Origin of the sequence: Peptostreptococcus stomatis DSM 17678, assembly GCF_000147675.1 — a bacterium.
GTDB lineage: Bacteria > Bacillota > Clostridia > Peptostreptococcales > Peptostreptococcaceae > Peptostreptococcus > Peptostreptococcus stomatis.
Map to the genome: position 1 here is coordinate 1 of NZ_ADGQ01000001.1, position 45,048 is coordinate 45,048.

The 45,048-nt window shown below is 37.8% G+C and carries 43 protein-coding genes, 1 tRNA gene, 1 other RNA gene, 1 pseudogene and 1 other annotated feature; of the genes and pseudogenes, 40 read left to right on the forward strand and 6 right to left on the reverse strand.

Annotated features, from left to right (window positions below):
* Together HMPREF0634_RS09720 and HMPREF0634_RS00010 are read left to right on the forward strand one after the other, a co-directional pair.
* A pseudogene (locus tag HMPREF0634_RS09720) lies at positions 1-255 on the forward strand (RNA pseudouridine synthase); the annotation flags it as partial.
* Complete coding sequence (locus HMPREF0634_RS00010; protein ID WP_007787839.1) at positions 242-1,252, forward strand: nucleoid-associated protein; 1,011 nt, start codon at positions 242-244, stop codon at positions 1,250-1,252. The pseudogene HMPREF0634_RS09720 and the gene HMPREF0634_RS00010, both read left to right, overlap by 14 nt.
* Positions 1,253-1,366: 114 nt before the next feature.
* Here the strand turns inward: HMPREF0634_RS00010 and acpP are convergent, their stop codons facing one another.
* Positions 1,367-1,594 (reverse strand): acyl carrier protein, encoded by a 228-nt coding sequence (gene acpP, locus HMPREF0634_RS00015; RefSeq protein WP_007787884.1) that lies wholly within the window; start codon positions 1,592-1,594, stop codon positions 1,367-1,369.
* Between the two features lie 300 nt (positions 1,595-1,894).
* Between acpP and HMPREF0634_RS00020 the strand changes: the two genes are divergently transcribed.
* The 4 genes from HMPREF0634_RS00020 (at position 1,895) to HMPREF0634_RS00035 (ending at position 4,914) form a co-directional block, all read left to right on the forward strand.
* The gene (locus HMPREF0634_RS00020) at positions 1,895-2,908 is read left to right on the forward strand and encodes a LacI family DNA-binding transcriptional regulator (RefSeq protein ID WP_007787829.1); all 1,014 of its coding nucleotides are present in this window, start codon (positions 1,895-1,897) and stop codon (positions 2,906-2,908) included.
* 116 nt (positions 2,909-3,024) lie between these two features.
* Positions 3,025-3,210, forward strand: a non-coding RNA gene (gene ssrS, locus HMPREF0634_RS09435) — 6S RNA.
* 56 nt (positions 3,211-3,266) lie between these two features.
* Complete coding sequence (gene pdxR / locus HMPREF0634_RS00030; protein WP_007787890.1) at positions 3,267-4,559, forward strand: MocR-like pyridoxine biosynthesis transcription factor PdxR; 1,293 nt, start codon at positions 3,267-3,269, stop codon at positions 4,557-4,559.
* A gap of 154 nt (positions 4,560-4,713) precedes the next feature.
* On the forward strand, positions 4,714-4,914 hold the full coding sequence (locus HMPREF0634_RS00035) for a DUF896 domain-containing protein (protein ID WP_007787853.1): 201 nt from the start codon (positions 4,714-4,716) through the stop codon (positions 4,912-4,914).
* Between the two features lie 85 nt (positions 4,915-4,999).
* Here the strand turns inward: HMPREF0634_RS00035 and HMPREF0634_RS00040 are convergent, their stop codons facing one another.
* Complete coding sequence (locus tag HMPREF0634_RS00040) at positions 5,000-5,911, reverse strand: LysR family transcriptional regulator (RefSeq protein ID WP_007787871.1); 912 nt, start codon at positions 5,909-5,911, stop codon at positions 5,000-5,002.
* 440 nt (positions 5,912-6,351) lie between these two features.
* Positions 6,352-6,435, reverse strand: a tRNA-Leu gene (locus tag HMPREF0634_RS00045).
* Positions 6,436-6,593: 158 nt separating this feature from the next.
* Between HMPREF0634_RS00045 and polA the strand changes: the two genes are divergently transcribed.
* The 20 genes from polA to HMPREF0634_RS00145 all read left to right on the forward strand — a co-directional run bounded on the left by polA (position 6,594) and on the right by HMPREF0634_RS00145 (position 29,644).
* Positions 6,594-9,236, forward strand: a complete 2,643-nt coding sequence (gene polA, locus HMPREF0634_RS00050) for a DNA polymerase I (RefSeq protein WP_007787866.1) — start codon at positions 6,594-6,596, stop codon at positions 9,234-9,236.
* A gap of 8 nt (positions 9,237-9,244) precedes the next feature.
* Entirely contained in the window at positions 9,245-9,850 is a 606-nt protein-coding gene (coaE, locus tag HMPREF0634_RS00055) for a dephospho-CoA kinase (protein ID WP_007787842.1), read from the forward strand.
* Positions 9,834-10,394, forward strand: a complete 561-nt coding sequence (locus HMPREF0634_RS00060) for a lytic transglycosylase domain-containing protein (RefSeq protein WP_007787887.1) — start codon at positions 9,834-9,836, stop codon at positions 10,392-10,394. The genes coaE and HMPREF0634_RS00060 overlap by 17 nt, the downstream gene beginning before the upstream one ends.
* A 29-nt stretch (positions 10,395-10,423) precedes the next feature.
* Positions 10,424-10,636 (forward strand): heavy-metal-associated domain-containing protein, encoded by a 213-nt coding sequence (locus HMPREF0634_RS00065; protein WP_007787831.1) that lies wholly within the window; start codon positions 10,424-10,426, stop codon positions 10,634-10,636.
* A 464-nt stretch (positions 10,637-11,100) separates the two neighbouring features.
* On the forward strand, positions 11,101-12,531 hold the full coding sequence (locus tag HMPREF0634_RS09260) for a C40 family peptidase (protein ID WP_007787878.1): 1,431 nt from the start codon (positions 11,101-11,103) through the stop codon (positions 12,529-12,531).
* A gap of 439 nt (positions 12,532-12,970) precedes the next feature.
* Complete coding sequence (gene rsxC, locus HMPREF0634_RS00075) at positions 12,971-14,314, forward strand: electron transport complex subunit RsxC (protein WP_007787826.1); 1,344 nt, start codon at positions 12,971-12,973, stop codon at positions 14,312-14,314.
* 18 nt (positions 14,315-14,332) lie between these two features.
* Entirely contained in the window at positions 14,333-15,319 is a 987-nt protein-coding gene (locus tag HMPREF0634_RS00080; RefSeq protein ID WP_007787868.1) for an RnfABCDGE type electron transport complex subunit D, read from the forward strand.
* The gene (locus tag HMPREF0634_RS00085; protein WP_007787849.1) at positions 15,319-15,885 is read left to right on the forward strand and encodes an RnfABCDGE type electron transport complex subunit G; all 567 of its coding nucleotides are present in this window, start codon (positions 15,319-15,321) and stop codon (positions 15,883-15,885) included. Before HMPREF0634_RS00080 ends, HMPREF0634_RS00085 begins: the two co-directional genes overlap by 1 nt.
* An 11-nt stretch (positions 15,886-15,896) precedes the next feature.
* The gene (gene rsxE, locus HMPREF0634_RS00090; protein WP_007787863.1) at positions 15,897-16,490 is read left to right on the forward strand and encodes an electron transport complex subunit RsxE; all 594 of its coding nucleotides are present in this window, start codon (positions 15,897-15,899) and stop codon (positions 16,488-16,490) included.
* 13 nt (positions 16,491-16,503) lie between these two features.
* On the forward strand, positions 16,504-17,079 hold the full coding sequence (rsxA, locus tag HMPREF0634_RS00095; protein WP_007787855.1) for an electron transport complex subunit RsxA: 576 nt from the start codon (positions 16,504-16,506) through the stop codon (positions 17,077-17,079).
* A gap of 15 nt (positions 17,080-17,094) precedes the next feature.
* A complete protein-coding gene (gene rnfB / locus HMPREF0634_RS00100; RefSeq protein ID WP_007787841.1) occupies positions 17,095-17,958 on the forward strand; it encodes an RnfABCDGE type electron transport complex subunit B in 864 nt (287 codons plus the stop codon).
* A gap of 250 nt (positions 17,959-18,208) precedes the next feature.
* Positions 18,209-18,895 carry a RadC family protein gene (gene radC / locus HMPREF0634_RS00105; RefSeq protein ID WP_007787873.1) on the forward strand — a complete coding sequence of 229 codons (687 nt, stop codon included), beginning with the start codon at positions 18,209-18,211 and terminating at the stop codon, positions 18,893-18,895.
* Between the two features lie 159 nt (positions 18,896-19,054).
* Positions 19,055-20,104: a rod shape-determining protein gene (locus tag HMPREF0634_RS00110; protein WP_007787821.1), complete on the forward strand. Its 1,050-nt coding sequence runs from the start codon at positions 19,055-19,057 to the stop codon at positions 20,102-20,104.
* Between the two features lie 3 nt (positions 20,105-20,107).
* The gene (mreC, locus tag HMPREF0634_RS00115) at positions 20,108-20,998 is read left to right on the forward strand and encodes a rod shape-determining protein MreC (protein ID WP_243440487.1); all 891 of its coding nucleotides are present in this window, start codon (positions 20,108-20,110) and stop codon (positions 20,996-20,998) included.
* A 9-nt stretch (positions 20,999-21,007) separates the two neighbouring features.
* On the forward strand, positions 21,008-21,493 hold the full coding sequence (mreD, locus tag HMPREF0634_RS00120; RefSeq protein ID WP_007787858.1) for a rod shape-determining protein MreD: 486 nt from the start codon (positions 21,008-21,010) through the stop codon (positions 21,491-21,493).
* Between the two features lie 12 nt (positions 21,494-21,505).
* Positions 21,506-24,418, forward strand: a complete 2,913-nt coding sequence (locus tag HMPREF0634_RS00125; RefSeq protein WP_083799363.1) for a penicillin-binding transpeptidase domain-containing protein — start codon at positions 21,506-21,508, stop codon at positions 24,416-24,418.
* Positions 24,405-25,517 carry a rod shape-determining protein RodA gene (rodA, locus tag HMPREF0634_RS00130; protein ID WP_007787843.1) on the forward strand — a complete coding sequence of 371 codons (1,113 nt, stop codon included), beginning with the start codon at positions 24,405-24,407 and terminating at the stop codon, positions 25,515-25,517. The genes HMPREF0634_RS00125 and rodA overlap by 14 nt, the downstream gene beginning before the upstream one ends.
* A 137-nt stretch (positions 25,518-25,654) precedes the next feature.
* A complete protein-coding gene (locus tag HMPREF0634_RS00135) occupies positions 25,655-27,514 on the forward strand; it encodes a TIGR03960 family B12-binding radical SAM protein (RefSeq protein ID WP_007787880.1) in 1,860 nt (619 codons plus the stop codon).
* Positions 27,514-28,212 (forward strand): TIGR03936 family radical SAM-associated protein, encoded by a 699-nt coding sequence (locus HMPREF0634_RS00140; protein ID WP_040565543.1) that lies wholly within the window; start codon positions 27,514-27,516, stop codon positions 28,210-28,212. Before HMPREF0634_RS00135 ends, HMPREF0634_RS00140 begins: the two co-directional genes overlap by 1 nt.
* Positions 28,213-28,243: 31 nt before the next feature.
* A complete protein-coding gene (locus HMPREF0634_RS00145; protein ID WP_007787840.1) occupies positions 28,244-29,644 on the forward strand; it encodes a ribonuclease E/G in 1,401 nt (466 codons plus the stop codon).
* Between the two features lie 131 nt (positions 29,645-29,775).
* Here HMPREF0634_RS00145 and HMPREF0634_RS00150 read toward each other — a convergent pair whose 3' ends face one another.
* The 3 genes from HMPREF0634_RS00150 to HMPREF0634_RS00160 are packed head-to-tail and all read right to left on the reverse strand — an operon-like array spanning position 29,776 to position 31,495.
* Complete coding sequence (locus HMPREF0634_RS00150; RefSeq protein ID WP_007787891.1) at positions 29,776-30,696, reverse strand: ribonuclease Z; 921 nt, start codon at positions 30,694-30,696, stop codon at positions 29,776-29,778.
* Positions 30,690-31,151, reverse strand: a complete 462-nt coding sequence (locus HMPREF0634_RS09265; RefSeq protein WP_007787833.1) for a fluoride efflux transporter FluC — start codon at positions 31,149-31,151, stop codon at positions 30,690-30,692. The genes HMPREF0634_RS00150 and HMPREF0634_RS09265 overlap by 7 nt, the downstream gene beginning before the upstream one ends.
* Entirely contained in the window at positions 31,148-31,495 is a 348-nt protein-coding gene (locus tag HMPREF0634_RS00160) for a fluoride efflux transporter FluC (protein WP_007787846.1), read from the reverse strand. Before HMPREF0634_RS00160 ends, HMPREF0634_RS09265 begins: the two co-directional genes overlap by 4 nt.
* Before the next feature lie 164 nt (positions 31,496-31,659).
* Between HMPREF0634_RS00160 and recX the strand changes: the two genes are divergently transcribed.
* From recX to HMPREF0634_RS00230, 14 genes are all read left to right on the forward strand, one after another.
* A complete protein-coding gene (gene recX / locus HMPREF0634_RS00165; protein WP_007787894.1) occupies positions 31,660-32,283 on the forward strand; it encodes a recombination regulator RecX in 624 nt (207 codons plus the stop codon).
* Positions 32,284-32,463: 180 nt separating this feature from the next.
* Positions 32,464-33,159 (forward strand): nicotinate-nucleotide adenylyltransferase, encoded by a 696-nt coding sequence (nadD, locus tag HMPREF0634_RS00170; RefSeq protein ID WP_007787874.1) that lies wholly within the window; start codon positions 32,464-32,466, stop codon positions 33,157-33,159.
* Positions 33,160-33,735, forward strand: coding sequence for a bis(5'-nucleosyl)-tetraphosphatase (symmetrical) YqeK (gene yqeK, locus HMPREF0634_RS00175; protein WP_007787856.1), 576 nt, complete (start codon positions 33,160-33,162; stop codon positions 33,733-33,735). It abuts the gene before it with no gap.
* A gap of 27 nt (positions 33,736-33,762) precedes the next feature.
* Positions 33,763-34,110, forward strand: a complete 348-nt coding sequence (gene rsfS, locus HMPREF0634_RS00180) for a ribosome silencing factor (protein WP_123795761.1) — start codon at positions 33,763-33,765, stop codon at positions 34,108-34,110.
* 181 nt (positions 34,111-34,291) lie between these two features.
* Positions 34,292-34,478: a binding site (T-box leader), on the forward strand.
* Between the two features lie 68 nt (positions 34,479-34,546).
* Positions 34,547-36,967, forward strand: coding sequence for a leucine--tRNA ligase (gene leuS / locus HMPREF0634_RS00185; protein WP_007787854.1), 2,421 nt, complete (start codon positions 34,547-34,549; stop codon positions 36,965-36,967).
* A 9-nt stretch (positions 36,968-36,976) separates the two neighbouring features.
* Positions 36,977-37,912 (forward strand): DMT family transporter, encoded by a 936-nt coding sequence (locus HMPREF0634_RS00190; RefSeq protein WP_007787851.1) that lies wholly within the window; start codon positions 36,977-36,979, stop codon positions 37,910-37,912.
* Between the two features lie 283 nt (positions 37,913-38,195).
* Complete coding sequence (rplU, locus tag HMPREF0634_RS00195; protein ID WP_007787885.1) at positions 38,196-38,504, forward strand: 50S ribosomal protein L21; 309 nt, start codon at positions 38,196-38,198, stop codon at positions 38,502-38,504.
* 5 nt (positions 38,505-38,509) lie between these two features.
* Entirely contained in the window at positions 38,510-38,827 is a 318-nt protein-coding gene (locus tag HMPREF0634_RS00200; protein ID WP_007787865.1) for a ribosomal-processing cysteine protease Prp, read from the forward strand.
* Positions 38,828-38,840: 13 nt separating this feature from the next.
* Entirely contained in the window at positions 38,841-39,131 is a 291-nt protein-coding gene (rpmA, locus tag HMPREF0634_RS00205; protein ID WP_007787837.1) for a 50S ribosomal protein L27, read from the forward strand.
* Between the two features lie 59 nt (positions 39,132-39,190).
* The gene (obgE, locus tag HMPREF0634_RS00210) at positions 39,191-40,471 is read left to right on the forward strand and encodes a GTPase ObgE (RefSeq protein ID WP_007787822.1); all 1,281 of its coding nucleotides are present in this window, start codon (positions 39,191-39,193) and stop codon (positions 40,469-40,471) included.
* Between the two features lie 39 nt (positions 40,472-40,510).
* Positions 40,511-40,900: a YhbY family RNA-binding protein gene (locus HMPREF0634_RS00215; RefSeq protein ID WP_007787893.1), complete on the forward strand. Its 390-nt coding sequence runs from the start codon at positions 40,511-40,513 to the stop codon at positions 40,898-40,900.
* 218 nt (positions 40,901-41,118) lie between these two features.
* Positions 41,119-42,336, forward strand: coding sequence for a threonine ammonia-lyase (ilvA, locus tag HMPREF0634_RS00220; RefSeq protein ID WP_007787876.1), 1,218 nt, complete (start codon positions 41,119-41,121; stop codon positions 42,334-42,336).
* Positions 42,337-42,457: 121 nt separating this feature from the next.
* Positions 42,458-42,835 carry a RidA family protein gene (locus tag HMPREF0634_RS00225; RefSeq protein WP_007787888.1) on the forward strand — a complete coding sequence of 126 codons (378 nt, stop codon included), beginning with the start codon at positions 42,458-42,460 and terminating at the stop codon, positions 42,833-42,835.
* A 102-nt stretch (positions 42,836-42,937) separates the two neighbouring features.
* A complete protein-coding gene (locus tag HMPREF0634_RS00230; protein WP_040565545.1) occupies positions 42,938-44,950 on the forward strand; it encodes a hypothetical protein in 2,013 nt (670 codons plus the stop codon).
* The last annotated feature ends 98 nt before the right edge of the window (positions 44,951-45,048 follow it).

A 45,048-nucleotide genomic window follows, 5' to 3' on the forward strand; every position in this document is an offset into this window, starting at 1 on the left:
GTCAATCTTCGTTTGGAAACTGGCAGGACCCACCAGATAAGGGTCCACCTATCACATATAGGCCATCCAATTATGGGGGACGACCTGTATGGAAGGCCTGATAGTAGTTTGATTGATAGGCAGGCCCTGCATGCCTACAAGTTGATTTTTGACCAACCTAGGTTGGGGGATAGGATAGAATTAAAATCCAGTCTACCTAAAGATATGGTTGGCTTGCTAGAAAAATTAGGAGGAATAATAGATGATTATAAATAAGTTTATCATACACGTTTTGGACAAGAACTCAGACTTTCCAGTTTTAAATGATGTAGAGAACTCTATATCACCGGAGACGGATGCCTTTTACCAAAAGGTGATCAGGCGTATATTGAGGGATGAAGACTTAAGAAAGGCCAAGTTCAAGGACTATGGAGACAATGAAATAAGGGTATGTGCAGACCATATCCTATATGATGAGGCATCCTTTGTAGTTAGTTCCCAGGGGATAGCCAGGTTTATGTTTGATGCCATGAAGATAAATGCCGAACTAGACTCTTGCGACCTAGCTGTAGTCCTATATACTCACAAGGACCAGAAGGGAGTAGCTATTATCAAGCTGGACTACAAGAAATTGTATACACATGAGATAGCCTATGATGAGGAGGAAAGCCGGGTTTCTATCAAGATGGTAACCAATGAAATAGGAATCCAGGATTCTCAGAAGATTATCCATGCAGCCCTGATAGGACCAAGTGGTTTAAATGATGAATGGCAGCTCCAGGTCTTAGACAAGCTGGCTGAAAAGCAGGAAGCGGATTCAAGCTTTGTGACAGAATTTTTAAAGGTTGAAAAGGTCAGGGATGAGAAGTACTTGACTAAGGTCTTTAAAAATACTACTGAAAATTGGATTACTAATGCCTATGCCAGTGATGTTAAAGAGGCTGAAAGTATAAGGAGTATTTTAAATTACAATCTAAAAGAGGCCAATGACGTCGACTTGGACAAGTTTATAGAAGAGTCTATCAAGGATGACGCTAGGAAGGAATCCTACAAGGAGTTGATGGTTGAAAAGGGTGTATCAGAAAATTTCAATATCGATAAGACCTGGGTTGAAAAGAAGTTAAAGCGTAGGAGTATCAAGACTAATACTGGTTTTGATATAAAGGGTCTCTTGGATGACTTTGAAGATCCTATGAAGTATTCCTTTAAGCAAAATGAGGATGGTAGTTTTGATATAACTATCAAGAACATTGAATTTTATGAAGAAAAATAGGGACAGAAGCTGATAATATAAAATCCAAAGCAAAAGGAAAATTGACACTAAAATAGAAAAACTTTACTTATAGTTTATGCAATATAAGTAAAGTTTTTTCTTTTTTAAAATGAATTATTTATTGTTTTCTATGTATTTGACGATATCTCCTATAGTCTTTATGTTTTCTAGTTCATCGTCATCAACCTTAATATCAAATTCTTCTTCGATGTTCATTATAATTTCTACAGCATCTAGTGAATCTGCATTAAGGTCTTCCTGAAGATTAGTGTCTAAATTAATGAAGTCACTATCATCGATATTTAACTGTTCAACTATAATTTCCTTAATCTTATCAAACATAATTAGCCTCCTAAAAAATATGTAGGTTATCTTGACCCTTTATTCTACTACGATTCTCGCAGTCAAAATCGTATATAGAGTATATTAATATATAATTCGGAAAAATTCAACAAAATACCATAAATTATACAAAAAAACTATATTTATTTTGTTCTTTGTTATATAATAGTTAAATAGGGAATTAAATTTTATAGACTAATATCTTAGATTTTATTTTGAAACCTATATAAAATTATTTGGGTGTAGGGAAAAGGTTATACCCATAATAGCTTTATGATTTCTCGAGGAAGGAGAATTACAATGGTAGTGAAAAGACCGACTACAATAAAAGATGTTGCAAAGAAGGCAGGAGTATCAATATCTACCGTATCAAGGGTTATTAATGACTCCAAGCCAGTGACAAATGAAGTCAAGCAAAGGGTACTTGATGTAATCAAAGAGACAGGATATGTACCAAATCCTCTGGCTAGAAGCTTGGTGACTAAGAAGAGTCAGTTAATAGGAGTCATAGTTCCTGAAGTTACCGATACTTTTTCAGCTGAAGTATTAAATGGAATTGAAGAAATTTCAAAGATGTATGATTATGATATACTTTTGGCTAATACATATTCGGAAAAAGACCTGGAAGTTAAAAATATCAACCTACTTAGGGCTAAGCAAGTTGAGGGTATAGTAATGATTAGCTGGGATATCGACAAGGATGTAGTAGACTTGCTAGAAGATTCGGGTATACCAGCTGTATATATAAGCAAGACTACAAGAGACTACAATATCTACAATGTATCTATAAATAATAATTCAGCAGTCAAGGATATGACTAACTTCTTGTTGGATAGGGGTCACAAAAAGATAGCCCTACTAAATACTACATTCCAGACAAACCTGGCTGATGAGAGATTGACAGGTTATAGGGATGCTATAGTAGGCAAGGGCCTAAAGGTTAATGAAGATATTATAAAATCATGCGGACCAACTTTCGATGACGGCTATATGGCTGTGAAGGAAATGTTGGAGTCTAAAGTAGATGTAGACGCAATCTTTGCTACTAGTGATGAGGTTGCCATTGGTGCTATAAATGCCTGTTTTGATCTGGGATACAAGGTTCCAGAGGATATTTCAGTTGTAGGTTTCTATGACATCGAGTTTTCTAAGATGTGTAGGCCTAAGCTGACTACAGTTAAGCAGCCTTTATATGACATGGGAGCAGTTGCTATCAGGATGATAATAAAGATGGTAAAGGGCATAGAAATTGATGAGAAAAAGGTTGAACTACCTTACACGATTTCAGATAGGGATAGTGTGGCTAGGAGGTAAGTCCTAGTTGCTAATAAACTTCAAAACCATACTCATTACTGCCTTCAGACATATATACTTTTGGAATAATGATCTATTAAATCTTGCTAGTGACTATTTAAAGTGGTATAATATATGTATATCTAGAACATGCGACAAGGCTATATGTAAGTTCAACCTACATATATTATACGGGAGATTATGTTCATATACGAGTATGATAGGCCTGGACTTTCCGGGATTTCAGAAAATGTATGACTGATCACCCACCTGGGTGATTCCGGGTGTGAATTTAATTGGTCTACGGTGTTTTGGGAGATAAAAGTGTTGCTTTAGCAGCACTTTTATTTTATTTAGTTGTTTTGCTTGGGAGGATAATATGACTCTAGACATCTACAAGTTTGAATTTGACGAAAATAATAAAAAATACATACAAGTATATAATAGGATAAAAAATTTGATATTGGACGGTAAACTTGTTGGTGACGAAAAGCTACCACCGATAAGGAAATTGTCGGCCCTATTAGGAGTAAATAGCGTTACTATAGTCAAGGCTTATGACCTCTTAGAAAATGAAGGTTATTTAATAAAGAGACAGGGGAGTGGCTGCTATGTTTCCAAGATTAAAAAGACCAGGTCTATTTCTGCCAAGAGTGACCTCTATAGGTTGGATACGGGTAATCCCTTAGCAGATATATTTCCTATCAATGACTTTAAAAAGGCAGTCAATATGGCCCTGGATGATGAACTGGCTAGCCTGTTTAATTATGATGATGGCAATGGAATCTATGAATTAAAAGAGGTAATGGTAGACTACCTTGCCGAGCAAAAGATTCAGGCCAGTCCTGACAATATAATTATTACTTCAGGTGGTCAGCAGGGTATAGATATTATTTCAAAGAGCCTACTGAGCTATTCGGATGTGGTTTTTATTGAAGAACCAACATACTCTGGGGCTATAGACCTACTTAAGATGAGGAATACCAGACTCATATCCATACCACTTTTAGAAGATGGTATAGATATAGGCCTCCTAAAAATGAAGTTGGAAAAAATAAGACCCAGACTCTTGTATGTTATGCCAAATTTTCAGAACCCTACAGGGATTTCTTATTCAGAGTACAAGAAGAAGAAATTAATTGACTTGGCCGAGGAATATAATTTCTATATATTAGAGGATGATTTTATCAGTGATTTTAAGTTTTTGTCTGAAAATAACAGGACCCTGAAGTCATATGATAAGTATAATAGGGTAATATATATAAAGAGTTTTTCTAAAATCCTGATGCCTGGTCTGAGGATGGGGTTAATGGTGGTACCAACAGAACTGGTAGAGAGGACTGTGGTGTCAAAGCATAATTCTGATATATCTACTTCACCCCTAATTCAAAAATCACTCTATTATTATATGTCCAAGTTTAACTGGGATAAGCATACTTCTGATATGGAAAAAATATATACAGATAAATTTTTAGAGACTTACAAGTATATAAACAAAAAACTTGGGGGACGCCTGACTATTATCAAGAACAAGGGGGGTATCAACTTCTTTCTTGGTTTAAATAGGGGATTTTCATCTAGAAATTTTGTGAATTTCATGTATAATAAAAAGGTAGCCCTTCAACCTGGCTATATATATTATGATTTGGATATTGAGGACAGGTTTTTTTAGGATAAATATATCAATGGAGACTGTGGATAGGATAAAAGAGGCTATAGATATTATCAGCGATAGTCTAGATGAGTTCTACACGCTTAGCCGTATAGAGGCTAAGGGGCTGTAGAATAATAGGATAAAATAGAGGTAAAAGAAAGGAGTACTGGATATGGATTTGATTAACGAATTTGACAAAACTAAGCTGGCAAGGATTAATGAGCTGGCTAGGATAGCTAAGGAGAGAGACTTGACTGAAGAGGAACTAAAGGAAAGAGATATACTTAGAAAAGAGTTTTTAGAAAACTTTAGGGCCGGCTTTAGCCAGCAGTTAAGTGGTATAAAGGTTGTTACACCGGAAGACCTAAACTAAAGATTGGCTAGTCTTGTGATTTGCTAAGTTTAGAATTACCGACACGGATTTAAGTTAAGATAAATCCGTGTCGGTATTTTTTTGCCTAGAAGGGCTTGTCAAGGTTGTATAGTTCAAATACATAGTTTAAGAAGGCCTTCTCAGTAGGAGATAGGAACTTCTTGTCTGAATATACCAGGTAGTGGTCCGAAACCATACTCAGGTTTTCTATCCTATATATATTGAAGTTGTTGTACCTTTTTCCATATTGGGCAAGACCATTTGTTACCAGGGTAGACCCTATGCCGGCACTTACCATGGACATGATAAGGTTGTCTGAATCTATATAGGCCCTGATATGTAGGTCCTTGGAGTTTATACCGACTGAATTTAATTTTCTGGATAGGTAGTCGCCATCCAAACTCTCGTCACTTTTTAAGATAAGGGGGAGTTTCTTAAAACTTTCCAGGCTTACGAAACCGTCCTTATTTTTTATATCCAAGTCTGGTGGGCAGACAAGTACTAGGTCGTTTTTTGAAAATAAGGTATAGACTAGCCTGTCTGACTCTGTGATGGTAGATGTCAGGCAGAGACTGGCGTTATCGTTATTTAACTCCGAAATAGCCTGGTCATGTGTCATATTTTTAAGGGTAAAAGTGGCTCCAGGGTATTGACTGGAAAATTTTTTTATCATCGGTGGTAGGATAGCCTCCCCAGGAACACAGGTATACACTAAGTCTACATTACCCTCTATCTTACCCTGGTAGTCCCTGATATCATTGACAGCCCTCTTACAGTCGTTGAGTATGGCTATGGCATGATTGAAGAGGATGTAACCGGAATCAGTTAAGGTGATAGACTTGTTATTCCTGTTAAATAGGGAAGTCTGCATTTCATTTTCTAGATTTTGTATATGTGAACTGATTGTAGGCTGGGTAAGGTAGAGTTCCTTGGCAGCCTTGGAGAAACTTTGGTTTTTTGCTACGGCAACAAAGGCCTCAAGTTGTTTAATATCCATCTTTTACTTGTCTCCTATCTGCTAATGTCTATTTTAAAGGTAATTATAGGCCCTAAATAGGCTACCTTATATAGGAATAGTATACGATAGGAAGGGTTTTATTTCAAGTTGCTATATTTAAATAGGTGACTAGGTTAGAGAAGATTTATATATTACAAGGAAAAAATCAGAATAGTGTGAAATCTCATAAAAAATTCGAACTAAATATATTTCTAATTCATACAGGTCTGCTACCATAAAAGTACAAAGATTACTTTGGTGTCTTTACGGCTACAAGCTGTAATTATTTTTTGCTGGTGGCGAACTCCCTCACATCCTCAATATCGTCACCAGTCTTATGTTTCCTATGGATGGGCCCTTGACCCATCCATAGGTTTTTTGTTATATGAATTATATATGGGTAAAGAAAAAAGACACAAGATAAATCCTGTGTCTTTAAGTGCCGCTGGCCGGGGTCGAACCGGCACGATATTGCTACCGCAGGATTTTGAGTCCTGTGCGTCTGCCAATTCCGCCACAGCGGCTTATGAGGTCAAACAGTTTGACTTCAGTACATAGAGTATTTTACCATATGATAGAAATAAAAACAAGAATAAAAAGTAAATAATAAAAAAATATATTTGCTATTTATGGTATAATTTAACTTAGTCGTCTAGAATAAAAGAGAGGAGCGATTAATAGAATGAAGAAAAACAGATTACTTTTAATAGATGGTAATTCAATTATAAATAGGGCCTTCTTTGCCCTACCACCAATGGATAATGGTCAAGGCCTACATACTAATGCTATATATGGTTTTTTGACTATGCTATTTAAAATGATAAAAAGCTATGAACCTAGCCATATCTCTGTGGCTTTTGATATGAAGGCCCCTACTTTTAGGCACAAGTCTTATACAGAATACAAGGCAGGCAGGAAGAAAATGCCTGGTGAGCTGGCCATGCAGCTAGATCCCTTAAAGGATGTTTTGGATAAGTTGAATATAGATAGGGAAGAAATAGAAGGTTATGAGGCGGATGACATACTTGGCACCCTATCTTTGGATGCTGAAAAAGAGGGTTATGAGGTATATATAGTTACTGGGGACAGGGATGCCATCCAGTTAGCTTCAGATAATACAAGGGTCTTGATTACTAAAAAGGGTGTAGGAGAGGTCGAAGAGTACGACGCCCAAGCAGTTATGGATAGGTACTCATTGACACCAGACCAGTTTATAGACCTTAAGGGCCTAATGGGTGATAAGTCTGATAATATACCCGGGATACCTGGTATAGGTGAAAAGACCGGTATAAAACTATTGCTTGAATATAAGACTGTTCAAGGTGTCTTGGATAATGTGGATAAGTTGAAGGGAGCTCAAAAGAAGAAGGTAGAAGAAAATATGGAGTCTGCCTTAATGAGTAAGGATCTTGCTACTATATTTAGGGAAGTACCTTTAGACTATTCGCTAGACCAGATGGCTTTTGGAGAATTTTCTGTAGAAGAAGTAGTAAAGGCCTTCCAGGAATTGAAATTTACCAGCCTAATTGCTAGGTTAAATGACCTTACAGGCCAGGAAGACCAGGCTGCTGATATAGAAATATGTAAGTTGACGGACTTTGATGCCTTTATTGACCAGGTTAAGGACAGGGGACAGATTTTTATGAAGGTCTTTAGGACTGATGCTAATATATTGGACCAGGATGTCTATATGACCTACCTGAGCTTGGGTAATGATAAGTTGTATAGGGTCCATGGTGACGATATTTTAAAGATAAGAACTATATTAGAGGATGAAGATATAGAAAAGATAGGCTATGAAATGAAGGCTGACTATGTGGCTCTTAAACCATATGGTATAGACCTTAGAAATATGGCCTTTGATATAGCTATAGCCGAGTATGTGATAGATTCTAAGACTTCTACATCATATGATATAGACAGTATTTCTAGTAAGTATATCTACAAGACTATAATGTCTAAGGAGGACCTGCTGGGCAAGGGTGCCAAGGCACTTGACTACAGGCAGGTTGACCTAGAAAAGTTGGACCAGTATGTAAGTGGTATGCTTTCTACTATTATAGGTTCATATCCTAAGATGAAGAAGATAATTGACGAAGACCAGTTGTCAATGCTTTTCTATGATGTGGAAATGCCCCTAGTAGAGGTTTTGGCAGAGATGGAATATGCTGGTATATGTGTGGATAGGGATATCCTATCTAACTTGGCTAAAGACTTTGATGAGATAATAGACAAGACAGAAAAGAATATACATGAACTTGCAGGCCAAGACTTCAATGTGAATTCACCAAAACAGTTAGGCCATATTCTCTTTGAAAAATTGGGTCTACCAGTAATAAAGAAGACTAAAACTGGCTATTCTACAAATGCAGAAGTCTTGGAAAAGTTGAGAGACAAGCATGAAATTATAAACATGATTACAGAGTATAGGTCTGTAGTCAAGCTTAAGTCTACATATGTAGACGGTATAGAGGCCCTGGTGAACGCTAAGGATGGAAGGATACACTCATCTTTTAACCAGACCATAACTACTACTGGCAGGATATCTTCTACCGACCCTAATATGCAAAATATACCTGTAAGGACTGATATGGGGAGACAGATTAGGAAGGTATTTATAGCTGGTGATTCTATGAGTCTAGTAGATGCCGACTACTCACAGGTTGAGCTAAGAGTTTTAGCCCATATGAGTCAGGACCCGCATATGATTGAGGCCTTCAATAGTGGGGAGGACATCCATAGAAAGACGGCTTCCCAGGTATTTAATGTAGACTTTAATCAGGTTACACCAGAATTGAGGTCTGCTGCCAAGGCTGTAAACTTTGGTATAATATACGGTAAGAGTGATTTTGGTTTGGCCCAAGACCTTAATATTAGTCAAAAAAAGGCCAAGGAATATATAGAAAGTTACTTCAACAAGTATGAAACTATCAAGGCCTTTATGGACCATATAGTTTCAGAAGCAGAAGAGAAGGGTTATTCTACAACCATATTTAATAGACGTAGGTATATACCTGAAATCAAGTCTAGTAACTTTGTAGAAAAAAATAGGGGTAAGAGGGCTGCTATGAATGCCCCAATCCAGGGTAGTGCAGCAGATATTATCAAGATAGCTATGGTAAATGTCTACAATAGATTAAAGGAAAAAGGTTTAAAATCCAGGTTAATCTTGCAGGTACACGATGAGTTGATAGTGGAAGCGACAGCAGATGAGTTGACTCAGGTTGAAGTCTTGCTTAGGGAAGAGATGGAAAATGCAGTAAACCTAGGGGTAGATTTGAAGGTTGACTTAAATATAGGTAAGTCATGGTATGAAACTAAGTAGGTGTTGGTATGTTGGTAATGGGTTTGACTGGAAATATTAGCTGTGGTAAGAGTAGTGTTTCAAAAATACTAGCATCAAGAGGGGCTATCATAATAGATGCAGACCTCCTGTCAAGAGAAATATATGAGTACGATGATGTTTTGGAAGAAATGAAGGTCAGCTTTCCTGAGGCCCTTGTCAATGGCAAGGTTGATAGAAAGATTTTAGCGGGAATAGTTTTTTCAGATAAGTCTAGGCTGAAAGACCTAAATAGGATTTCACATAAGAAAATACATGACCTGGTATGCCAGGCCCTAGAAAAAAACAGGAATGAAGACTTGCTAGTAATAGATGCAGCCCTACTCTTGGAGGCAGGGTTTGACTCATTGGTTGACAAGGTTGTTCTTGTATTTTGTAACGAAGAAGTCCAACTAGACCGATTGATGAAGAGGGATTCTTTATCCAGGGAGGATGCCATTAAGAGGATAAGAAGTCAGATGGGCCAAGAAGACAAGAAAAAAATGTCAGACTACCTTATTGATAATTCTGGTGATCTAGGGGCTTTAGAAGGTGAAGTTGAAAAATTAATAAAAGAAATTAGAAAGTGGAAGTGTGAAGGTGAAAGTAAGAAATAAAAAAGTTAATAAGGGCCTACTTGCCTTAATACTTGTATTTGTAGTGTTTATGCTTGCCTTAATAAACCGTGAAAAAATAGAAAAAACATTTTATCCTATTAAGTATTCTAAGTATGTTGAAAAATATTCTACTGAATATGGTGTTGATAAATACTTGGTTTATAGTATAATAAAAACTGAGAGTAAGTTTCATACAAGAGCTACTTCTTCTAAAAATGCCAAGGGTCTAATGCAGATAACAGATATGACTGCTGACTGGGGACGAGAGGAACTTGGTTTGGGAAAGGTAGATATATATGATCCTGAAACTAATATTAATATAGGTGTTTGGTACTTGGGTAAACTACAGAAGGAATTCAAGGGAAATAATAAACTCATTATAGCTGCCTACAATGGAGGGTCAGGTAATGTGAGGAAGTGGTTAAGGTCTGCAGACTACAGCAAGGATGGCAGAAATTTGGCCAATATACCCTTTGTAGAAACATCCAAGTATACTCAAAAAGTTTTGGATAATTACAAAAAATACAAGGCCTTGTATAAGTAATTATTGAACCTGGTTAGGAGGAAATATAAATGAAAAAGAGATTAATGGTTGAAGGTATGCACTGTGTTAACTGTGTAAAGGGTTTAAATGATGTACTTACAGAAGATTTAGAGGGTGTAAAGGTACTAGAGATAAGTTTGGAAGGCAAGTATGCTGATATTGATGTAGATGACAAGGTAAGTGATGACCAGTTAAAGGCAGCAGTTGAAGAACTTGGATTTGAATTAAAAGAAATTAAATAGTTTATAAAAGGGTTTAAGGTATATTTGCTTTAAACCTTTTTTGTTATCTACTATATATCAACTATCATATACATTGTAGGGAGGGCTTAATAGGTAAAATTATCAAAGGCCTAGGAATTTTTTAAGAAAAACTAAAGAAAATAGTAAATAAATAGGCTTAAAAATACAAATATTACAAAATAGTTACAAAAAATAAGTCGTAAAGAGCCGGAAAATGAGGGTAAATATTACAAAATAGTTACAAAAAATGATAAAAAAAGCAAAAAAGTCACCTTTTTTTTAAAAAACACTTTACAACTAGTAACAAAATGTTGTATTATAGTCTTGTGCAAAAATAAAAGTTCAAGATAAAACTTTAGAAAATGATAAAGTTAAAAAAATGTTACATTTAATTTGGGATGTAATTTCTTTATAGAATGACTGTATTTTATAAAGTTAGAAAATAATGAGAGGTGAGAATTTAGATGAAAAAAGCAATAACAGTCTTAGGTTTAGGTGCTGCAGCTGTTGCTATATCAGTTTCTAATGCTAGTGCTATGGAACAGCAGGATGCTAGTGTTGTGGAACAGCAGGACGCTCAAACAACTACAGGAATTAACCTAAGAGAACAACCAGGTGCGACTTCAAATAAGGTCTCAGAGCTTCACGCAGGTTCAAAAATAACGGTTAAAGAGAGAAATAATGGTTGGGTCAACGTTCAGACTGAAGATGGTAAGAGCGGATGGGTTAGTGGATACTATGTATCTGATAAAGAAGGTAACCCAATAGTATCTAACAATGCTGCTAATAATGCCGCTAATAATGTAGATAATACAAACAAGGCGGGCAAGAAGATTATAACTAATAAAGTTGAAAACAAAGCCAAGGCAAATAATACTGTGGCTGATGAAAATAATTATACAGAAAAAATTACAGATATGAGGGAAAATAACACTGAAAAGGCAGTTAATTCAAATGCCAAGGTGTCATCTTCATCCTATTTGAACATCAGGGTAGGCCCATCTGTATCAAATGGTATATCAGGAGTGGTATATAAGGGTGAAATTTTCAAGGTTGTTTCTAAGTCTTCTAATGGATGGTACAAGGTTGTATTAAAAGACGGTACAACTGGTTGGGCTAGTGGAAAGTACATTAACCTGACATCAGAACAGGACAAGACTAATATAACTGATTATAGGCCTAGCAACATTAAGCAGGATAGTCGTTCACAGGCATCTGGTTCAAGTTCTCAGGGTAAGGTTAACAGCTCTGTAGGTTTGAATATTAGATCAGGAGCAGGTACTGGAAATTCCGTTATAGGTACTCTTGCAAATAATGCAACAATCAATATAATTGGTGAAGAAAATGGATGGTATAAGATAAAGTTAGATAATGGTACAACAGGATATGTTGGTGCTAATTATATATCTAAGATTTCAGGTGGTTCTAATATCGTTGACAATACATCTAATAGTAACGTAAAGGGAACAACAAATCCTGAAACAGAGGCAGAAAATAATAAGGCTAATACAGCTAAGCCTACTGTAACAGGCAACAAGGTCGTGGACTATGCTCAGAAATTACTTGGAACTAAGTATGTATGGGGTGGTACTAGTACTCAGGGATTCGACTGTTCAGGATTTACTCAGTATGTATACAAGAAGATGGGTATAAATATACCAAGAGTTTCTAAGGCACAGGCAAATGCTGGTAGTCCAGTATCTCTATCAAATATAAAGCCAGGAGACCTATTATACTTTGATACAACTGGTTCAGGTTCAACTAGCCATGTTGGTATCTATATGGGTAATGGTAAGTTTATACATGCCAGTGGTACAGCTACTAACCCAGAACATGTTAAGGTGTCTAATATGTCAGAAGGTTGGGTTAAGTGTCTAGGCGCTAGAAGATTCTAGTATAACTTAATAAAAAATTAAAATGACTATAAAAAAGACCATAAGAGTTATATAATTCTTATGGTCTTTTCTTAATTGAAAAATAAAAGCATTTACCTTATATTGTATAATTTTTATCAAACAGTATATCAAATAGAAATTTTGTCTTGCAAAAATATGAGAAACTTATTGGAATTACAAGATATTTTTATTCTATTTTGAAAAATAACTTGCATTTAGAAAGTGAGAATTTATTATAAATGAATCCTAAAAAGGGGATTTACTTAAGAATAAATTAAGGAAAGGGTGTAGGCTTATTAAAATTAAGTTATTAACCTATAATTCCTTAAAATATATGGATAAAAAATAATATATAAATTTTATTTGCCTTATTTATAGCGATAGTGGTATACTAGTAATGAGAAAATTTTAATATTAGTTAAGAATAGGGGGTAACAAAATGAAACTCTTAACTTTTAAGGGAGGAATACATCCTCCATATGGAAAAGAGTATGCTAACAAGAAACCAATTGAGAAAGCAGCAGCGCCTGCTAAGGTTTATATCCCACTTCAGCAGCACATAGGTGCTCCAGCAAAATGTATAGTTGCTGTTGGTGATGAGGTTAAACTGGGTCAAAAGATTGGTGAAGCTCAGGGATTTGTATCTTCTAACATTCATGCGTCAGTATCAGGTGTAGTAAAAGCTATCGAATTATGTGGTGTTCCTAATGGTACTGCGATGTGTGTTGTCATTGAAAACGACTTCAAAGAAGAACTTCATGAAAGTGTAAAGCCTCATGGCGATATAGCAGACTTGAGCAAGGAAGAAATTGTTGGAATAGTCAAAGAAGCAGGTATAGTTGGTATGGGTGGTGCAACATTCCCTAACCATGTAAAGATTTCTCCTCCACCGGACTCAAAGGCGGAATACGTTATCTTAAATGGTGCTGAGTGTGAGCCATATCTTACAGCCGATGACAGATTGATGGTAGAAAATCCAGAAGATGTCGTATATGGTATCAGGGCTCTTATGAAGGCCCTAGATGTGAGTAAAGGTTTCATAGGTATAGAAGTAAATAAGCCAGAAGCCATAGCTAATGTAACAAAGGCAGCAGAACCATATCCAGAGGTTGAGGTAGTAAGCCTACAGGTTAAGTATCCAGAAGGTGCAGAAAAACAGTTGATTTATGCATGTACAGGAAGAGAAGTTCCATCAGGAGCACTTCCAATAGCAGTAGGAGCAGTTGTTGACAACGTTGCTACAGCAGCAGCAATAGCAAATGCTATAAAGACTGGTATGCCTCTAGTAGAAAGAATAACTACAGTTACAGGTCCTTGTATAAGGGAGCCAAAGAACTTAGTTACAAAGATTGGTACAAAGTTCAGTGAAATAATTGAACAGTGTGGTGGTCTTAAGGAAGATGTTGTAGCTAGAAAGCTTATAGCTGGTGGTCCAATGATGGGATTTGCTCAGTTCACTGATGATATATCTACTAACAAGGGATCTTCAGGTATATTGATTTTAGATGAAGATATAGCTGTAGCACCAGAACCAATGAATTGCATAAAGTGTGGTAGGTGTACTGACGTATGTCCAGCATTCCTTCAACCATTATTTATAAGCGCATATTCTTTGAAAAATGATTTTGATGCGGCAGAACAGCACAGGGCTATGGACTGTATAGAATGTGGTTCATGTTCATTCATATGTCCATCTAGAAGACTTTTATTGCCTTCAATCAGACAGGCTAAGAGAGAAATCGGTGCTAAGAGAAGAAAAGCTGCAGCAGCTCAGAAGAAATAGTAGTTAGGGGGAAAAGAAATGGATAAGCAATGGATAGTGTCTTCTTCTCCACATATTAGGACTAAGGAAGATACTTCATATATTATGAAGCAAGTCATTTTGGCACTTATGCCAGCAACATTGGCTGGATTGTATTACTTCAGGGTTCAGGGCTTGATTACAATCTTAGCTTGTGTTATCGGTGCAGTATGTTCAGAATGGGTATATTGTAAAATTACAAAGAAAAAATCAACAATCAATGATTTTTCTGCGGTAGTAACAGGTTTATTATTGGCCTTCAATGTTCCAGCAGGTTTACCTATATGGATGTGTGTTGTTGGTGCAATATTCTCTATCATAATCGTTAAGATGGTATTTGGTGGTATTGGTTTCAACTTCTTGAACCCAGCACTAGCAGGTAGAGCATTCCTACTAGCTTCTTTCCCAGTTGCAATGACAACTTGGTTAAAGCCAGGAGCTAATGCAGATGCTACTACAGTAGCAACACCACTTAGCTACATGAAGTTAATGGGAGCTGAAGGTATGGGATCTTCTGCAGATGCAGTATCAAAGTTGCATGATGCAGGAATATCTATCAGCAGCATGTTCATGGGTAACATCGGTGGTACAGTCGGTGAAACATGTTCATTGTTGTTAATTATCGGTGGTGTATACTTAATTTACAAGGGAATTATATCTTACGTAATGCCAGTAACTTATATATGTTTGGTATTCGTATTAACATTCATATTTGGTGGATTTAATGCTGAATTTGCAGTGTATCAGGCATTAGCAGGTGGACTACTACTTGGTGGTTTCTTCATGTTAACTGACTATACTACTTCACCAATGACTAAGAAGGGTCAGGTTATATATGCAGCGATTGCGGCTGTAATAGCTACTTGTATAAGACTTTTCGGTGGATATCCAGAAGGTGTGTCATACTCAATCTTGTTCGCCAACTGTTTAGTTCCACTAATCGACAAGTACGTACACAATAGAGTATTCGGGGAGGTGCGTAAATAATGAATAGTATGGTTAAAATAGGAGGAACTCTTTTTGGTTTCACTGCTATAGCTGCATTGTTATTGGCTGCTACTAACCAGGTGACATCCCCAGTTATAGAGCAGTTAAATATCAAGGCTAGTAATGAAGCCAGAATAGCTGTTTTACCAGAAGCTAAAGATTTTAAACCAGTTGATAAGTCTGCATATGCAAGTGCAGGTGCTCAGACTGCTATAGAGGTTTTTGAAGGTGCTAATGGTTCTGATACTGTTGGTTATACTATAAAGACTGCCCCATCAGGTTACGGTGGTCCTGTAGAACTTACAATTGGTATCAGCAAAGATGGCAAAATTACTGGTGTAAATGTTGGTAACAACAGTGAAACACCGGGTCTAGGTGCCAAGGCAACAGATCCAGCTTTTAACGGACAGTATAAGGGCAAGGCTGCTAAAGCTCTAGAAGTTATCAAGAGTGGTGCACCTAGTGAAAGTCAGATAAAGGCAATATCTGGTGCTACAATTACATCAAAGGCAGTAACTGGTGGTGTAAATGAAGCTATTGCGATATTCGATGCAATAAATAAATAGGGGGGTCAAAGATGAGTAATTTAGGAAAGATTTTTAAAAATGGTATAATCGATGAGAACCCTACCTTTGTACAGGTAATAGGTATGTGTCCAACACTTGCCGTTACAAGTTCAGCAGTAAACGGTATAGGTATGGGACTTTCTACAGCAGTCGTTCTTGCTTGTTCAAACTTAGCAATATCACTACTTAGAAAGATTGTTCCAGATAAGATAAGAATACCATGTTTCGTAGTTGTAATCGCTACATTCGTTACAATAGTTCAGATGTTATTGAAGGCTTACGTGCCAGCTCTTGACAAGGCGCTTGGTCTTTATATACCTCTTATAGTTGTTAACTGTTTGATACTGGCAAGAGCCGAGTCTTTTGCATGTAAGAACAAGCCATTCCCATCACTAGTAGATGGTTTTGCTATGGGTCTTGGATTTACAATAGCACTTACTATTCTAGGTGCTGTAAGAGAAATACTGGGTGCAGGTAGCGTATTTGGATTTGCTTTCTTACCAGCAACATTTAACACATTGTTGTTTATATTGCCTCCAGGAGCCTTCCTAACTCTAGGATGCTTGATGGCTGTATTTAACAAGGTAACAAAGAAAAAAGCGTAAAGGGGTGTAGAGATTGAAATTAATATTATTATTTTTATACATAGTTCTAGTAAATAATGTTATAACTTCTCAGTTCCTTGGTATTTGTCCTTTCTTGGGTGTTTCTAAGAAAACAGATACAGCAATAGGTATGGGTGTTGCCGTAACATTCGTTATAGCTTTAGCATCTATAATAACTTATTTCATTCAGATGATATTAGTAAACTTCAAGTTGGAGTACTTACAGACAATAGCATTTATACTTGTTATTGCATCTATCGTTCAGTTCGTTGAAATGGTTATAAAGAAGACGTCACCATCACTATATCAGGCACTTGGTGTGTTCTTACCTCTTATAACTACAAACTGTGCGGTTTTGGGTATAGCGATAGTTAACATTACTAAGGGTTACAACATCATTGAAACTCTAGTAAATGGTATAGGTGCTGGTATAGGATTTACACTTGCAATCGTAATATTTGCAGGTATCAGAGAAAGGTTAGAATTAGCTGACATTCAGGATGCGTTTAAGGGATTCCCTATAACACTTATTTCAGCCAGCTTAATGTCAATAGCTTTTCTAGGATTCACAGGATTAATTAAATTATAAGGGAGGTACTAGAGAATGCTTATTGTTTATGCGGTAGTAGTACTTGGTATACTTGGTTTAATCTTTGGTATAATCTTTGATTTTGCCTCTAAGAAGTTTGCTGTTGAAGTAGACCCAAAGGAAGCTGAAGTACTAGAAGTTTTACCAGGAGCCAATTGTGGTGGTTGTGGATTCCCAGGTTGTGGTGGTTTAGCTGCTGCAATAGCTAAGGGAGAAGCACCAGTAAATGGTTGTCCTGTAGGTGGAGCTGCAGTTGCAGAGAAGGTTGCTGCAATAATGGGTGTTGAAGCCGGTGCAGGAGAAAAGATAGTAGCTAATGTTAGATGTAAGGGTACATGTGAAGCTACAAAGGAAAAGTATGAATACAGTGGTATACAGGATTGTAGAGCAGCTGCATCATTAATTGGTGGTGCAAAGTCTTGTTCTTATGGATGTTTAGGTCTAGGTACTTGTGTACAGGTTTGTAACTTTGATGCTATACATGTTGTAGATGGAGTTGCCGTAGTTGATGAAGAAAAGTGTGTTAACTGTGGTAAGTGTATAGATATATGTCCAAAGGGACTTATTGAACGTAAGCCAGCTAACAAGGCTGTTACAGTTCAGTGTAAGTCAAATGACTTTGGTAAGAAGGTTAAGGATAACTGTAGTGTTGGTTGTATAGGCTGCGGTATTTGTTTTAAGGAATGTCCGTTTGATGCAATCATATTTGAAGACAAGCTAGCACGTATTGACTATGATAAGTGTAAGCAGTGTAATAAGTGTGCTATGAAGTGTCCGACTAAGGTTATAAAGCCAAAAGAAAGAAAAAAATCAGTAGTTAAGGCTCAGCCAAAGGTTGAAGAAGCTAAGGCTGAAGTTAAGCCAGTAGAAAATAACTAATTAGCTTTAAAAGCTTAACTAATATTAAGGGTCACCGTATATTTGATTATATACGGTGATTTTTTTTATTTTTAAAATATGCCTATATAAGTGTGAATAGATATACAAGCCGGTGGTTTGCTTGTAGAATTTATGATTAATGATTAATAATTAATGGATAAGGCTTAATGTAAAAAAATAAATTTCATGGATTTATTATTTCAACCTACTTAAGCAGGGATAAATTATAGGGTATGATATAGGTGGTATTATGAGTGAAGTTTTAAGAATAAGAGAAATGAGTGATGATGAAAAGCCCAGGGAGAAGATGATAAAAAAAGGGGTAAAGTCCCTATCAGATGCCGAACTTTTGGCTATTATGATTAGGACAGGGGACAAAAATAATAATGCTGTAACCCTGTCTTCTAAGGTTTTAACCCTATCCAAAGATGGGGTCAGGGGCTTGACCGACCTTAGTTTGGATGAACTCTGCAGTATTGATGGGATTGGACCATCCAAGGCCACTATTATAAAGGCAGCTTTAGAATTGGGTATCAGGGTATCCCAATACCTGCCAAGGAAGTTTAAGATTAATAATCCCTGGGATGTGTATTCCTACTATATGGAGGAATTGAGATATCTTAAAAAGGAAGTATTTAAGGTTATTTTACTCAATACAAAGAATGAAATAATATCGGATGTAGATGTATCAATTGGAAGTTTAAATTCATCCATAGTCCACCCCAGGGAAGTATTTATTGAGGCCATAAAGAGGAGGTCTAATGCTATTATACTTATGCACAACCATCCCTCTGGTAATTCGGAACCATCCAAGGAAGATATAATGATTACCAAGAGGCTAAATGAGTGTGGCAAGATGCTGGGTATTAATGTGCTAGACCACATAGTTATTGGCGATGGCAACTACTATAGCCTTAAAGAAAACAATGAATTTTAGTAGGATAAAAAATACTTCCTTATTTTCTGATAAAATATTGCTTGCATTTTTTAAAAAGATTGAAGAAAAGATATCAACAAGAACTAAGTTTCGTGGTATACTAATAGATATAGGCGCATAGACGAGTCTATTAAAACTTGTAAAAAAATGGAGGACGATATGGGAATTTTCAGTAAGATTTTTGGATCTAATATAAATAATATAATTACCAACGATATGGGTATCGACTTGGGTACTGCGAATACTTTGGTTTACATAAAAGGACAGGGAATTGTAGTTGATGAGCCATCAGTTGTAGCCATCAGGGATGATAACAATGAGATATTGGCTGTGGGTCAGAAGGCTAGGGATATGGTAGGTAGAACTCCTGAAAATATAGTTGCTATTCAGCCTGTAAAAGAAGGTGTAATAGCGGACTTTGAAGCTACTCAGGCAATGATGAGTTACTTTATTCAAAAGGGGTCAAAGGGCGTTGTTAGTCCCAGAATAGTTATCTGTGTGCCTTATGGTATTACTAAGGTTGAAAAGAAAGCCATTGAAGAGGCAGCCATTCAGGCTGGTGGTAGAGAGGTATTTATCCTTGAAGAGCCTATGGCAGCAGCTATAGGTGCTGGTTTGAATGTAAATGACCCTGAAGGTAATATGATTGTTGATATTGGTGGAGGAACATCTGAAATAGCAGTTATATCACTGGGTGGAGTTGTAGTTGCAAATTCAATTAGGATAGGTGGAGATGAATTTGATGTTGCAATAGAGAACTTTGTAAGAAAAGACTATAATATAATCATAGGAGCGAGAACTGCTGAGAATATCAAGTTGGCAATAGGATCTGCCTTCCCAGGAGACAAGGAAATAGAGATGACAGTGAGTGGTAGGGATATAATGTCAGGCCTACCAAGGACTATAACTATAGGGTCTACAGAAGTTAGAGAGGCACTAAGAGAGCCAATAAATGAAATTGTTGAGGCCATAAGGACTACTTTGGAAGAGACTCCTCCAGAATTGGCATCTGATATTATGGAAAAGGGAATCTTCCTGACAGGTGGTGGATCTCTATTAAGGGGTATGGACAAGCTAATCCAGGCTGAGACATCTTTAAATGTATCAGTAGCAGCCCAGCCACTACAGTGCGTAGTTACAGGTGCAGGTAAGTCTATAGAAAACACTGACATATTCCACAGTATCGTTATGATGAATCATGAAGGATAGTTGGTGGTTACCTTGAAGTTAGAAAAAGATAATAGAAAAAAGTTGAGTATAAAGACTATACTGGCAACTATTGTCGTAGTTTTAATAGTGGCTATAACAGCTAGTTCTCTATCAAATGCTGGCAGGTTAGGTGCTGTTGAAGGAAAGAGTCCTATATCAGCTTTTTACATTGTGGGTAAGCACCTTAATAATGTGGTTGTTGGTGTTGGTAACTTTTTTGGGGACCTGGTTAGCTTCAGGTCTAATTCCAAGATTGTCAAGGACCTAAAAAGTGAAAATGATAAATTAAAGCAAAAAATTATAGATATGGAAAGTGATGTAGACAAGTTGGATTCTCTGGAAAGATTGAAGAAGTCGCTAAACTATGTGTCTACTGATCAACGTAATAGTCTGGTTTCAGCCAGTATAATAGGAAAGAATAACGGAGACTGGTACAAATCATTTGTAATAGATGCAGGTGCAGGTGATGGTGTTAAAAGGGATAGTATAGTAATCAATGGCCAGGGTGTAGTTGGTATTGTTTATAGTGTGAGCAACCACTATTCTAAGGCAATATCCTTGATAGACTCCAGGGCTTCGGTTAGCTTTAAATTAGCTAGAAAGAATGACTACAAGGGAGTTGTTACAACATCATCTATAGTTGGCAGTGCAGACTTTACAAATACAGACAAGTTGCTCCAGGGATATCTGTTTGACCCTAAGTCAGATGTAAAAAAGGGGGACCTCCTAGTCACATCAGGTTTGGGTCTATATCCAGAAAATATACCAATAGGTACTATTACCAGTGTTACATATGACAAGAACAAGTCTATGAAAACTATAAAGATTAGGCCTGGTGTAGATTTTAAAAATATTGACAATGTTAGTATAATTCCTCCAAGAAAGGTTCAATAGGTGGCAGTTATGAAAAATATAGTAGTATTTTTGATTGGCCTCTTTCTGATTTTTTTGGAGGCTTTTTTTACTAATCACATAAGTTCTTTTGTGAGTATAGACCTGCTTTTAGTATATATAGCTTTGATATCCCTTTATATGGATAAAAACTATGCGATTATTGAGGTTGGCCTATTGGGTTTGATTAGTGACTTAGTAGTAGGTGGTATTATAGGGATTACAGCCCTATTATTTATGATAGCATCCTACTTCATATCTACGGTAGAAAAATCGATCTTTAAGGACAAGAAGTTAATTGTACTATTTTTGGTATTTGTTATTAGTCTGGTATATTCCATAATAAATGCGGTGGTTTCATCGATTTTTTATGTGCCGGCTCCACTTACACTTGTTCTGTTTAAGGGGATAATACTAATACCCCTTTTAAATATGGGTGTAGCCTTTTTGGCCTATACCTTATTTGGGGATCTGTTAATGAAATTAAGGGAAGAATAGTGGTGTGTTAAATTGAGTAAAAATTCAGTGATAAAACCAAGGCTAAAGGTGATTAATAAGTTTATCCTTATTATACTTAGTGTGGTTTTGATAAAAATAGTATATATGACAACTATAAGATATTCGCATTATTCTGATTTAGCTGACCAAAAGGCCTACAAGCAGATTATGGTCCAGGCTCCTAGAGGGGAGATTAGGGATAGGAAGGGTGTACTCTTGGCTGGTAACGAGCCCCAATTCACTGTTCAGATAGTTGCGGATACATTCAATAAGGCAGGTAAAAATAGCAAGGATGGGGCTAATAAGATGGCCTATTCAGTTATTAATATACTGGAAAAAAATGGGGAAACCTATACAGATGAATTCCCGATTAGCCTTGTAAATGGTAGCTATACCTTTATTTTTGATCAAAAAATTAGTGAGTTCAAGAGCAAAAATGGTATACCGGCCAGCTATAATGCAAAAAAATCCTTCTACTATGTAGTTGATAGCATGATACAAAGTGGACTTTTGACACTATCTGATAGGAATATGGACCCGGTGAAACTCCAGGCCAAGGTTAATAAGCTAGGCTATTATCCACCAGTTTTGGTAAACTCTTGGACCTTTACCCAGCAAAAAAATAAGGAAGACTGGTTGAAAGGATATGGGCTTAAGGATGGTGTAAGTGCCCTAGTAGCCTTTAGGCATATAAGAAACGACTACTACAAGATAGATTCCAGCATGACTGATAAAGAGGCTAGAAAAATTATGTTGGTAAGAGACTTGTTAAAGTCAAAAATATATACCCAGTATAATCCTGTGACAATAGCCAAGGGCATAAAGAAGGAAACAGTCGTACAGATAGAAGAGAATTCCATGAAATTGTCAGGAGTATCAGTTGCCATCGAACAGAAGAGGGTATATCCTTTTGGTAGTCTTGCATCTCACGTATTGGGATATGTGGGCAAAATACCATCATCCAAGGCTGAAGACCTTATTAAAGAGGGCTATAGCCCCCAGGATATGATAGGTCTATCAGGTATTGAAAACAGCTATGAAAATAAGTTGAAGGGCAAGGATGGCTACAAAGAAGTTAAGGTAGATAGCGTCGGTAGGGTTATTTCACAGATGAAGTCGGTTGATCCTACTAGTGGTAAGAGTGTCTACTTAACTATAGATAGCAAGGTCCAAAAGACTGCTGAGGAATCTTTGAAAAATGCCATTGAATCAGCCAGATCAGGCGGAACTTTCAAGAGCCAGTTTGGTGATATAAATATAAAAGAGAGTGCTCCTAAGGCGAAGTCAGGTGCTATAGTTGCTATAGATGTAACTAGTGGTGATGTATTGGCCATGGCCAGCTACCCTAACTATGACCCTAATAAGTTTGCCAATGGTATCAGCAGCGAGGACTATAATAACTACCTGCCAAAAAACCTAAATGATATGTTGGCACCAAATCCACTTTTGAATTTGGCTACCCAGGGTGTCTTCCAGCCAGGGTCAACTTTTAAGATGGTAACAGCTATGGCTGCCCTAGAGTCAGGACTGGATCCAAGTTATACAATAAAGGATCCTGGTGTTATAAGGCTTGGAAATAGGAACTTCGCCGACTATATTTGGCACCATGGTGGCAAAAACCACGGTATGGTGAACCTATATAAGGCCATACAAGAATCTTGTAATATATACTTCTATGTCTTAGGTAGCAATAGGAATTGGATGACAGGTCAGTCCTTAAACCTGGGAATGAATGCCAACAAGATACTTGAATATGCCAAGAAGTTCGGTCTAGATAGTGATACTGGTCTAGAAGGCCAGCTAGAGGAAAGAAATGGCAGGGTTCCTAGTGAGGAACAAAAAATAGAGAATACGAAGGTTCAGTTGAAATATGCCCTTGAGAGGACTATGAGAACTCACTTTGAAGGTATAGATTATGAAGAAAACAGGGATGAGTTTGAAGAAAAGATAGATAAAATTGTCAGTTGGATAGATGAAGATAAGACACCTGGTAGGATAGAAACTATGAAGAGGTTGAAGAAACTAGGGGTTAAAGAATCCTATATAGAAAGTGATGCTGACTATATGGTATACAGTTACTTTAACTTTGCCAAGTGGGGTGTGGGTGATACCTTCAACCTTGCTATAGGCCAGGGTGAAAATGCCTACAACCCATCCCAGGTTGTAAGGTATGTAGCAGCCCTTGCCAATGGTGGTTATCTGGTAAACCTAAATGTGGTAAATAAGGTGGAAACTTCAAATGGCAAGATAGCAGAAGTGGCCAATAGAAGACTAGACAAGATCAGTTTTAAGAATAATTCTAACCTGAATGATATAAAGATAGGTATGGTCAATGTTTCTACGCAGGGCTTGGCCAAGGATGCCTTTGGAAACTTCCCAATCAAGGTTGCAACTAAGACAGGTACGGCAGAAAAGAGTGGTAAGATACCTACAGAAAAAGAATATGACTATCTTATGAAACACTTGTCTTCTTATTCATTGGACAAGAATAAGGTTCTTGAAAGGTATAATAAGCTTAAGGCTGACAAGGAAAGAGAACTTACCAATGAAAAAATCAAGGACTTGAAGACAAAGATAAGCGATACCAGTATAAGTAGTGACCAGAGGGACAAGTACCAAAAAGAATTAGAGGCCGGTATCAAGGTAAAATTGGATGATACAGACAAGGTTAATGCCCAATACCTAAGAAGGGCAATCAAACAGTTGAATTCTAATATTACTGATGAAGATATCGATAAGTACAAGGAAGACTACGGTTCTTTTGCCTGGTGTGTAGCCTATGCCCCAGCAGATAATCCTAAGATAGCTGTGGCCTGTATGATACCACAGGGAGAGACTAGTTCATATGCAGTTTTACCAATCAGGGAGACTATAGCCCAGTATTTTGGGCTAATGAAGGAAGGTCAGAGTGATGAAAAAAATTGATTATAGAAAAAATTTCAAGATAGTAAAAAACATTGACTGGAAACTAGTAACCATAGTCCTGGTAATCTTTTTGATAGGTATACTGATACTTAGTAGTGCAACACATGCTAATATCACAAAAAATTACACCCAGATATATAAACAGCTATTAGCCTTCTTGTTGGGTGTAGGGATTATAATGTTAATGATGCTATTTGACTACGACAGTGTAGGCAAATACTACAAGGAGCTATATATATTCAGTATAGTCATGCTCTTAATAGTCTGGATACCAGGTTTGGGTGATAGGCAGTTTGGCGCTATATCCTGGATACGTATAGGTAAATTTAACCTACAAACATCAGAAATAGTTAAGATGACCTTTATACTTAGCTATGCGAAGATAGTTGAGAAACATAAAGACAGTATGAATAACTTAAGGGTCCTATTCAAGTTAGTAGTATATGCCATGCCGATTATAGGGCTCCTACTAGCCCAGCCAGACCTGGGTACAGCCATAGTCTTTGTATGCATAATATTTTTTATGTTATATGTGGTTGGTTTGGACAAGAAGATAATAAGGAATACACTTATAAGTATATTACTCTTAACACCACTTATGTACATGTTTATGGCACCCCACCAGAGGGTCAGGATAGTAAACTTCTTTAATCCAGAGCTGAGCAGTAACTACCAGGTTCTCCAGTCAATGATAGCCATTGGTTCAGGAGGAATATTTGGCAAGGGGCTTTATATGGGGTCCCAGAACCAGGAAAATTTCCTGCCTGTAAGGGATAGTGACTTTATATTCGCAGTACTGGGGGAGGAATTTGGCCTAGTAGGTATGTTGATAGTAATCATCCTCTTTATGCTCCTTATTACAAGGCTTCTGATGATAGCTAAAAAGTCTAAAAATGTATATGGAACCCTTATAGTATCAGGTATAACAGGTATGTTTGTCTACCAGATAATACAGAATATAGGTATGACAGTGGGCCTAATGCCTGTAACAGGAGTAACCCTACCTTTTGTAAGTTATGGTGGTAGTTCCATACTGACATCCATGGCTAATATAGGCATAGTCTTAAATGTATATTTGAGGAGAAGAAGGATATACTAGGAAGACGAGTAGTAAGAAGTATAGGTGAAAGCAATTTAAGTGTGAGAGATTTGAAAAAAGGCTAGGGTCTTGAATATATATTTTTCCAAATTACTGATAGGAAGTGATATATAGACCAGTCGAAATGGAGGCAAGTTTTGGAAAAGGTTGATATTAAAAGAATATTAAAAAAGGTTGAAAAACCTGCAAGATATTTGGGCAACGAATTAAACTCCATTCATAAAGATACAGAAAGCAATGAGTTGATCAGGTATGCTCATTGCTTTCCTGATTTATATGAAGTTGGCATGAGTCATTTGGGTAGCCATATCTTGTATAATTGCATAAATTTAGAGGAAGATGTCTATTGTGAGAGGGTATATGCACCCGGTGTAGACATGGAGACCAAGATGAGGGACCATAATATTCCCCTGTTTGGTCTAGAGTCAAGGGAGTCTATCAGATATTTTGATTTTGTAGCCTTTACACTTCAGTATGAGATGTGCTATACAAATATCTTAAACATGCTAGACCTAGCTGGTATACCGCTCTTGGCCAAGGATAGGAAAGATGAGGACCCCCTTATAATGGTGGGAGGGTCATGTGCCTACAATGTAGAGCCACTGGCAGACTTTGTTGATATTGTAGTCCTTGGTGAGGGTGAAGAGATGAACCTAGATGTAATAAGGGCCTACAAAGACTGGATAAGGACAAACCCATATGAAAACGGCCAGGACAAGACAGACTTTTATAAGAAAATAATCAACATAGATGGAGTATATATACCTTCCTTCTATGACTTTAGATACAATGAAGATGGAACCGTTAAGGAATTGGTAAAGCTGGTTGAGGAAGCCCCTGACAAGCCTAGAAAGAGGATTATATCGGACATGGATGCAGTTATTTATCCCGAAAAATATATAGTCCCATTTATAGAGGTAGTCCATGATAGGATAGTCTTGGAACTCTTTAGGGGTTGTACTAGGGGATGTAGGTTTTGCCAGGCTGGCATGATCTATAGACCTATAAGGGAAAAGTCGGTGGCCAGGTTAAAGGAAATAGTAGAAAATATGATAAGGAACACTGGCTATGATGAGATATCTTTATCTTCGTTAAGTACCAGTGACTATAGCCATATTAGTGAGATTACCGACTTCCTAGTTGATGAATATGCACCCAAGAATATCAGTGTATCCCTGCCATCATTGAGGTTGGATAATTTCTCCATGGAAATAGCCGAAAAGATCCAGCAGGTTAGGAAGACAGGCCTTACCTTTGCTCCTGAGGCAGGAACCCAGAGAATGAGGGACGTAATAAACAAGGGTGTTACAGAAGAAGAACTTCAAAATGCAGTTTCCAAGGCCTTTGAAATGGGTTGGAACAGCGTCAAGCTATACTTTATGATAGGCCTACCGACTGAAAGGTATGAAGACCTTGATGGCATTAAGGACTTGGGCTACCAGGTGGTTGATATATATAGGGATATACACGGGGGCAAGATAAGGGGTAAGTTTGGCGTTACAGTTAGTACATCTACCTTTGTTCCTAAACCTTTTACACCTTTTCAATGGCATAGGCAGGATACGGGTGATGAAATCAGAGACAAGCAAAAGTACCTGGTTAGCAAGTTGAGACATGGAAATATCAAGTATAACTACCATGATTCCCAGACCAGTTTAATGGAGGCAGTATTTGCCAGGGGAGACAGAAGGCTAGGCGGAGTCTTGCTAGATGCCTTTAGGGCCGGGGCCAAGTTTGATGGTTGGTCAGAGTACTTTGACCTGGATAGGTGGCTGGATGCCATGGAAAAGAATGGGCTTGATCCAAGTTTCTATGCCCACAGAGACAGGTCCTATGATGAGGTCTTTCCTTGGGACCATATAGATGTAGGAGTAACTAAGGAATTCCTTATGAGGGAGAATGAATTGGCCAAGCAGGATAAGGTTACAGAAGACTGTAGGCATGGCTGTAGGGGCTGTGGTATAAATACTAATGATATAGGAAGGGGCTTGTGTTAATGTCTAAGAAGATTAGGATGAAATTTATAAAAACTAAGGACATGATTTATATATCCCACCTGGATGTGCAGAGGCTACTACAGAGGGTATTTAGGCGTGCTGATATAGAACTGTCTTTTTCTCAGGGTTTTAATCCCCATCCAAAAATTACCTACGGAAATGCTCTTGCCCTAGGTGTGGAGAGCTATGGTGAATATGTGGATATCGAGATAGAGGCTGACCTAGCAATTGAGGTCTTAAAAGAGAGGTTAAATGCCCAACTTCCAGATGGTATGGCCTTTGTAAAGCTAGTAGAACTAGTGGGTGGAGAGAGAAACCTTGCCTCATCTATAGAATATGGAGACTATGAGTTTACCATTGAAAATGTGGATAAGATTTCTAGAGAAGATATCTGCAAGAGACTAGATAACTTGATGGCTATGGAGTCTATCATGATGACTAAGAAGAATAAAAAGTGTAAAATGGTCGATATAGACATCAAGCCATTGATAAATACTTTATCACTTCTGGACTATGGTCAGGAAGAGTTTGTGGTGTCGGCAATACTGGCAACGGGGTCAAAGCAGAACCTAAATACTAATATATTTATACCAAAGTTGTTGGAAGTTCTAGGTATAAGTATAGACCCCCTAGATGTTGATATCAAGAGAAATGACCTATATTTTAGGCAGGATGGTCAATTGGTCAGTCCACTCTAGGATCTAGTCTTAGGATTGTAAGGAGGATTTTATGAAGAAGATAATCATAGAAGACTTTTGTAATGCAAGGAAACTGGCCCTCTTGGAAGAGGACAGGTTGACAAAACTAATTATAGAAGAAAAGTTTGAGGAAGGCTTGGTAGGCAATATCTATAGGGGCCGTATCCATAAGGTAGTAAGGGGTATGGAGGCTTGTTTTGTAGATATAGGCCAGGATCAGCCAGCTTATATGAAAATAAAAAAGGGAGAAAAACTTGGCGTTGGAGATATCCTACTGGTCCAGGTTTCAAAGTCTGGTAAGGGTGACAAGAGGGTCAGCCTTACCAGGGAAGTCAGCATCCAGGGCAGGTATATGGTCTATATACCATCCAATGATAGGCTTAGTTATTCGAACAAGTTGTCCAAGGACCAGGTGTCTGACCTAAAAGCTAAGATAGGTAAGCTAGACATAGGGGCTTCTACAGGTCTTATTGTAAGGACAGAGGCCCAGTTCGCTGATTTAGATGGTTTGAAAAATGATTTTGACAGTCTTAAGGAGGCCTATGCTAGGTTAGAAGAGGTATTTAGGTCTAGCTTGAATCCAGGTTTGGTCAAGAAGGCTAAGGGTGAAATTGAAAGTTTCATCGCCTATAATTTAGACAAGGACTTGGAGGCCATAATATATCCGGAAGATATGGATGATGAGTCAGATAGAGATAAGTCTAATCATATTGATAAATTTGATATAAGGGCACTTGTCAAGTCCCTTGACAGGGCCTACCTGGAAAAGCTGGTTAGGGATAAAAATCCGGCTACATTTAGCAACTATGGGGTTAATGCCAGGTTAAACCACTACTTGTCAAACAGGATTAGGTTGAGGAATGGGTCTTATATAGTGATAGATAAGACTGAAGCCATGACTGTCATAGATGTAAATTCAGGCAGGTATATAGGGTCGGCTAACTATGCAAATACAGTCTTGGATGTTAATATGGGTCTGGTAGATGAAATAGCTATGCAGATACTCATGAGGGACTTGTCGGGTATTATAATAGTCGACTTTATAGACATGAAGTCAGAAAGGGATAGGGAAGACCTGATAGCAAAAATGAAGATGTCCCTGGGGGCTGATGGTAAAAATACCAAGGTCCATGGTTTTACAAGGCTGGGACTTTTGGAGATATCCCGTAGGAGGAGCCAGGACTCATTTGAATCCTACTACTATAATCAAGAGTCTAGGGACTACTATTCTGCCAATAGGTTGGTAGATATGGTTGAAGAAAGGGTTATAGGCCAAATTTATCATAGTTTAATAAAGAATGGTGAAGATAAAAAGACCCTTCTCATTGAAATGGAAGTCGATAAGTATAAGAGGCTTATCGCTAATAAAAAAGATGTCTTAAAAGAGATTGAGGACAAGTATGGACTTGACATGGAATTTAAGGTAGTCTAAAAGTAATTGGAAATAAAGTGTAATAGGAAATGAAGAATAATTAGAAATAAAGAAAAGCTAGGCATTCATTTAGCCCTTGAGCAGGGGTAATTATGAATCTCTAGCTATTTTTTTATTGATTTTATGCCAGCCTACTTGTCGGGATATCCTATAGATATATTGATACCATCATAGGCCAGGCTTGTATTTTTAAATACTGAGGTGGCATTTTCTATATAGTCACCAGGAGAGTCCAGTGAGGGTGAAAAATGGGTCAAAAGCAGGTGGTCTACCTGTCCCTTGTAGGCAAGGTTGGCTGCCTCCCTAAAGGTCATGTGTTTATTTTTTACAGCCTTTCCTATGTCTAAGTCGTCACCATACATGGCCTCACATACAAAGAGCCTGCTTGATTTTATAAAGGGAATAATAGCCTCTATAGGCCTGGTATCAGTTATATACGAAAATTTGATACCTGGTCTAGGCTTACCAAGGACCATATCTGGTGTGTAAGACACATCATCCATATAGAAGGTCTGGCCGGCTTGCAGGTGTCTCCATAGATGTTTAGGGACCTGGTTTTCCAGGGCCTTATCAGGGTCAAACTCCCTATTTCTCTTAAAGTAAAGGCTATAACCCAGGCATTCAGTTGAATGGTCTAGGTCAAGGCTTGATATTTCTATTTCTCTCAGGACATCAGAGTTTATAGAAAAAGAACCAACCGGCTTTTCTATTACTACCAGCCTGTAGGGTAGGCCCTCCCAAAGAACCATCATGGCACTAAGGGCTCTTTTTATCCCCCTTGGTCCGACTATATATAGGGGGCTTCTCTTTTCAGCATTGCCCATGGTAGATAGGAGTCCCAGGAGGCCGTTTATATGGTCACCATGAAGGTGGGTAATCAATATTAAATCTATGCCCTTAAAACCACAGCCAATCTTCTTCATGGAAATTTGAGTCCCCTCACCACAATCTATTAAAATTTTTCTTCCCTTATAGTTTATAAAGGCACTGGAACAAAATCTTTCAGGAGTGGGAACATTGCCTCCAGTACCTATCATTGTAAGATTTAACATTTATTCACCTTCTTTCCTAAGTTGTTTCCAATGACTGCCATAAGTAAGCCACCGAAGATAGAAACTAATATATATATAAGTCCTGGTATGGGGTGACCATCCAGAACAAGCTGACAAAAGTCCTTGCTAAAGGTTGAAAATGTAGTGAAACTACCAATCAAGCCAGTAGCAAATAGGTTGTATATTTGTGGCCTAAGTCTTACAAGTAGACACCTTGCAAGTAGGGCTAGAGCAAAGGAACCTATTAGGTTAACCACTAGGGTAGCCATAGGTAGGTAGTGGAATAGGCTCAAAAATAGTCCTTCCACATGGTTAGCCTTAATAACTATAAGGTCAGATTTATGGTCTGTGAGACTATCCAGTCTAGTGAATACTACGAATCTTAGTAGAGATCCTATCAGACCACCCATAAAAATATATGGTAGGGACTGGTCATACTTAGAATTTTTTATCATAGGACCACCCCCAAGAAGCAGGCTCCAATAGACAGGCTTAGACTAAGTCCTATATATAGAAAACTTATGAGTACATGTTCCTCCAAGGCTAGGTTTACATTTTCTACTATAAAGGTTGAAAAAGTGGTAAAACCACCTAAGAAGCCTGTACCTAGAAAGACCAGCAAGCCCCTACTCTTAAAGTGACTGTAAATGTAAGCCAGTAGAAAAGAACCCAAGACATTTATAAAAAGGGTATGTAGGGGCATTTTTGATTCGATTTTATCCTGAATGTAGACACCGGTAGAGTAGCGAGCAAGAGCACCTAGACCCCCACCTAGACCCACAAGTATTGTATTTAACATAAAAACTCCAATAACAATTTATATAATATCACCATTCTCTTGGGGATTCTAATATCAATTTTAGCATAAATTAGGATAAATAAGTTACAATTGAATACAAAATATATGGATATAAAATAAAAATTTACTTTTGTGGTATAATCAGAGGGAAAGGATGTGGTGTTTTGGCCAGGGTTACATCGATTGAATTTCAAAAAAAGAATAAGGATAGGGTCAACCTATATGTTGATGGGGCCTATCTGATGTCAATGTATGCAGAAATGGTCTACAAGTACAATATCAGTCTTAATTCAGAAATAGACCAGGAAAGCCTGACTGAGATAATCAAGGCTGATGACTATGAGAAGGCTAAGAACAAGGCTTTAAACTACATCTCTAGGCTAGAAAGGTCAGAAAAGAAGGTCAGGGACAAGTTGGAAGATGAATTTGACCAGGAAATAATAGATATGGTCATAGAATTTTTAAAGAAGTATTCCTTTGTGGACGACGACAGGTTTGCAGCCAGGATAGTAAACAATTCCATGAAGTTTAAGAGGGTTGGTAAAAATAGGATAAAGCAGGACCTCTATATAAAGGGGATAGATAGTGCCATGATTGACAAGACCCTATCTGATATAAACCAGGATGAAGAACTCGAAAATGCCATATATCTGGCAGAAAAAAGACTGGCGAAAATTAAGTCCGATGACAAGAAGGTTCTTAGGACAAAACTATACCAACACCTATCCTATAAGGGGTTTGGATATGATACTATAAATTCTGCCATACGTCATGTCCTAGACATATGATGGCAATATTGTTTGGAGAAGGTCAAGATGAAGAATATGATTATATTGGCTATCAGTATATTAATTGCTATATACAACATCGTTAGCCTGTATATGGATGATAGAAGGTAAAAATCAAATAGACTTATGATTCAGCCTGTGATAAAATTAAGTTATCATGATTTTGAAGGGAATAGAATAATGATGGAATTACAAGACAGGCTTGAACTGTCTAAGAAAAGAAATATAGAAAAATTGGAATCTTTGAGGCTAAGCAAGGGATCTAAGCTAAAACTAGGTATAATGGGAGGTACATTCAATCCTATCCACAATGCCCACCTGGCTACAGCCGAATTTATCAGGGACAAGTATGACCTGGACAAGGTTATATTTATACCTGCAGGTGACCCGCCACATAAAAAGTGTGTCTTGAATAAGTTTAAGCGTTTTGATATGGTCGTACTGTCAACATTAAAGAACGATGATTTTTTAGTTTCTGACTATGAAATCCTGTCAGACAAGGAGAGGGACTACACTGTAGATACCCTAAGGCATATAAGTGAGACCTATCCCAATGAGGAGTTGTATTTTATAACAGGGTCAGATGCCCTAAATCAGATGGAAACTTGGAAGGAATTTCAAGAAAATTTCAAGCTGGCCAAGTTTGTAGCAGCCATCAGGCCGGGCATAAATCTTTTAGAAACCCAAGAAAATGTAGAAACATTCAGACAGAGGTATGAGGCTGATATAGATATGATATATGTTCCTTCTTTGGAAATATCATCAACTTATATTAGGAGCCTAGTAAAAAATGGTAGGAGTATTAAGTACCTGGTACCTAGTAGGGTAGAGGAATATATAAATGTACACAATTTGTATGGAGGTGTTGTTAGGTAGATGGAAAAATCGGTTATGATAGAAAAATTAAAGGATTATCTACCGGAAAAAAGATGGACCCACTCATTAAATGTGGCCAGGGCAGCAGTTAAGTTATCTGAATTGGTGGGCTGTGATTCACAAAAGGCTGAAATAGCTGGTATTTTACATGATACAGCCAAGTATGTAAAGTTGGCAGATGTAGGTTCCTACTGTGAAAAGTACAATATTCAATTAGATGAAATGGAAAAGAAGAGCACAGCCCTATCCCATAGTGTATTGGGTTATTATATAGCCAAGTACGAATTTGGTATTGAAGATGAAGATATATTGAGTGCAATCAGGTATCATACTACGGCAAAGCCTGGTATGAATATATTAGAGAAGATTATATATGTAGCAGATGTAATAGAGGTTGGCAGGGATTATCCAGGAGTTGATGACTTAAGAGAGGTGGCCTATAGTGGGGACTTAGATAGGGCTGTCTTGATGGCCTTGGACAATGCTATTATGTCGGTTATTAGAAAAAAAGCACCTCTACATTTGAGGACTATAGAAGCAAGAAACTATTACTTGACCCAGGTCAAAAGTAAATAGGTTAAGGAGATTGAGGAGAAAGATATGATAACAGTAGAAAATATGGTAAAAGCAATGTATGATGCAATCGACGATAAGTTAGGTCAAGATACAGCTATTCTGAATATAGGCAAGGTATCTAGTTTATGTGATTACTTTGTAATAACATCAGCATCGTCTTCAAGACAGGTAAAGGCAATTGCAGACAGCGTTGAAGATGCTATGACGGAATTAGGGCTTGAGCCTAGGGGTAAGGAAGGCAGAGAGATGCAGAATTGGATCCTGCTTGATTATGGTGATGTAATGGTCCATGTATTTGATGAAGAAAATAGGGCCTTTTACAACCTGGAAAAGTTATGGAAGGATGCTCCATACGTAGATCCTGAATCACTTTAGTTGGGTTAGGATTAAATCGTTTTAAAAAGCCTAAAAATTTTAACCAATATGTCGATTTTTATTTTGATTTTTTATTATATAAGACCTACTTGTTTATCTTTTAAATATTGACAAGGCAAGGGCTTTATGTTAATATAAGTCATAGGTTTTAGGCTGAATTTTTTAGCCAAAAGAAAAATACATATATGAATATAAGCGGAGTAGTAGGAGCCAGCTATTTTTAGAGAGCCAATGGGTGGTGGAAATTGGTAGTAGTTAACTTTGAACTTGCCGGTTAAACTTATATACCGTAGTTGGTTTAACAACATCGAGAGTCCAAATTTATTTGGAAATTAGGGTGGTACCGCGAGAATATCATCGTCCCTAAACAAAACTGTTTAGGGGCTTTTTTGTTGTTAACCATTAGAAATTTATATTTTTGAAGGAGGCAGATATTATGAGCGTATACGATTTTAAAAGTATAGAAAAGAAATGGCAAAAGGCCTGGGATGAAAAGGGCCAATACAAGATGGATACTAGAGATACTTCAAAGCCAAAGTACTATTGTTTGGAGATGTTCCCATATCCATCAGGAAAGATCCATATGGGTCATGTTAGGAATTATTCAATAGGTGATGTAGTAGCAAGATTTAAGAAGATGCAGGGCTATAATGTTTTACACCCAATGGGCTGGGATTCTTTCGGTTTACCTGCTGAAAATGCAGCCATAAAAAACAATATACATCCACATGTATGGACTATGTCAAATATAGAAGAAATGAAAGAACAGTTGAGTATGCTAGGTCTTAGCTATGATTGGGACAAGGAGGTAGCAACTTCAACTCCGGAATACTACAAGTGGACTCAAAAGATATTCTTAGAATTCTACAAGGCTAGTTTGGCCTATAAGAAGAATTCATTTGTAAACTGGTGTCCATCATGTGAAACAGTATTAGCCAATGAGCAGGTAGTTCAGGGCCAGTGTGAAAGGTGTGACAGTCTGGTTGAAAAGAAGGAATTAGAACAGTGGTACTTCAAGACTACTGAATTTTCAGAAGAGCTATTGGCTGACTTGGATGGCCTAGATGGATGGCCAGAAAAGGTTAGGTTGATGCAGAAAAACTGGATAGGCAAGAGCTTTGGTGCAAATGTTACTTTCCAGATAGATGGAAGCGACCAGGAGATATCTGTTTACACTACTAGACCTGATACAATCTTTGGGTCAACATTTATGGTTCTGGCTCCAGAATCACACTTGGCCAGAGACCTGGTAGCAGGTACAGAATATGAGCCGGTATTGGATGAATTTTTAGCCAAGATGCATACCATGACTCAGATTGAAAGGGAGGCTGCCGACCTGGAAAAGGAAGGTAAGTTTATAGGCAAGTATGTAATCAATCCACTAACAGGTAAAAAGATGCCTATATGGATAGCTAATTATGTATTGGCAGATTATGGTACGGGTGCCGTAATGGGTGTTGCTGCCCATGATGATAGGGATAATGACTTTGCTAAAAAGTATGACCTAGAAATAATACCAGTAATAGATGAAGATGACAAGATGATAAACTCAGGTCAGTTCGATGGTATGAACAAGGATGAGGCCTTTGACAAGATAATTGAAAAGCTTGAAGAAATGGGCAAGGGTAACAAGAAGACCAACTTCAGATTAAGAGACTGGCTAATATCTAGACAGAGGTATTGGGGATGCCCTATTCCAGTTATATACTGTCTGGACTGTGGAATAGTTCCGGTAGATGAAAAGGACTTGCCAGTCCTACTTCCTACAGATGTAGAATTTACAGGTAAGGGAGAGTCTCCTCTTGCAAGTTCAAAGACTTTTACAGAGTGTTCATGCCCTAAGTGTGGCAAACCGGCTAGAAGAGAAATAGATACTATGGATACCTTCGTGGATTCTTCATGGTACTATATGAGATATGCAGACAATATGAATTCAGACAGGCCATTTGATACTGATGTAGTAAATAATTGGTTACCTGTTGACCAGTATATAGGTGGCGTAGAGCATGCTATCCTTCACCTTCTATATGCTAGATGGTTTACTAAGGCCTTTAAGAAGCTAGGTTGGACAAGCCATGATGAGCCATTTAAGAACCTTCTAACTCAGGGTATGGTATTGATGGATGGGTCTAAGATGTCTAAATCAAAGGGTAATACGGTATCACCGGTAGAATTGGTTGAAAAGTACGGTGCCGATACTGCTAGATTATTTATCCTATTTGCAGCCCCACCAGAAAGAGACCTTGAATGGTCTGAACAGGGGGTTGAAGGTTGCTTCAAGTTCTTAAACAGAGTATATAGGTTGGTTGACGAGTTAGCACCAGTAGCTAAGTTAGAACTTGAATTTGGAAACCTAACTAAGGCTGATAAGGATATGAGGGCCAAGACTAACAACACCTTAAAGAAGGTTACAGAAGACCTAAATGATAAGTTTGGCTTCAATACTGCAATAGCAGCCCTAATGGAATTGATCAATGACCTGTACAAGTACAAGGAATTGGAAGATAGAAATGACGCCGTTATCAAGGAGGCTATAAAGGCTGTTGTTGTAATACTTGCACCATTTGCCCCACACCTTGGTGAAGAATTGTGGTTGATGATCGGCAAGGAGGCCAGTGTATTTGATATAGGATGGCCAGACTACGATAAATCAGCTATCCAGTTGGATGAAGTCGAGATAATCGTCCAGGTAAATGGTAAGGTTAGAAATAAGATTAATGCCCCAGTAGGCATAGACCAAGACGTCATGAAAAACCTAGCCCTAAATGACGAAAAGATAAAAGAATTTATAGAAGGAAAAAATGTAGTCAAGGTGATAGCTATACCTTCAAAGCTAGTGAATATAGTTGTAAAGTAGAGGTTAGAAATGAATGAACAAAAGAGAAAAGAAACTAAGGGGATAGTTTTATTGACCATAACGGCTATCGTTTGGGGTTTGGCTTTCATATTCCAAAGGACGGGTATGGAGCACATAGGACCCTTTGCCTTCAACTTCTTTAGATGTTTGTTGGGTACAAGTTTCCTCTTATTGGTTAGTTTGTTTTTTAGGTACAAGAATGCAGGACACTACAAGGCAGCCAACTTCAAGCCAAAGCTAGTGACAAAAAACCTATTGGTAGGAGGAACACTTGCTGGTGTATCCCTATTCCTGGCTATGAGTTTCCAACAGGTTGGTATGGTGAGTACAACTGCATCTAAGGCAGGTTTTATAACTACTATGTATATAGTCTTAGTGCCTTTAATGGGTGTATTCTATGGTAGGAGGCCGTCAGTAAAAACTTGGATATGCGTTTTAATTGCTGCAGTTGGTCTATACCTAATATCTATCAAGGAAGGTTTTGTAATAGAGAAGGGTGACTTTTTGGTATTTATATCAGCCATATTATTTGGATTCCAGATAGTGGTAGTGGATATATTTGCCCCAAAGGTTGACTCAATCAAGATGAATATGACCCAGTTTATAACTTGTGGTATCTTGTCTTTGATAGTAGTCCTATTCAAGGAAACTGTGACTATAGAGGCAGTCAAGGCTGCTGGTGTGGCTATCCTGTATACAGGTGTCATATCTAGTGGTGTGGGCTTTACCCTACAGGTTGTCAGCCAGAAGAGCATATCGCCGACTATAGCATCTCTTATCATGAGTACGGAAGCTATATTCTCACTGGTAGCCGGAATTTTAATCTTGGGTGAAAGATTGGTTCCAAAGGAAATGCTGGGATGTCTAGTAATGGTAATTGCCATAGTATTGGCCCAGGTGGACCTACCAAAGAGAAAAAAGAAAGATGGTACAAGTCAAGGTTAGATGAGCTGAATTATATACGGATTTTTAAAAGGGTTAGGTTCATATCACCACCAATAGTTAGACCCAAAAATCTAACTATTGGTGCTAGATATAGATTTGTAACCCTTTTTTAAAATAAAATTAAAAAATAGGATAAAACTTATTGACATTAAAATCTCTATTTAGTATACTATATGAGTAATTGCCGCACGGTAAAGGTGGCTGCACGCGTGAGCAGTGCTTGGCAAAAAACTCTACTTTGTAGATACCTGACCCGGCGAGTTTGAGAACAAGGAGGTGTATTATGTACGCTATAGTTAAGACTGGAGGAAAGCAGTATAAGGTTTCTGAAGGTGATGTTCTATTCGTGGAAAAGCTAGAGGCTAACGAAGGTGATGTTGTTACTTTAGAAGAAGTATTAGCAGTAAACAACGGTGAACTTAAGTTAGGTACTCCTGTAGTTGAAGGTGCATCTGTTCAGGCTAAGGTCGTAGAACAGGGCAAGGCTAAGAAAATAATCGTTTATAAGTACAAGCCAAAGAAAGACTACAGAAGAAAGAACGGTCATCGTCAGCTATATACTAAGATCGTAGTTGAAAAGATCAATGCATAGTCATCATGATTAAAGTAACATTTTATTATAATGACAAATTTAAAATTAAGGGCTTTGAATTGAGGGGTCATGCAAATTATGGCGAATTTGGATACGACATAGTGTGCGCGTCTGCCACGACTAATTCAATCGGGGTTATCAATTCACTTGAAGAGCTACAGAATGTAGGTTTTGAGGTTCAAGAGGCAGAGGAAGGTTTTATAGCAGCCTTTATAAAAGAGGATGATATAGAAAAGTCCCAACTCTTATTAAACCACCTAAAACGTACATTAGAGGAAATTAGTAGAGAATATCCAAAAAATATAAAAATATATGAAAAGTAGGGGGTGACTCCAGATGTTAAAAATGAATTTACAGCTTCTTGCATCTAAGAAGGGAGTTGGTTCTTCTAAGAATGGTAGAGATTCAGTTTCTAAAAGACTTGGTGTTAAGAGATTCGATGGTCAGACAGTGACTGCTGGTTCTATCATAGTTAGACAGAGAGGAACTAAGATTCATCCTGGAACAAATGTTGGAAAGGGTGGAGATGATACTCTATTCGCACTTGTTGATGGAAAAGTTAAGTTCGAAAGATTAGACAAGAAGAGAAAGAAAGTAAGTATATATCCAGTAGAAATCGCTGAATAATACAGATGATGGGCTATCGAATTTTCGATAGCCCATTTTTTAAAAAAGGGGGTGTAAGAATGTTTATAGACAAGGCTAGAATATTTGTCAAGGCAGGCAATGGTGGTAACGGTGCAGTTTCCTTTAGGAGGGAAAAGTACGTGCCAGCAGGTGGACCGGATGGTGGTGATGGTGGCAGGGGTGCCAATATTATCATGGTGGCTGACACAGGTCTTAGGACCTTGATGGATTTTAAGTATAAAAAGAAGTATTCTGCCCAGCATGGTGAAGATGGGTCTAAGAAGAAACGTGCTGGTAAAAATGGCGAAGATCTGATTTTAAGCGTTCCAGAGGGAACTGTCATCAGGGATGAAAAGACGGGCCTAATCATTGCCGACCTTAAAAAGGCTGGAGATAAGGCAGTAGTTGCTAGAGGTGGCTATGGTGGCAAGGGTAACCAGCACTTTGCAAATGCAGTTAGACAGGCTCCTGCCTTTGCTAAGTCAGGTACAGATGGCCAGGAAAGGTGGATTACACTTGAATTAAAGATGATAGCTGATGTGGGTTTATTGGGCTTCCCAAATGTAGGTAAGTCTACCTTCCTATCGGTGGTTACATCTGCCAAACCAAAGATAGCCAATTACCACTTCACAACCCTTACTCCAAACCTGGGTGTTGTTCAGACACGCCACGGGGAGTCCTTTGTAATAGCTGATATACCAGGTATAATAGAAGGGGCTGCAGATGGGGTAGGACTAGGCCATGACTTCCTAAGACATGTAGAAAGAACCAAGGTATTGGTTCATATAGTAGATATATCAGGCATAGAGGGCAGGGACCCTATTGATGACTTTGAAAAGATAAATGAAGAGTTGAGACTTTACAATGAAAAGTTGGCTTCTAGGCCCCAGCTAGTGGTTGCCAATAAGTCTGACCTACTCTTTGATGAGACTATTTACGAAAACTTCAAAAAGACTATGGAAGAAAAGGGCTATGAAGTATTCAAGATGTCAGCTGTAACTAGGGATGGGGTTGACCAGGTAATAGACAGGGTAAGCCAGCTTCTTAATGAGGTTGAAGATGTTGAACTGGTTAGTCAGGAAGAAATGTATAGGCCAGAACTTGATGTAGATGATGAGGGTGCCCTAAAGGTTGAAATAGATGAAGATGGTATCTATGTAGTTACTGGTAAGGAATTGAGACGTATCATGTACTCGGTAAACTTTGATGATATGGAATCATTACAGTTCTTCCAGGCCCAGATGGAGAGCAAGGGTGTATTTGATATGCTTAGACAAGCAGGTATAGAAGATGGAGATACTGTTAAGATTTATGAATTAGAATTTGAATTCTACAACTAATGGATCAGTCCCAGTTGAATTTAAAAAGGAGGAAGCTAAATGTTAAATGGCAAGAAGAGGGCCTACCTAAGGTCGTTGGCCAATACAACTAAGCCTACTAGCCAGATAGGCAAGGAAGGTATAACACAGGACTTTTTAGACCAGTTAGAAGACCAGCTAAGGGCTAGGGAGTTAGTTAAGGTGACTATACTAGACAATGCCGGTATAGATGCCAAGGAAGCTGCTAATGCTATATGTGCAGAAATCAGGGCTGAGTTTGTCCAGGCTATAGGTAGCAAGTTTACTATATATAAGAAAAACAACGAAAACCCTAAAATATCTTTCCCAGGTCATGAACAGGCCAAGCCTAAGGACAAGAGGGAAGCAAGTGGCAAGAGGGTAACAAAGAAGCAGGCTACTATAAGATCTATAAGGAAAAAGCAAGGCTAGTAAGTCATATAATTATTGAAAGTGTTAAAAATAAATCGCATAAAATTTTAAAGTGTATAAATTAAATATATAACTTTGTTAATTTTTTATAAAAAATTAAATAATATATTGAAATTTTCGTCCTATAGTAGTATTATCCTAACTGTAGGACTATTTTTTATTTCTACAAAATAAGGAGGGTGTTTGTAGAACTCTCCAGTTTAAAAGGGGGTACAAAAATGGAAAGAGTAACATTGGAAGACGTAAAAGAAGCAAGAGGCATAATTGAAGATGCGATTTTGAAAACTGACCTACTAGAAAATGTAAGATTGTCAGAAAAAACAGGGGCACAGGTATTTTATAAGTGTGAAAACTTACAGAGAACAGGATCATTCAAAATCAGGGGAGCTTGCAATAAGATAGCCCATCTTACTGATGAAGAAAAGGCTTGTGGAGTAATAGCATCAAGTGCGGGTAACCATGCCCAAGGGGTGGCTCTAGGAGCAAAAAATGCTGGTATAAAGGCAACTATATGTATGCCTGCTAATGCACCAATATCAAAAGTTGCTGCAACTAAGAGCTATGGGGCAGAAGTCGTTTTACATGGTACTGTATATGATGATGCATATGCCAAGGCTGTAGAAATACAGGCCCAGACAGGTGCTACCTTCCTACATCCTTTTGATGACAAGTATGTAATTGCAGGTCAGGGAACAATAGGACTAGAAATATATGAACAGTTAGACGGAAACGTTGATACAGTTTTAGTTCCAATCGGTGGTGGTGGAATTATAGCTGGTATAGCAACTGCCCTAAAGGAATTGAACCCAAATATAAAGGTGATAGGTGTGCAGACTTGCAATATACCTTCAATGAAAAAATCATATGAAAATGGTAAGATAACTTCTGCCTTCAATGATATAACTATAGCTGATGGTATAGCAGTTAAGACTCCAGGTAGCCTGACATTTGATATAATATCTAAGCTTGTGGATGATGTAATAACTGTAACAGAAGAAGAAATAGCCGAAGCCATCCTATTTATGATGGAAAACCAGAAGCTGGTAAGTGAAGGTGCAGGTGCTGTTAGTACGGCAGCCCTTTTGTCTGAAAAGTACAAGCCACTTGCAGGTGAAAGAGTGGTATGCGTTGTATCAGGTGGTAACGTAGATATAAATACCCTTTACAGGATAATGAGTGTTGCCCTTAAGAGACAGGGTAGAAGAATCAGCATAGTTGCTGAACTACCAGATGTACCAGGTGCCCTAGCTACACTTGTATCAATTATAGCTAAGAAGGGTGGCAATGTCCTTACTATTAATCAGGACAAGCTAGCTACAGGTAAGTACATAAAGAAGCAGACGGTAGAAGTAACTATAGAGACTGTAGACTTTGATCAGATAAATGCTATGAAGTCTGCCTTTGTTGAAAATGGTATAAAGGTTGAATTCTTATAGGAAGCAAATTCTAATAATAGCTATAACTTCTAAGTATATCTTGTAAATTTTATACAATTATGGTATAATATAACGCTACAATATAAGTTGCAATATAATTAATAGGTAGGAGGTAAGAATAATGGGAGAAGTAATATTCACAAACAAGGCTCCAGCAGCAGTTGGGCCGTATTCGCAGGCAATTAAGGTAGGAAATGTAGTATATTGTTCAGGTCAGGTGCCACTGGTACCAGAAACTGGACTACTAGTAGAAGGAGATATAAAAGCTCAGGCTGGTCAGGCCCTAAAGAATGTAAAGGCTGTTTTGGATGAAATAGGGGCTGATGTAACTAATGTAGTAAAGACTACAGTATTTATACTGGATATGGAAGACTTCGGACCAGTAAATGAGGTATATGCTGACTTCTTTGGTGACCACAAGCCAGCTAGATCTTGCGTAGCAGTGGCTGAATTGCCAAAGGGGGCAAGGGTAGAGGTAGAAGTATTAGTAGTTTTGTAATTAAAATATAAGTTACAATATAATATTTAATAAAAAAATAAATTCGTAAATTGCAATAACTCACATATCTAATTGTGATGTGAAAATTTGAAGGAGGATTTAATGGAATTAAAAAATAAAAGAAGGGCACTTAGTTCTATTTTCGTATCTTTAGCTCTGCTCTTAAGTATGGTAGTCACTACAGTACCTGGACAGGCGCAGACACAAAATACACTAGAAATAGCTAAGTACGTAAATGTTTCAGGAGCATCCCAGTGTGGTGCTAATCCAGAATCAGCCGTTTACAGTGGCAAGGTAACCATGAAGGTACCTATGACTGAAGTTATGAAGGATCATGAGGCAGATATGCAGCAAGCATCAGGTCAAGGATTGTACCCATGGAATAAAAATAAAAATGGGATAGCCTATATAACATATGATGTTAAGTTTCCATCAAATGTAGACTTTGGATCTATAAGGGCAACAGAAACATCAAGCTTTATAAACAAGGTAGAGGCTATGCCTATAAACAATAATCAGGTTTCACTTAAGATGACATTGGTTGATGAAAACTGGCAGGGCATATACAACAAGTATTTGGCTGACAAGGCTAATCCAAACGACCATACGGTTGACATAGAAATACCTTATACAGTGAGGGCGTCTAGTAGGGAAGAGGCACAAAGGTTAGAGAACCAATTAATAACTGCAAATGGAGAGTTTACTTTTTATACAGGACGTAGTTTTTTTAGTATGAAAACTACTTATAATTCGGATACAGCAAATAAACCATTTGTCAGTGGTATGAGTTCATGTTTTTCACAACCTGTAGAAGCCACAGATGACCTGGAAGGAGATTTACTTATAGGTAATGATACACAGCATGATAAGGTGTATGAGGCTAGGAAGTCTGATTCATTAGATGTTGTAGGAGCACTAAATGTAAAGCCTATAAAAGATAAGATGAGAGCTCTAGAAAATCAATATCAAGGTGCTGTGGCAAATGGTATAAAGCTGTCGGATATAAATACTAGCTTTACAGCAACTATGACCCTACCAGAAGGTCTGGAATTTTCTGCACCTCATAGATTAGTTCTAGAAGGAGCTAAGGGCAAATTTGAAATGATTAACCCAACCATAAATGGACAATTGTTAACTGTAGAACTTAGGCTGGTAGGTGCCAATAATATAGATACCTATAAAAAATTAGCTGATGCAATAAATGAGGTTAGTGATACTCTAAAGGTAACTGTAAAGAGCGTTAGGTTTAGTTCAACTTCTAGGCCAAATACAGAGTATACAATAAATGGAACTGTTGCTGGTGATTTTTCAGCAAAGGCAACTAATACTGTGAGTGGAAAAGTAGTAAACTTCAAGTTCAAGTGGTTGGGAAAACAGTCAAGAGATGGTGCAGACTTTAGGGCACTAAATAGTGATAATATCCGATTCACACTGATGTATAAGGATACAGATCCACAGATTGCAGAGGGAACGGATTACTTAGAAGGGGATATACTTATAGGTAATGATACACAACATGACAAGGTCTATGAGGCCAATAAGTCAGATATCCTAGATATAACAGGGGCTCTAAATGTAAAACCAATAAAACAAAAATTAAGAGATTTAGAAAACCAGTATGTAGGAGCAGTGGCAAATGGTATAGATGTGTCAAATATTGATACTAGCTTTACAGCCAGTATTACCCTACCAGATGGTATGGAATTTACGTCATCAAATCCACCAGCAATTTTAGGTGGTGTTAGAGACAAGTTTGAAATAACAGGGTCAATGCTAAGTGGAAAAACATTGACTGTAAAGATGAGTCTGAAGTCTGCTGGTATAAATACATACCAACAATTGGCTAATGCAATAAATGCAGTTGATGATACCCTAAATGTAACTGTAAAGGGTGTCAAGTTTAGTTCAACTTCTAGGCCAAATACAGAGTACACAATAAATGGAACTGTAGGTGGTAATTTTACAGCAAAGGCGACTAATAGAGTAAGTGGAAAGATAATAAACTTTAAGTTTAAGTGGTTGGGAAAGCAGTCTAGAGATGGTGCAGACTTTAGGGCCTTAAATAGTGATAATATCCAGTTTACATTGAAGTACAATGGGTACTACACCTCCTAATCCTCCAGGTGGAGGTGGAGGCGGTGGAGGCGGTGGTGGAGAAACCACACCTAATCCTCCTGGCAGAGTAGATGGGGACGATAGGGTTGAGACAGGAG

Bases quoted from the DNA above. Each gene is read 5' to 3' on its own strand.
- rplU (WP_007787885.1), top strand. From the start codon at position 38,196: ATGTACGCTATAGTTAAGACTGGAGGAAAGCAGTATAAGGTTTCTGAA.
- HMPREF0634_RS00215 (WP_007787893.1), top strand. From the start codon at position 40,511: ATGTTAAATGGCAAGAAGAGGGCCTACCTAAGGTCGTTGGCCAATACA.
- HMPREF0634_RS00035 (WP_007787853.1), top strand. From the start codon at position 4,714: ATGGATTTGATTAACGAATTTGACAAAACTAAGCTGGCAAGGATTAAT.
- acpP (WP_007787884.1), bottom strand. From the start codon at position 1,594: ATGTTTGATAAGATTAAGGAAATTATAGTTGAACAGTTAAATATCGAT.
- leuS (WP_007787854.1), top strand. From the start codon at position 34,547: ATGAGCGTATACGATTTTAAAAGTATAGAAAAGAAATGGCAAAAGGCC.
- ilvA (WP_007787876.1), top strand. From the start codon at position 41,119: ATGGAAAGAGTAACATTGGAAGACGTAAAAGAAGCAAGAGGCATAATT.
- HMPREF0634_RS09260 (WP_007787878.1), top strand. From the start codon at position 11,101: ATGAAAAAAGCAATAACAGTCTTAGGTTTAGGTGCTGCAGCTGTTGCT.
- rodA (WP_007787843.1), top strand. From the start codon at position 24,405: ATGAAAAAAATTGATTATAGAAAAAATTTCAAGATAGTAAAAAACATT.
- HMPREF0634_RS00230 (WP_040565545.1), top strand. From the start codon at position 42,938: ATGGAATTAAAAAATAAAAGAAGGGCACTTAGTTCTATTTTCGTATCT.
- pdxR (WP_007787890.1), top strand. From the start codon at position 3,267: ATGACTCTAGACATCTACAAGTTTGAATTTGACGAAAATAATAAAAAA.
- HMPREF0634_RS00010 (WP_007787839.1), top strand. From the start codon at position 242: ATGATTATAAATAAGTTTATCATACACGTTTTGGACAAGAACTCAGAC.
- HMPREF0634_RS00190 (WP_007787851.1), top strand. From the start codon at position 36,977: ATGAATGAACAAAAGAGAAAAGAAACTAAGGGGATAGTTTTATTGACC.
- mreD (WP_007787858.1), top strand. From the start codon at position 21,008: ATGAAAAATATAGTAGTATTTTTGATTGGCCTCTTTCTGATTTTTTTG.
- HMPREF0634_RS00145 (WP_007787840.1), top strand. From the start codon at position 28,244: ATGAAGAAGATAATCATAGAAGACTTTTGTAATGCAAGGAAACTGGCC.
- HMPREF0634_RS00040 (WP_007787871.1), bottom strand. From the start codon at position 5,911: ATGGATATTAAACAACTTGAGGCCTTTGTTGCCGTAGCAAAAAACCAA.
- nadD (WP_007787874.1), top strand. From the start codon at position 32,464: ATGATGGAATTACAAGACAGGCTTGAACTGTCTAAGAAAAGAAATATA.
- HMPREF0634_RS09265 (WP_007787833.1), bottom strand. From the start codon at position 31,151: ATGATAAAAAATTCTAAGTATGACCAGTCCCTACCATATATTTTTATG.
- HMPREF0634_RS00020 (WP_007787829.1), top strand. From the start codon at position 1,895: ATGGTAGTGAAAAGACCGACTACAATAAAAGATGTTGCAAAGAAGGCA.
- HMPREF0634_RS00150 (WP_007787891.1), bottom strand. From the start codon at position 30,696: ATGTTAAATCTTACAATGATAGGTACTGGAGGCAATGTTCCCACTCCT.
- rpmA (WP_007787837.1), top strand. From the start codon at position 38,841: ATGTTAAAAATGAATTTACAGCTTCTTGCATCTAAGAAGGGAGTTGGT.
- HMPREF0634_RS00160 (WP_007787846.1), bottom strand. From the start codon at position 31,495: ATGTTAAATACAATACTTGTGGGTCTAGGTGGGGGTCTAGGTGCTCTT.
- HMPREF0634_RS00110 (WP_007787821.1), top strand. From the start codon at position 19,055: ATGGGAATTTTCAGTAAGATTTTTGGATCTAATATAAATAATATAATT.
- HMPREF0634_RS00140 (WP_040565543.1), top strand. From the start codon at position 27,514: ATGTCTAAGAAGATTAGGATGAAATTTATAAAAACTAAGGACATGATT.
- HMPREF0634_RS00080 (WP_007787868.1), top strand. From the start codon at position 14,333: ATGGATAAGCAATGGATAGTGTCTTCTTCTCCACATATTAGGACTAAG.
- HMPREF0634_RS00085 (WP_007787849.1), top strand. From the start codon at position 15,319: ATGAATAGTATGGTTAAAATAGGAGGAACTCTTTTTGGTTTCACTGCT.
- HMPREF0634_RS00200 (WP_007787865.1), top strand. From the start codon at position 38,510: ATGATTAAAGTAACATTTTATTATAATGACAAATTTAAAATTAAGGGC.
- rsxC (WP_007787826.1), top strand. From the start codon at position 12,971: ATGAAACTCTTAACTTTTAAGGGAGGAATACATCCTCCATATGGAAAA.
- HMPREF0634_RS00065 (WP_007787831.1), top strand. From the start codon at position 10,424: ATGAAAAAGAGATTAATGGTTGAAGGTATGCACTGTGTTAACTGTGTA.
- obgE (WP_007787822.1), top strand. From the start codon at position 39,191: ATGTTTATAGACAAGGCTAGAATATTTGTCAAGGCAGGCAATGGTGGT.
- rsxE (WP_007787863.1), top strand. From the start codon at position 15,897: ATGAGTAATTTAGGAAAGATTTTTAAAAATGGTATAATCGATGAGAAC.
- radC (WP_007787873.1), top strand. From the start codon at position 18,209: ATGAGTGAAGTTTTAAGAATAAGAGAAATGAGTGATGATGAAAAGCCC.
- yqeK (WP_007787856.1), top strand. From the start codon at position 33,160: ATGGAAAAATCGGTTATGATAGAAAAATTAAAGGATTATCTACCGGAA.
- coaE (WP_007787842.1), top strand. From the start codon at position 9,245: ATGTTGGTAATGGGTTTGACTGGAAATATTAGCTGTGGTAAGAGTAGT.
- rnfB (WP_007787841.1), top strand. From the start codon at position 17,095: ATGCTTATTGTTTATGCGGTAGTAGTACTTGGTATACTTGGTTTAATC.
- polA (WP_007787866.1), top strand. From the start codon at position 6,594: ATGAAGAAAAACAGATTACTTTTAATAGATGGTAATTCAATTATAAAT.
- HMPREF0634_RS00225 (WP_007787888.1), top strand. From the start codon at position 42,458: ATGGGAGAAGTAATATTCACAAACAAGGCTCCAGCAGCAGTTGGGCCG.